This is a genomic window from Streptosporangium sp. NPDC002524, assembly GCF_040295985.1.
In the GTDB taxonomy this organism is placed as follows: Bacteria; Actinomycetota; Actinomycetes; order Streptosporangiales; family Streptosporangiaceae; genus Streptosporangium.
The window spans coordinates 264,518-322,188 of record NZ_JBEOWK010000010.1 but is presented as its reverse complement, the minus strand read 5'-3'; the positions used below and the strand labels follow the sequence as shown (position 1 = coordinate 322,188).

41 protein-coding genes (1 of these 41 cut by a window edge) are annotated in these 57,671 nt (G+C 72.2%); 24 read left to right on the top strand and 17 right to left on the bottom strand.

The genetic code is table 11. From position 1 onward, the window contains the following. The 7 genes from ABT053_RS19930 to ABT053_RS19900 form a co-directional block, all read left to right on the top strand. Window positions 1-5,762, top strand: the 3' portion of a protein-coding gene (locus ABT053_RS19930) for a type I polyketide synthase (RefSeq protein ID WP_350970569.1). It extends 3,628 nt beyond the left edge of the window; 5,762 of the gene's 9,390 nt are visible here — the last part of the coding sequence; its start codon lies off the left edge, out of view; its stop codon occupies window positions 5,760-5,762. A gap of 88 nt (window positions 5,763-5,850) precedes the next feature. Then, complete coding sequence (locus ABT053_RS19925; RefSeq protein ID WP_350970568.1) at window positions 5,851-6,702, top strand: 3-hydroxyacyl-CoA dehydrogenase family protein; 852 nt, start codon at window positions 5,851-5,853, stop codon at window positions 6,700-6,702. Window positions 6,703-6,713: 11 nt separating this feature from the next. Then, a complete protein-coding gene (locus ABT053_RS19920) occupies window positions 6,714-6,968 on the top strand; it encodes an acyl carrier protein (protein ID WP_350970567.1) in 255 nt (84 codons plus the stop codon). After that, entirely contained in the window at window positions 6,965-8,125 is a 1,161-nt protein-coding gene (locus tag ABT053_RS19915) for an acyl-CoA dehydrogenase family protein (RefSeq protein ID WP_350970566.1), read from the top strand. Before ABT053_RS19920 ends, ABT053_RS19915 begins: the two co-directional genes overlap by 4 nt. Beyond that, window positions 8,122-9,195: an HAD-IIIC family phosphatase gene (locus tag ABT053_RS19910; RefSeq protein ID WP_350970565.1), complete on the top strand. Its 1,074-nt coding sequence runs from the start codon at window positions 8,122-8,124 to the stop codon at window positions 9,193-9,195. Before ABT053_RS19915 ends, ABT053_RS19910 begins: the two co-directional genes overlap by 4 nt. A 10-nt stretch (window positions 9,196-9,205) precedes the next feature. After that, window positions 9,206-10,000: a thioesterase II family protein gene (locus ABT053_RS19905; RefSeq protein ID WP_350970564.1), complete on the top strand. Its 795-nt coding sequence runs from the start codon at window positions 9,206-9,208 to the stop codon at window positions 9,998-10,000. Continuing rightward, window positions 9,991-10,785, top strand: a complete 795-nt coding sequence (locus tag ABT053_RS19900; RefSeq protein WP_350970563.1) for a 4'-phosphopantetheinyl transferase family protein — start codon at window positions 9,991-9,993, stop codon at window positions 10,783-10,785. Before ABT053_RS19905 ends, ABT053_RS19900 begins: the two co-directional genes overlap by 10 nt. A 402-nt stretch (window positions 10,786-11,187) precedes the next feature. Here the strand turns inward: ABT053_RS19900 and ABT053_RS19895 are convergent, their stop codons facing one another. The 5 genes from ABT053_RS19895 to ABT053_RS19875 all read right to left on the bottom strand — a co-directional run bounded on the left by ABT053_RS19895 (window position 11,188) and on the right by ABT053_RS19875 (window position 22,619). Beyond that, window positions 11,188-12,348 carry an acyl-CoA dehydrogenase family protein gene (locus ABT053_RS19895; protein ID WP_350970562.1) on the bottom strand — a complete coding sequence of 387 codons (1,161 nt, stop codon included), beginning with the start codon at window positions 12,346-12,348 and terminating at the stop codon, window positions 11,188-11,190. A gap of 7 nt (window positions 12,349-12,355) precedes the next feature. Next, window positions 12,356-16,219, bottom strand: a complete 3,864-nt coding sequence (locus ABT053_RS19890) for a type I polyketide synthase (RefSeq protein WP_350970561.1) — start codon at window positions 16,217-16,219, stop codon at window positions 12,356-12,358. Further along, entirely contained in the window at window positions 16,216-20,925 is a 4,710-nt protein-coding gene (locus ABT053_RS19885) for a type I polyketide synthase (protein ID WP_350970560.1), read from the bottom strand. Before ABT053_RS19885 ends, ABT053_RS19890 begins: the two co-directional genes overlap by 4 nt. A gap of 88 nt (window positions 20,926-21,013) precedes the next feature. Continuing rightward, window positions 21,014-21,799 (bottom strand): ABC transporter permease, encoded by a 786-nt coding sequence (locus ABT053_RS19880; protein WP_350970559.1) that lies wholly within the window; start codon window positions 21,797-21,799, stop codon window positions 21,014-21,016. Then, window positions 21,789-22,619 carry an ABC transporter ATP-binding protein gene (locus tag ABT053_RS19875; RefSeq protein WP_350970558.1) on the bottom strand — a complete coding sequence of 277 codons (831 nt, stop codon included), beginning with the start codon at window positions 22,617-22,619 and terminating at the stop codon, window positions 21,789-21,791. Before ABT053_RS19875 ends, ABT053_RS19880 begins: the two co-directional genes overlap by 11 nt. 176 nt (window positions 22,620-22,795) lie before the next feature. Between ABT053_RS19875 and ABT053_RS19870 the strand changes: the two genes are divergently transcribed. The 5 genes from ABT053_RS19870 (at window position 22,796) to mug (ending at window position 27,480) form a co-directional block, all read left to right on the top strand. Further along, window positions 22,796-23,473, top strand: a complete 678-nt coding sequence (locus tag ABT053_RS19870; RefSeq protein WP_350970557.1) for a phosphotransferase — start codon at window positions 22,796-22,798, stop codon at window positions 23,471-23,473. A 29-nt stretch (window positions 23,474-23,502) separates the two neighbouring features. Then, complete coding sequence (locus ABT053_RS19865; RefSeq protein ID WP_350970556.1) at window positions 23,503-23,928, top strand: DUF1707 SHOCT-like domain-containing protein; 426 nt, start codon at window positions 23,503-23,505, stop codon at window positions 23,926-23,928. Next, window positions 23,925-25,277 carry an acyltransferase family protein gene (locus tag ABT053_RS19860; protein ID WP_350970555.1) on the top strand — a complete coding sequence of 451 codons (1,353 nt, stop codon included), beginning with the start codon at window positions 23,925-23,927 and terminating at the stop codon, window positions 25,275-25,277. The genes ABT053_RS19865 and ABT053_RS19860 overlap by 4 nt, the downstream gene beginning before the upstream one ends. Before the next feature lie 142 nt (window positions 25,278-25,419). Continuing rightward, window positions 25,420-26,829: a sugar porter family MFS transporter gene (locus ABT053_RS19855; protein WP_350970554.1), complete on the top strand. Its 1,410-nt coding sequence runs from the start codon at window positions 25,420-25,422 to the stop codon at window positions 26,827-26,829. Between the two features lie 132 nt (window positions 26,830-26,961). Beyond that, window positions 26,962-27,480 (top strand): G/U mismatch-specific DNA glycosylase, encoded by a 519-nt coding sequence (mug, locus tag ABT053_RS19850; RefSeq protein ID WP_350970580.1) that lies wholly within the window; start codon window positions 26,962-26,964, stop codon window positions 27,478-27,480. A 120-nt stretch (window positions 27,481-27,600) separates the two neighbouring features. Here the strand turns inward: mug and ABT053_RS19845 are convergent, their stop codons facing one another. Both ABT053_RS19845 and ABT053_RS19840 read right to left on the bottom strand, forming a co-directional pair. Next, complete coding sequence (locus tag ABT053_RS19845; RefSeq protein ID WP_350970553.1) at window positions 27,601-28,194, bottom strand: DUF1707 SHOCT-like domain-containing protein; 594 nt, start codon at window positions 28,192-28,194, stop codon at window positions 27,601-27,603. A 7-nt stretch (window positions 28,195-28,201) separates the two neighbouring features. Continuing rightward, window positions 28,202-28,990: a PadR family transcriptional regulator gene (locus tag ABT053_RS19840; RefSeq protein ID WP_350970552.1), complete on the bottom strand. Its 789-nt coding sequence runs from the start codon at window positions 28,988-28,990 to the stop codon at window positions 28,202-28,204. Window positions 28,991-29,980: 990 nt separating this feature from the next. On the opposite strand from ABT053_RS19840, the gene ABT053_RS19835 reads away from it, so the two are divergent. The 6 genes from ABT053_RS19835 to ABT053_RS19810 all read left to right on the top strand — a co-directional run bounded on the left by ABT053_RS19835 (window position 29,981) and on the right by ABT053_RS19810 (window position 38,682). Next, a complete protein-coding gene (locus tag ABT053_RS19835) occupies window positions 29,981-30,706 on the top strand; it encodes a metal-dependent hydrolase (protein WP_350970551.1) in 726 nt (241 codons plus the stop codon). A 190-nt stretch (window positions 30,707-30,896) separates the two neighbouring features. Beyond that, a complete protein-coding gene (gene acnA, locus ABT053_RS19830) occupies window positions 30,897-33,668 on the top strand; it encodes an aconitate hydratase AcnA (protein ID WP_350970550.1) in 2,772 nt (923 codons plus the stop codon). Window positions 33,669-34,119: 451 nt separating this feature from the next. Continuing rightward, complete coding sequence (locus ABT053_RS19825; RefSeq protein WP_350970549.1) at window positions 34,120-35,238, top strand: sugar ABC transporter substrate-binding protein; 1,119 nt, start codon at window positions 34,120-34,122, stop codon at window positions 35,236-35,238. Window positions 35,239-35,429: 191 nt separating this feature from the next. Further along, window positions 35,430-36,194: an ATP-binding cassette domain-containing protein gene (locus ABT053_RS19820; protein ID WP_350970548.1), complete on the top strand. Its 765-nt coding sequence runs from the start codon at window positions 35,430-35,432 to the stop codon at window positions 36,192-36,194. After that, window positions 36,191-37,438, top strand: coding sequence for a sugar ABC transporter permease (locus ABT053_RS19815; RefSeq protein WP_350970547.1), 1,248 nt, complete (start codon window positions 36,191-36,193; stop codon window positions 37,436-37,438). The genes ABT053_RS19820 and ABT053_RS19815 overlap by 4 nt, the downstream gene beginning before the upstream one ends. A 35-nt stretch (window positions 37,439-37,473) precedes the next feature. Then, window positions 37,474-38,682 (top strand): ROK family transcriptional regulator, encoded by a 1,209-nt coding sequence (locus ABT053_RS19810; RefSeq protein ID WP_350970546.1) that lies wholly within the window; start codon window positions 37,474-37,476, stop codon window positions 38,680-38,682. A gap of 174 nt (window positions 38,683-38,856) precedes the next feature. Here the strand turns inward: ABT053_RS19810 and ABT053_RS19805 are convergent, their stop codons facing one another. The 3 genes from ABT053_RS19805 to ABT053_RS19795 all read right to left on the bottom strand — a co-directional run bounded on the left by ABT053_RS19805 (window position 38,857) and on the right by ABT053_RS19795 (window position 41,457). Continuing rightward, entirely contained in the window at window positions 38,857-39,258 is a 402-nt protein-coding gene (locus ABT053_RS19805) for a hypothetical protein (protein WP_350970545.1), read from the bottom strand. 309 nt (window positions 39,259-39,567) lie between these two features. Further along, entirely contained in the window at window positions 39,568-40,350 is a 783-nt protein-coding gene (locus tag ABT053_RS19800) for a neutral zinc metallopeptidase (RefSeq protein WP_350970544.1), read from the bottom strand. 231 nt (window positions 40,351-40,581) lie between these two features. Further along, window positions 40,582-41,457, bottom strand: coding sequence for a neutral zinc metallopeptidase (locus tag ABT053_RS19795; RefSeq protein WP_350970543.1), 876 nt, complete (start codon window positions 41,455-41,457; stop codon window positions 40,582-40,584). Window positions 41,458-41,639: 182 nt separating this feature from the next. Between ABT053_RS19795 and dxs the strand changes: the two genes are divergently transcribed. Beyond that, window positions 41,640-43,559 (top strand): 1-deoxy-D-xylulose-5-phosphate synthase, encoded by a 1,920-nt coding sequence (dxs, locus tag ABT053_RS19790; RefSeq protein WP_350970542.1) that lies wholly within the window; start codon window positions 41,640-41,642, stop codon window positions 43,557-43,559. A gap of 80 nt (window positions 43,560-43,639) precedes the next feature. Here the strand turns inward: dxs and ABT053_RS19785 are convergent, their stop codons facing one another. Next, window positions 43,640-44,314 carry a DedA family protein gene (locus ABT053_RS19785; protein ID WP_350970541.1) on the bottom strand — a complete coding sequence of 225 codons (675 nt, stop codon included), beginning with the start codon at window positions 44,312-44,314 and terminating at the stop codon, window positions 43,640-43,642. Between the two features lie 160 nt (window positions 44,315-44,474). Here ABT053_RS19785 and ABT053_RS19780 point away from each other — a divergent pair, with 160 nt between their 5' ends. Beyond that, complete coding sequence (locus ABT053_RS19780; protein ID WP_350970540.1) at window positions 44,475-45,935, top strand: amino acid permease; 1,461 nt, start codon at window positions 44,475-44,477, stop codon at window positions 45,933-45,935. 133 nt (window positions 45,936-46,068) lie between these two features. Here the strand turns inward: ABT053_RS19780 and ABT053_RS19775 are convergent, their stop codons facing one another. Both ABT053_RS19775 and ABT053_RS19770 read right to left on the bottom strand, forming a co-directional pair. Further along, window positions 46,069-48,144, bottom strand: coding sequence for a 3-hydroxyacyl-CoA dehydrogenase NAD-binding domain-containing protein (locus ABT053_RS19775; RefSeq protein WP_350970579.1), 2,076 nt, complete (start codon window positions 48,142-48,144; stop codon window positions 46,069-46,071). A gap of 86 nt (window positions 48,145-48,230) precedes the next feature. Beyond that, on the bottom strand, window positions 48,231-49,430 hold the full coding sequence (locus ABT053_RS19770; protein ID WP_350970539.1) for a thiolase family protein: 1,200 nt from the start codon (window positions 49,428-49,430) through the stop codon (window positions 48,231-48,233). 203 nt (window positions 49,431-49,633) lie between these two features. Here ABT053_RS19770 and ABT053_RS19765 point away from each other — a divergent pair, with 203 nt between their 5' ends. Further along, complete coding sequence (locus ABT053_RS19765; protein ID WP_350970538.1) at window positions 49,634-50,626, top strand: LacI family DNA-binding transcriptional regulator; 993 nt, start codon at window positions 49,634-49,636, stop codon at window positions 50,624-50,626. Window positions 50,627-50,803: 177 nt separating this feature from the next. Here ABT053_RS19765 and ABT053_RS19760 read toward each other — a convergent pair whose 3' ends face one another. The 4 genes from ABT053_RS19760 to ABT053_RS19745 all read right to left on the bottom strand — a co-directional run bounded on the left by ABT053_RS19760 (window position 50,804) and on the right by ABT053_RS19745 (window position 54,801). Then, complete coding sequence (locus tag ABT053_RS19760) at window positions 50,804-51,550, bottom strand: hypothetical protein (protein WP_350970537.1); 747 nt, start codon at window positions 51,548-51,550, stop codon at window positions 50,804-50,806. Window positions 51,551-51,677: 127 nt separating this feature from the next. Then, window positions 51,678-52,523, bottom strand: a complete 846-nt coding sequence (locus ABT053_RS19755; protein WP_350970536.1) for a sugar phosphate isomerase/epimerase family protein — start codon at window positions 52,521-52,523, stop codon at window positions 51,678-51,680. Further along, window positions 52,520-53,659: a dihydrodipicolinate synthase family protein gene (locus ABT053_RS19750; RefSeq protein WP_350970535.1), complete on the bottom strand. Its 1,140-nt coding sequence runs from the start codon at window positions 53,657-53,659 to the stop codon at window positions 52,520-52,522. The genes ABT053_RS19755 and ABT053_RS19750 overlap by 4 nt, the downstream gene beginning before the upstream one ends. Next, window positions 53,656-54,801 (bottom strand): Gfo/Idh/MocA family protein, encoded by a 1,146-nt coding sequence (locus tag ABT053_RS19745; RefSeq protein WP_350970534.1) that lies wholly within the window; start codon window positions 54,799-54,801, stop codon window positions 53,656-53,658. The genes ABT053_RS19750 and ABT053_RS19745 overlap by 4 nt, the downstream gene beginning before the upstream one ends. Before the next feature lie 194 nt (window positions 54,802-54,995). Here ABT053_RS19745 and ABT053_RS19740 point away from each other — a divergent pair, with 194 nt between their 5' ends. The 3 genes from ABT053_RS19740 to ABT053_RS19730 all read left to right on the top strand — a co-directional run bounded on the left by ABT053_RS19740 (window position 54,996) and on the right by ABT053_RS19730 (window position 57,436). Next, window positions 54,996-55,550: a PadR family transcriptional regulator gene (locus ABT053_RS19740; protein ID WP_350970533.1), complete on the top strand. Its 555-nt coding sequence runs from the start codon at window positions 54,996-54,998 to the stop codon at window positions 55,548-55,550. 257 nt (window positions 55,551-55,807) lie between these two features. Continuing rightward, window positions 55,808-56,527, top strand: a complete 720-nt coding sequence (locus ABT053_RS19735; RefSeq protein ID WP_350970532.1) for a DUF8817 family protein — start codon at window positions 55,808-55,810, stop codon at window positions 56,525-56,527. Between the two features lie 276 nt (window positions 56,528-56,803). Next, window positions 56,804-57,436 (top strand): HNH endonuclease family protein, encoded by a 633-nt coding sequence (locus ABT053_RS19730; RefSeq protein ID WP_350970531.1) that lies wholly within the window; start codon window positions 56,804-56,806, stop codon window positions 57,434-57,436. Window positions 57,437-57,671: the final 235 nt, after the last annotated feature.

Below are 57,671 nucleotides of genomic sequence, written 5' to 3'. Positions count from 1 at the left end.
GAAGGCTGATCCTGCTGAGCCGGGGCGGCGTGCCCGACGACGCGGGGCATCCGCGCCGCACGGCCGTGGACGCGCTGCGCGAGCTGGGCGCCGAGGTGAGCACCCCCAGGGTCGACGTCACCGACGCCGCCGCCGTACGCGCGCTGCTCGCCGGGGAGGACCGCCTGGACGGCGTCGTGCACGCCGCCGCCGTGACCACCCCCGACACCTTCGGCTCGCTGCGGGACCTCGACGAGGACGGCGTCGCCCGGCACTTCGACGCCAAGGTCGCCGGCGCCCTGACGCTGGAGCGGGTCCTGCGCGAGACGGACCTCGCACCCGACTTCTGCGTGCTGTTCTCCTCCACCTCCGCGCTGCTGGGCGGCATCACGTTCGGCAGCTACGCCGCCGCCAACGCGGCGCTGACCGCGATCGCCCACCGCCACGAGGGGCCCGCCCGCTGGACGGCCGCGAGCTGGGACACCTGGTCGGTGACGCTCGACCGCATCGAGGGCGGGCTGGGGGCGGCCATGGCCGCCCACTCCATGACCGCCGACGAGGCGCTGGCCGCCTTCGACCGGCTGCGCGCCGGGAACCACCCGCACGTCGTCGTGGCCGCGGGCGGCCTGGACGACCGGCTCCCCACGGCGGTGCTCGCGCAGCCGGGCACAGAGGCCGGAGCGGGGTCAGGCCCGGGATCCGCCGGGGGCGCCGACAGGTTCCCGCGCCCCGAGCTGCCCCAGCCCTACGTGGCGCCGGTCTCGCGGTCCGAGCGGGACCTCGCCGGGCTCTGGTCGGAGGTGCTCGGCGTCGAGCCGGTCGGCACCCGGGACAACTTCTTCGACTTGGGCGGCAACTCCCTGGTGGCGCTGCAGATGCTGGCGCTGGTGAAGAAGCGGCACGGCGTCGCGGTGCCGACCGTGACCCTGTTCGAGGCGCCCACGGTGGGGACGCTGGCCGTCATCCTCGACGAGCGGCGCGGCGACACCGCCCCGGCGCCCGCCCCCCTGCCCGTCCGGGCGGCGCCGGCGCGCGTCACCGAGCGCGAGGACGAGGACCGGCGGATCGCGATCGTCGGCATGGCCGGCCGGTTCCCCGGCGCCCCCGACGTGTCCGCGTTCTGGCGGAACCTCAAGGACGGCGTCGAGTCGATCACCTTCTTCTCCGAGGAGGAGCTGATCGCCGCCGGAGCCGACCCCGAGCAGGTGCGCGACCCCGCGTACGTGCCCGCCAGGCCGGTGCTCGACGACGTCGGCGGCTTCGACGCGACGTTCTTCGGCATGAGCCCGCGGATGGCCGCGATCACCGACCCGCAGCAGCGGGCCTTCCTGGAGGTCTGCTGGGAGGCCCTGGAGCAGGCCGGCTACGCGGCGCCGGAACACCGGGGCCGGGTCGGCGTGTTCGGCGGCGCCAACATCAGCACCTACCTGCTCAGGATGACCGACCACCTGCTCGGCGGCGACCAGAAGGGCTTCACCGACTTCGAAGTCATCATGGGCAACGACAAGGACGCCCTGCCCACCACCGTCTCCTACCTGCTCGACCTGCGCGGGCCCAGCGTCGCGGTGCAGACGTTCTGCTCGACCTCGCTGGTCGCCGCCCACATGGCGGTGCAGAGCCTGCGCAACGGGGAGTGCGAGCTCGCCCTGGCCGGCGGCGTCTCCATCCGCGTCCCGGACCGGGTAGGCCACCTGTTCGGCCCCGGCGGGCAGGAGTCGCCCGACGGGCACGTGCGCACCTTCGACGCCCGGGCCAGGGGCAGCATGTTCGGCGACGGCGCCGCCGCCGTCCTGCTCAAGCGGCTGCCGGACGCGCTGCGCGACGGCGACCACATCTGGGCGGTGATCCGCGGCTCGGCCATGAACAACGACGGCGCCCTGAAGGTCGGCTACACCGCGCCGAGCGTCGTCGGCCAGTCCCGCGTGATCGCCGACGCGATGGCCGACGCCGGCGTCACCGGCGAGGACATCAGCTACGTCGAGGCGCACGGCACGGCCACCGAGCTGGGCGACCCGATCGAGGTGGCGGCGCTCGCCCGCGCCTTCGGGCCCACCCGCGACAACCGGTACTGCGCGATCGGCTCGGTCAAGACCAACATCGGCCACCTCGACCGCGCCGCCGGGGCGAGCGGCCTGATCAAGACCGCGTTCTCGCTGCGCGACGGCGTGATCCCGGCCAGCCTGCACTACACCAGCCCCAACCCGGAGATCGACTTCGAGACCGGTCCCTTCTACGTCAACACCGAGCTGTCGCCGTGGCGGACCCGCGACGGCCGGCCGCGCATCGCGGGACTCAACTCGCTCGGCATGGGCGGCACCAACGTGCACATGGTGGTCGAGGAGCCGCCCGTCCGTCCCGCCGCGCCGCCTCCCGCCCGCCGCCACCAGGTGCTGCCGGTCTCGGCCCGCGGCGCCGCCGCGGCGGACGAGGCGTGCCGCCGCCTCGGCGGCCACCTGGCCGCCGAGCCGGGCACGCGGCTCGCCGACGTGGCCTACACCCTGCAGGCCGGGCGCAAGACGTTCGAGCACCGGCGCGCGCTGGTCGCCGCCGACACCGGCGCCGCCGCCGCCGCGCTGGAGAGCGGCACGGGCCTGCTCGGCCGCGTGGACACCGCCCAGGGCCGCAAGGTCGCCTTCCTGCTCGCCGGGGTCGGCGAGCAGTACCCCGGTCTCGCCGCCGACCTGCACCGGCACGAACCGGCCTTCCGCCAGGCCCTCGACGAGTGCCTGCGCCTGCTGGACGAGGTCATGGAGAACGAGGACGGCGGGGGCGGCGAGGGCATCGCCGGCCTGCTGACCGGGGAGCGCGCGGCCGGCCCCGGCCTCGCCGCCCTGCTGGGCCGCGGCGACGGCGACGGCACCCGCGACGAGCGGGCCGCGGCGCTGGCGCGGACCGAGATCGCGCAGCCCGCGCTGTTCGCCGTGGAGTACGCGCTGGCGCGCACCCTCATGGCGTGGGGCATACAGCCGGAGATCATGCTCGGGTACAGCCTCGGCGAGTACGTCGCGGCCTGCCTGGCCGGAGTGCTCTCGCTCAGGGACGCCGTCGCCCTGGTCGCGTACCGGGCGCGGCTCATCGCCGGGCTGCCCGCCGGGTCGATGCTCGCCGTCTCCGCGCCCGCCGCCGAGCTGGGCCGCCGCTGGCGGCTGGAGGAGCGCGGGCTCGACGTCGCCGCGGTCAACGGCCCCCAGATCACCGTCGTCGCCGGTCCCGCCGAGCCCGTCGAGGCCCTCGCCGCCGAGCTGCGCGCGGCCGGGATCCCCTGCAGGCCCCTGGAGACCACCCACGCCTTCCACTCCCGCGCGCTGGAGCCCGCGGCCCACGACCTCACCCAGTGGATCAAGGGCAACGTCACGCTCAACCCGCCCGCCCTGCCGTACATCTCGAACGTGACCGGCGACGTCGCGGACGCCGAGCTGGTGTGCGACCCCGGCTACTGGGCCCGGCACATGTGCGCGACCGTGCGGTTCGCCGACGGCGCCGACCGGCTGCTCGCCGACCCCGGGCTGGCCGTCGTGGAGATCGGGCCGGGCCAGTCGCTCGGCGCGCTGGTACGCGGCGCCGGCTGCCCGCCCGAGCGGTGGCCGCTGATCACGCACACCATCCCCGCGGCGAGCGACAACACGCCCGGCGACGAGGCGCTGGCCGGCTGCCTCGCGCGGCTCTGGCTGTCGGGCGTCACCCTCGACTGGGACGCCTACCACGGCAGGGACGCGAACCCCGGCACCGGTGAGCCGCCCGGCCGCGTCCCGCTGCCCACCTACCCCTTCCAGCGGCAGCGCCACTGGATCGACCCGCCCGCCCGCCGCGCGCAGTCCGTCGCCGCCGCCGAGCCGGAGGACCTGTTCGAGGCCGTCGCCGGCCTGCCCAAGCTGCCCGAGGACGAGTGGCTCTACCTGCCCGTGTGGCGGCAGACCGCGGCCCCCGCGCCCGCCGCCCGGCAGCCGGGCTCCTGGCTGGTCCTCACCCGCGACGGCCTCGCCGACGAGGCCGCGCGGCGGCTGATCGCCACCGGCGCCGACGTCACCCTGGTACGGCCGGGCGACGCCTACACCGCCACCCCCGAAGGCCACACGATCCGGCCGGGCAGCGTCGCCGACGCGCTCACCCTGCTGCGCGACCTGCGCGCCGCCGGCCGCCCCCTGGACCGGGTCGTCCACCTGTGGACGCTGGAGCCCGGGCCGCACGACCTCACCGTCGCCCGCGGCCTGCACACGCTCGTCGCGCTCGCCCGCGCCGCCGGAGAGTCGGGCATCGGCGACTGGTCGCTCGACGTGGCCGTCTCCGGCACCCAGCAGGTGCTGGGCGAGGAGGTGACCGACCCCTCGGGCGCCACCCTGACCGGCCCCTGCCTGGTGATCCCGCTGGAGTACCCGGGCGTGACCACCCGCCTCGTCGACCTGCCCGGCGCCCCGGCCGCCACGGACCTGGACGCGCTCACCGCCGAGCTGGCCCGCCCGCACGGCGACCGCACCGTGGCGCTGCGCCGCGGACGGCGCTGGCTGCCCGGCTACGACCCGATGCCCCTGCCCGCCACCCCGGAGCCGCTGCGCGACGGCGGCGTCTACCTGATCACCGGCGGCCTCGGCGGCATCGTCCTCGGCCTGGCCGAGCACATGGCGCGCGAGCACCGCGCCCGGCTCGTGCTGCTGGCCAGGAACGGCCTGCCGCCCCGCGACGAGTGGCCCGCCGTCCTGAATGGCGGGCGGGAGGTCACGGAGACCGTCCGGCGCAGGGTGGCCCAGGTCGCCGGCCTGATCGAGCTCGGCGCCGAGGTCGAGATCGTCACCGGCGACACGGCGCGGGCCGAGGACGTGCGCCGCGCCGTGGAGACGGCCCTGGACCGCTTCGGCGCGCTGCACGGCGTCCTGCACGCCGCCGGGGTGCCCGCCATGGGGCTCATGCAGTTCAAGCGCCCGGAGGAGCTCGACGAGGTGCTCGCCCCCAAGATCGACGGCACGCTCGCGATCGCCGAGGCGCTGCGCCTCGACCGGCCCGACGAGATCGAGCTCGACTTCCTCGCCCTGTTCTCCTCGATCACCTCCGCCACCGGCGGCGGACCCGGCCAGGTCGACTACTGCGCCGCCAACGCCTACCTGGACGCCTACGCCTGCCGCCTCGCGGCCACCGGCCGCCGCGTGGTCGCCGTCGGCTGGGGCGAGTGGACCTGGAACGCCTGGGAGGCCGGGCTGGAGGGGTACGAGGAGGCGCTGCGCGACTTCTTCCGCGACAACCGGGCCCGCATCGGCATCGGGTTCGCCGACGGCTGGCGCTCGCTGACACGCGCCCTGGCCACCGGCGAGCCGCGCGTCGTCGTCTCGACCCAGGACTTCCCCACCCTGGTGGCCGGCAGCGCCCGGTTCACCCTGGAGGCGGTGACCTCACCGGGACTGGGCGGGGACGGCGGCGAGCGGCACCCCCGCCCCGAGCTCCTCATCCCCTACCAGGAACCGGCCGGCCCCACCGAGGAGGCCATCGCCGCGATCTGGGGGGAGTCGCTGCGGCTGGAGCGCGTCGGCGTGCTCGACAACTTCTTCGAACTCGGCGGCAACTCCCTGCTGGGCGTCACGATCGTGGCCGCGGTACGCCACGCGTTCCAGCTCGCCGAGCTGCCGCCGCACATCCTCTACGAGTCCCCGACCGTGGCCGCGCTCGCCCGTACCGCCGAGGCCCTCGCCTCCGGCACGGCGCCCGCGGCCGCGGACCCCGGCGAGAGCCAGGTACGCGCCCAGCTGCGCAGATCCGGGCTCGAGGCCTCGGCCGCCCGCAGGCGCGGCCGATGAGACCACCCCCACAGCCCGGCCGCCCGCAGGGGCGGCCGGCGACACCACCCCCACACAAGGAACCCACGATGAGCGGAACGGAGCGCACATGACTGTGATCGGCGTAATCGGCGCCGGCGTGATGGGCGTCGGCGTTGCCCAGAACCTCGCCCAGACCGGCCACGACGTGGTCCTGGTCGACAAGGACGAGCGTGTTCTGCAGGAGGCGCTGGCCACGATCGGCCGCAACACCCGGATGAGCCGCCTCATGGGCGGCCCCGCCCTGGACCCCGACGAGGTGCTGTCCAGGATCACCACCGCGGTCGGCGTCGCCAACGCCGCCAAGGCCGACCTCGTCATCGAGAACGTGACGGAGAACTGGGACATCAAGCGGGAGGTGTACGAGACGCTCGACGCCGAGTGCGGTCCCGACACCGTCTTCGTCGTCAACACCTCCGCCATCCCCATCACCAAGGTCGCGGCCGTCACCGGGCGGCCCGACAAGGTGATCGGCGTGCACTTCATGAACCCGGTGCCCGCCAAGCCCGCCGTGGAGCTCATCCCCGGCTTCCACACCTCGCCCGACACCGTCCAGCGCACCAGGGACCTGCTGACCGCGATGGGCAAGAAGGCCATCGACGTCAAGGACTCGTGCGGCTTCGTCTCCAACCGGGTGCTGATGCTGACCGTCAACGAGGCCGCCTACCTGGTGCACGAGGGCGTGGCCACCGCGGAGTCGGTCGACGAGGTCTTCCGCAGCTGCTTCGGCCACCCGATGGGCCCGCTGGAGACCGCCGACCTGATCGGCGTCGACACCATCCTCTACAGCGTGGAGGTGCTCCACGAGCACTACGCCGACAGCAAGTACCGTCCCTGCCCGCTGCTGAAGCAGATGACCGACGCCGGTCTGCACGGACGCAAGTCCGGCCGTGGCTTCTACACCTACGACACGCAGAACTAAGGAGTCCTCATATGTCCACCACCGTCAAGAGCCAGATCCTCGACTTCATCCGCGGCAGGTACCCGCAGGCCGAGATCAACGAGTCGCAGGACATCTTCGCGCTCGGCTTCGTCAACTCGCTGTTCGCGATGGAGCTGGTGATGTTCGTCGAGAAGACGTTCGACGTCACCATCCCCAACGAGGAGCTGCGCATCGACAACTTCCGCACCGCCGACGCCATGTCCAGGCTGGTCTCCCGGCTCGCGACCGATCTGGCCATCGCGTGACCCTCACCAGCACGGCGCCCGTCGTATCCGCGGGCGCCGGCCCGGTCACCGACCGGAGCTCGGCGCGCGCGTTCGTCGACACCCACGTCGTGCCGTACGCCGACGCCTACGACAGGAGCGGCCACGTCCCCGAGGAGCTGCTGCGCCGGGTCGCCGAGGCCGGGCTGTGGGCGCCGTTCCTGCCGCCCGGGTCGGGCGGCATCGGGATGGACATGGTCACCCTCGGCGAGGTCCACGAGGAGGTGGGCCGGGGCTGCTCGTCGCTGCGCAGCCTGCTCACCGTGCACACCATGCTGTCGTGGACCGTGCAGCGCTGGGGCACCCCCGAGCAGCGTGAGCGGTGGTCGGAGGCGCTCGGGCGGGGGGACGCGCTCGGCGCCTTCTGCCTCTCGGAGCCCGGCGCGGGCAGTGACGCCGCCGGCATCGCCACCACCGCCACCCAGGCGGGCGGCGGCTGGGTGATCAACGGGGTGAAGAAGTGGACGACCGGCGGCCAGCGGGCCGACGTGTTCCTCGTCTTCGCCCGCACCGCCACCAGCATCGGCGCGTTCCTCGTGCCGAGGGAGACCCCCGGGGTGGAGGTCCGGCCGATCGACGACATGCTCGGCACCCGCGCCTCCATGCTGGCGGAGATCTCCTTCACGGACGTGGTCCTCGGCCCCGACGCGCTGCTCGGGCCGAGCGGCTTCACCGCGGGCATGGTCCTGACCAGCACCCTCGACCTCGGCCGCTACAGCGTGGCGGCCGGGTCGCTGGGCATCGTCCAGGCGTGCCTGGAGGCGTCGGTGAGCTACGCCGCCGCCCGGGAGGTGGGCGGCCGGCCGCTCGCGGAGCTGCCGCTGATCCAGGCCAAGCTCTCCGACATGGTGACCGACGCGCGGGCGGCCAGGCTGCTGATCGCGGAGGCGGGCCGGCTCAAGGACGCCGGGGAGTCCGCCACGATCATGGCCACCTGGGTCGCGAAGTACTTCGCCTCCACCGCGGCGGCCAGGCACGCCTCCGAGGCCGTCCAGATCCACGGCGCGAACGGCTGCGCGCCCGGCTCCCCCGTGGCGCGCTTCTACCGCGACGCCAAGGTGATGGAGATCATCGAAGGCAGCAACGAGGTCCAGCGGATCACCATCGCGGGCCAGGCGGAAAGGGAGACGACCAGATGACCGTGGCCACCGAGCGACCGGGCGCGCTCCCCGCCAAACCCGCGCGCGGCCGCATCAAGTGCATCGTGTGGGACCTCGACAACACGCTGTGGGACGGGGTGCTGCTGGAGGACGGCGAGGTCGCCGTGCGGCCCGCCGTCGTGGAGCGGATCCACGAGCTCGACCGCAAGGGCGTGCTGCACTCCGTCGCCAGCAAGAACGACCGCGACGCGGCGATGGAGAGGCTGCGCGCGCTCGGGCTGGAGGAGATGTTCCTGCACCCGCAGATCAACTGGAACGCCAAGTCCGACTCGATCAAGGTCATCGCCAAGGCGCTCAACCTCGGCCTGGACGCCTTCGCCTTCGTCGACGACCAGGAGTTCGAGCGGGCCGAGGTGGCCCACCAGGTCCCCGAGGTGACCTGCGTCGACATCCTGGAGCTGGAGGAGGCGCTGGCCAGGCCGGAGTTCCGGCCCCGGTTCGTCACCGACGAGTCGGCGCAGCGGCGCGCCATGTACCAGGGCCAGATCGCCAGGGAGGAGCTGGAGCAGGAGTTCGTCGGCACCAACGAGGAGTTCCTGGCCGGCCTCGGCATGACCTTCACCATCGCGCACGCCCGCAGGGAGGACCTGCAGCGGGCCGAGGAGCTCACGGTCCGCACCAACCAGCTCAACTCCACCGGCCGCACGTACTCCTACGACGAGCTCGACGCGCTGCGCGAGTCCCCCGACCACCTGCTCCTCGTCGCCTCCCTCACCGACGTGTTCGGCAGCTACGGCAAGATCGGGCTGGCACTGGTGGAGAAGGGCGAGGACGCCTGGCGGCTGCGCATGATGCTGATGTCGTGCCGGGTGATGTCGCGCGGTGTGGGGATGGTGCTGCTCAACCACATCATGCGGCTGGCCGCGGCGGCGGGCGCCGCCGTGCGGGCCGACTTCGTCGAGACGGGCCGCAACCGGATGATGCAGATCACCTACGCGTTCGCCGGGTTCAGGGAGGTGAGCAGGGACGGCGACCACGTGGTGCTCGAGGCCGACCTGAGCGCCGTGCAGCCGCCACCCTCGTACGTGAAGCTCGACATCGCCGAATGAGGGACCGACCATGACCGTCCATGACCTGACCGGCGACGACGTCCTCGTCCGCTGGCTGCCGTTCCGGACCCTGACCGGCGCCGAGCCGGGGGCGCTGCCGCTGTACTGCCTGCCGCACGCGGGCGGCGCCGCCTCGGCGTTCCGCATGTGGCAGCGCAAGCTGCCGGGCGTCGCCGTCCAGCCGGTGCAGCCGCCCGGCCGGGAGGGCCGGCACACCGAACCGCCCTACCTGCGCATGTCCGACCTGGTCTCGGACCTGGCCGACGTGGTGCTCGCCGACGTGGAGCTGTCGTCGGCCGGTCGCCGCTACGCCCTGTACGGGCACAGCCTGGGCGCGCTGGTGGCGTTCGAGCTGGTCCGGGAGATCCGGCGGCGCGGCGGGCCGGAGCCGGTGCACCTGTTCGTCTCCGGCGCCGACGCCCCGCACGTCACCGACGAGCCGGGACCGCCGGTGTCGGGGATGACCCGGGCGGAGGTGGCCGCCCTGCTGCGGCGGCTCGGCGGCACCCCCGAGTGGCTGCTGGCCGACCCGGAGGCGCTGCAGATGATCCTGCCCGCCGTGCAGTCCGACTTCACCGTCAAGGAGACGTACCTCTACCTGGAGGAGCCGCCGCTCGACGTGCCGATCTCCGCGCTCCCGAGCGCCTCGGACCCGCGCGTCGCGCCCGCGAAGGTGGCGCGCTGGCGTGACCAGACCGCGTCCGCGTTCGCGCTGCACCCGTTCGACGGGGGACACTTCGCGGTGTTCGAGCAGGCGGAGCGGACCCACCGCCTGATCGCCCAGACGCTGCTCCCGTGGGTGTGAGAGACCGGCGGGCGACCTCCGGCGCGCGGGTGCCGCGCCTCCGGCCGGACCCGCCGTACGCCGGTGGCGTGCGGGTGTGGCGGGTGGAGCTGGACCGGCCGGCGGGCGCCACCCTCGGGTGGCGCCTGCTGTCCGGCGCCGAGCGCGAGCGGGCGCTCGCCCTCGCCGACCCGGTGGAACGGCGCCGGTACGTGGTGGCGCACGTCGCCCTGCGCACGGTGCTGGGCGGGCTGTGCGGCGTGCCCGCCGACCGGCTCGCCTTCGGCCGCGACGGCTCGGGCCGCCCGTGCCTGCTGTCCCCGGGCGGGCGGCCGGTGCCCGACTTCAACCTCTCGCACTCCGACGCCTGGGCCCTGGTGGCGGTCGCGCCGCCGGGCGCCCGCGTGGGCGTGGACGTCGAGCGGGTCCGCGCCGGGTTCGACCACCTGGAGATGGCGAGGCGCTTCTACCAGCCGGAGGAGGTCGCCCGGCTGCCGGCCGAGGGGCCGGACGGGTTCTTCCGGCTGTGGACCGCGAAGGAGGCCTACATCAAGGCGTCCGGCGCGGGCCTGGCCGGGATGAGCGACGTCCTCGTACGCGAGGAGAGCGCGACGCACGCCACCGTGCTGTCGCGCTCCGCGCGTTTCCCCGAGTGCCGGGTCCGCTGGCTGGACGTCGCGCCCGGCTACGCCGCCGCCCTGGTCGCGGCCCCTCCGGCCGCGGTCCCCTCGTCCGAGGTCGCCTCGGTTGAGGCCGCCTCGGTCCCGGTCCCCTCGTCCGTGGCCGCCTCGATCCTGGTCCCCTAGGTCACGGTCTCCTCGGCCGTGGCCTCTTCGGCCGTGACCTCCTAGGTCACGGCCTCTTCCGTCACGACTTCTTCCGCCGCGACCTCTCCGGCCGTGGCGGTTTTGGTCACGGTCCCTTGGATCACGGCACCTTCTACCGCGATCCCTCCGGCCGTGGCCGCTTCGTTCTCGGGCCCCTGGGGCACGGCCTCTCCGGGCCACCTCCGCCGCGATCCTCAAGGGGCCGCGACCGTCCCGGCCGCGGCCCCTTGAGTCATGTCAGGCCGTAACAGGGGGCCTCTTGAGTCATGTCACGCCGCGACAGAGACGGTCCCACGCCAAAGGCCGCGGCCAGCTCGGCCGCGGCCCTCGGGGCATGTCGGTCACGCCAGGTCACGCCAGGTCACGCCAGGTCACGCCAGGTCACGACCGCTTGGACACCGGCACCACGTACCGGCTGAACACCAGCTCGCGCAGCACGTCGTCACCGCCCTCCACGATCGAGACGTAGCGCATGTCGCGCAGCAGCTTGCCGATGACGGACTCGTGCGTGTAGCCGAGCCCGCCGAACATCTCCGAGGCCGTCGAGGCGATCCGCCACCCCGTCTGGCCGCAGAACATCTTGGCCGTCAGCGCCTGCTTCAGCGTGCCCACGCGCAGGAACTCCTCACCCGCGTCCGGCCGGGCGGCGATAGCGTCGTAGGCGCGCGCCGCGGCCAGGCACTGGTTGGCCATGACCTCGATCTCCATCTCGAACTGGCCGAGCCGGCCGGCGAACACCGCGTTGCCGGTCAGCGGAGCCCCCTTCAGCGTCTTGGCGGCGCCGTACTCCATGCACACGTCGCGCACGCGGCGGGCGATGCCGAGCGCCGTGGCGGCGATCAGGATGCGGCTGGCGTTCAGCCCCACCTCCAGCAGGCGCAGCCCGTTGCCGCGCAGCACGTTGCCCGCCGGGACGCGCACGCCGGACAGCGACACCTGGTACGTCGCCGACGAGCGCAGCCCGATCACGTCCCACCGCTTGTCCACGGTGACGCCCGGCGTGTCGCGCGGCACCAGCACGGCCAGGTACCCGGACGGGTCGTCCTGGGCGCGCGCCACCACCACGAGGAACCTGGCGAAGTCGGTGTTGGTGGAGAACGACTTGCGCCCGTCGAGGACGATCGTGTCGCCCTCGGCGCGCGCGGTGGTCGTGATCCTGGCCAGCTCGCTGCCCGCCGCGTGCTCGCTGCCCAGCGTGGCGCAGAAGCCGTTGCCGGTCACGAGATCGCCCAGGTGGCGCTCCTTGAGCTCCTCGCTGCCGTACCACGTCACCATGCTCGTGGTCAGCACCGGGATGAACAGGGTGAACGCCACCCCCGCGTCGGCGTAGGCCAGCTCGGCGGCGATGCGCACGCTCTCCTCCAGCCCGAGCCCGAGGCCGCCGATCTCCTTGGGCAGCCACCAGTTGGCGAGGCCGGTGGTGGCGAAGCGCTCGTAGAGGGGGAGCGGCGCGTCGGCGAGAGAGTCCAGGTAGGCGTCCTTGCCCGCCAGCTCACGACGGGCGAACCCCTGCACGGACCTCAGGTAGGCGGGCTGCTTCATCGGCGGCTCACTCCTCCTCGTCGCGGATGTCGAGCAACTCGGCGAGCTGGCGGACCGTCGGGCACTCCAGGAGACCGGTCACCGGCACCGACGCGTTCAGCGTCTTGCGGATCCTGGTCGTGAGCTCGATCGCGAGCAGCGAGTGGCCGCCGAGCTCGAAGAAGTTGTCCAGGGCTCCGATCGGCTCGATGCCGAGCACCCGCGACCAGATCGCGGCCAGCGTGGCCTCGGTGCCCTCGCGCGGCTCCACGTAGGCGTTGTTCAGCTCGGGACGCGGGTGCCGCTCACGATCGTCGTCGTCGTCGCCGGTCTCGTGGATGTCGCCGGTGACCCACTGCGCGATCCGGGCGTCGAGCGAGCCCGTCGAGATGACGAAATGACCGGCGTGGCCCGCGGCCGACAACGCCCGCTCGAAGACGTCCACGCCCTCGGCCGGGGTCATCGCGAAGTCGACGACGGCGCCGCTGTGACCGGCGACCCGGTCCGGGTCGATGTTCCAGGTGTCCCAGTCCACCGTGACCCACCGCCCGGCGCCCCGCGTGCGGGCGACGCGGACGTAGGCGTCCAGGGCTGCGTTGGCGGACGCGTACGGCCCCAGCGTCATGCCGCCGAGCACGGCCGCGATCGACGACAGCGTGATGCGGCGGTCCGGGCAGCGGTCGCCGAGCACCTTCTGCAGGACGTGGAAGCCGTTCACCTTGGCGGCCAGGTGGGCGTCGCACTGCTGCCGGTCCATCAGGTGGGCGAAGTTGAAGTACGCGCCGTCCTGCACGCCCGCGCCGTGCACCACCACGTCGATGTCGCCGAAGAGGGCGACGGCCTCCGTGACGACGGCGCGCATCTGCTCCTCGTCGGCCACGTCGGCCGACAGCGCGAGCACGGTGGCGCCGCGGCTCTCCAGGTCGCGGATGTTGCGGATGTGCCGGGCGGTCCGCTCGCCGCCGGGCGGCACGGCCGCCAGGTAGGCGTCCCACTCCTGCCGGGGCGGCACCGGGGAGCGTCCGGTCAGCACCAGGCGGCAGCCGTACGTGTCGGCCAGGTGGCGTGCCAGGACGAGGCCGACGTCGCCGAGCCCGCCGGTGATGAGGACCGTGTCGCCGTCGCGGAACGGCCGCCGCTCCGGGTCGATCCCGGGCACCGGGTGCGGCTCGTAGTGGCGCAGCCACGTCTCGCCCGCGCGGACGGCCATCGGGCCCTCGTGCGCGCAGACCGACGCGGCCAGCACCGCCTCCGCCAGCGCCGCCAGGCCGGGGCCCGAAACACCGGCTGTGGCGTCGGCGGTGTCGACGGCGTCGAGGTCGACGTGGCGGCAGCGCAGCCGAGGGTTCTCCTGCTGGAGGCTGGGCGCGAGCGCCGCCAGGGTGGCGTGCTCGGGGTGGCGCAGCTCGGCCCCGGCGACGTTCACCGCGAGGGAGGTGAGCAGGACCAGCTCGGCCCTGGGCGCCGAGCCGGTGTTGTCGACCAGCTCGCGGGCGAGTTCGAGCGCCGAGTAGAAGCCGCGGTTCTGCTCCGCGGCGAAGTGCGCCACCGGGTCGCCGCCGGGGTCCGCCTCGGCGGACGCGAGGCTGAGACCGTGCACGATCGCGCGCGGGCTGACCGTCAGGGAGTAGAGCAGCTCGGCCACGTCGCCGGGCTTGCCCGAGCGGATCGTGAAGTCGCCGTCGTCGTGCTGCTCGAACCGGTCGCCGTCGCGTACCGCGGTCACCTCGGCGCCGGCCAGGTTCAGCCGCTCGACCAGTGCCTCACCGCGCTCGTCGGCGGTGAACACCAGCCAGGGGCCGGCCTCGCGCAGCCGCTCGTCCAGGTCGGCGACGGGCAGCGGGCGCTGCTTCCAGGAGGGCACGTGGGTCCACTGCGACCGGTCGAAGTTCTTGCCCTCGACGGCCTGCGGGCGCGCGGTGTCGGCGGGCGGGTCGATCCAGAACCTGCGCCGCTGGAACGGGTAGGTCGGCAGCTCGACGCGGAGCCCGGCGCCGCCGTGCAGCTTCGCCCAGTCCAGGACGCTGCCCGCCAGCCAGAGCCGGGCCAGGGTGGACAACAGCCACGTGGCGGCGTCCGCGGCGTCGGCGCCCTCCCCGGGCGTGACCGGCACCTCCTCGGCCTGCGCGTCGCCGCCGTCGCCCGGCAGGTGGACGCCGAGCCCGGCCAGGCCGTCGGACAGCGCGTTCAGCGCCTCCGGACGGCCCGCCGTCCCGGTCACCGCCGCGCCGGGACGCAGCACCGTCTGTGCCGCCGCGTGCAGCTCCGCCCACCAGGAGTCCGGCACCCCGTCGGCGTCCGCGGGGACGGCCAGCCGTACCTTGGGGTTGCGCCGCTGGGTCTTGCCGTCGATCCAGCGCGAGGAGTCGGCGAGCGCGGCCACCGCGTCGTCGAGGTCCCGGCAGACGACCGCGCGGCGCAGCGCGAAGGCGCCCCGCGACATCTGCAGGGTGAACGCCACGTCAGCGAGATCGGCGGACGGCTTCTCCTCCAGGTACCGGCGGAGCCGCTCGGTGAGGTCGGACAGGGCCTGCTCGTCGGCGGCCGAGAACACCAGCAGGTGCGGGCCGGGCCGGGCGGGCCGGGGCGGCCGGGCCGGGGCCTGCTCCATCACCACGTGCGCGTTGGTGCCGCCGAGCCCGAAGGAGCTCACCCCGGCCCGCCGCGGGTGCGGGCCCGCCGTCCACGGCCGGTTCTCGGTGAGCACGGTGAACCGGTCGCGCGCCGTCGCCAGCGCCGGGTTGGGCGTCTCGTAGCCGGGGGTGCCCGGCAGGAGCTCGTTCTTGAGGACGAGCGCGGCGCGCATCAGCCCCGTGACGCCGGAGGCGCGGTCGAGGTGGCCGAGACTCGGCTTGACCGACCCCAGCACGCACGGCGTCTGCGTGGCCTGGGTGAACACCCGGCTCATCGCGGCCAGCTCGATCGAGTCGCCCAGCATGGTGCCGGTCGCGTGGCACTCGACGTAGCCGACGGTCTCGGGCTTGACCCCGGCCACGCCCAGCGCCGACTCGATCACCTCGGCCTGGCCGTCGACGCCGGGCGCCGTGTAGCCGGCGCGCAGGCGGCCGTCGTTGTTGGACGCCGACCCCAGGATGACCGCGTGGATGACGTCACCGTCGGCGATCGCGTCGGACATGCGCTTGAGCGCCACCACGCCGGCCCCGCTGCCCATCACCGTGCCGCCCGCCTCGGCGTCGAAGCTGCGCACCCGGCCGTCGGGCGACATGATGCCGCCCTGCTCGTACAGGTAGCCCGACCCCTGGGGGAGCGGGGTGAAGGCGCCGCCGGCCAGGGCCACGTCGCACTCGTAGGTGAGCAGGCTCTGGCAGGCCAGGTGCACCGAGACCAGCGAGGTCGAGCAGAACGTCTGCACCGACACCGATGGGCCGCGCAGCCCGAGCTTGTAGGAGACCAGTGAGGCCAGGGAGTCGCGCTCGTTGCCGATGGCCATCAGCATGGCGCCGCCCGGCTGGGAGGTGAGGTGCTGGATGTTCTGCACGACGTAGTCGGGGAAGCCGCAGCCGCCGAACACGGCGACCTGGCCCGGCACGTCCGTCGGGCAGTAGCCGGCTTTCTCCAGCGCCTCCCACGAGCACTCCAGGAACAGCCGGTGCTGCGGGTCCATCATCTCGGCCTCGCGCGGGTTGATGCCGAACACCCCCGCGTCGAACCGGTCGACGTCCTCCAGCGGGCCGCTGACGCGGACGTAGCGCGGGTCGGCCAGCGTGCCGGGGTTCACCCCGGCCTCGCGCAGCTCGTCCTCGGTCATCGTACGCAGGCCCTTGACGCCCGCCAGCAGGTTGTCCCACAGCTCGGCGACGCCGGTGGCGCCCGGGAAGCGCCCGGACATGCCGATCAGCGCGACCGCGGACTCGTAGTCGGTTCCGGTCATGACGTCCTTCCGCTCCTGAGCATGTTGCGCCGCTGCGCGATCCTGGACCGCTGTTGCTCGCGGGCCTCGGTGGGCTGTTCGCCCGTCTCCTGGTCGGCCCTGGCCGCCTCGGCCAGCGAGGCGATCGTCGGGGCCTGGTAGAGGATGTGCGGCGGCAGGTAGGACAGGTCCAGCGCCTTCCTGACCTCGGCGATGATCTCCATGCCGAGCAGCGAGTTGCCGCCGAGTTCGAAGAAGTTGTCGTGCACGCCGACCTGCTCCAGGCCGAGGGCCTCGGTCCACACCCCGGCGATGGTCTCCTCGGTGGGCGACTGCGGCTCGACGTAGGCGGTCGACAGGTCGGGCCTGGGGTGCCGGCCGAAGGCGTCGCGGATCTTCTTCACGACCGCCTGGTGGCTCTCGATGGACGAGCGGCGGCTCATCGCCACCATCGGCGCGAAGTCCTGGGTGGAGGCCACCACGTGCGGCTCGCCGCTGGCCAGCACCCGCAGCAGCGTCTGCCAGCCCTGGTCGAAGGTGAGGCCGAAGTTCTCCCGGTACCACTCGAAGTACTGCCGGGAGCCCTCGTCGTAGTTGTCGAGCCCGTCGGTCCAGCCGTTCCACGTCCACTCGCACCAGTCGATCGAGGTGACGGTCACGCCGGGCAGCGGGTCGCTGAGCGCGAAGGAGTCGAGGAAGGCGTTGGCCGAGCAGTAGTCCACCTGGCCCGCGCCGCCGCCCGTCGCCGACGTCGTGGACGAGAACAGGGCCAGGAAGTCGACCGGGACCTCGCGCAGCACCTCGGCCAGCGCCAGCGTGCCGGCCACCTTCGGCGCCAGCACGCGGTCCATGTCGGCGACGGTCTTGAACTGCATGAGGCCCACCGCGGGCACGCCCGCGCAGTGGAGCACGCCGTTGAGCTCGCCGAAGTGCTCGATCGCGGCGTCCACGGCGCGCCGCACGTCCTCGGTGCTGGAGACGTCCCCGGCGACGGTGATCACGCCGGAACCGGCCGCCTCCAGGCGGCGCAGCCCCTCCAGGCGCCGCAGGACCTCGCCCGCGGCGTTCCCGCCGGCCAGGATCGACGCCCACTCCTCGCGGGGCGGCACCGGGGTGCGGCCGAGCAGCACGAGCCGCGCCCGGTACTGCTCGGCGAGCCTCTCGGCCATCGCCAGCCCGATGCCGCCGAGCCCGCCGGTCACCAGGTAGACGCCGCCCTCGCGGACCTGGGCCGCAGGCGGGGTCTGCTCGATGACGTCGGCGTCGAGCGTCTCGTAGTCGGGGATCCAGCGCCGGCCGCCGCGCAGGGCGACGACCTGGTCGGCGGGCTCCGCGCGCAGCTCGGCGAGCAGCCCCCCGGCGTCGGGCCCGGCGCCGAGGTCGATCAGCCGGGTACGGGTCCTGGGGTACTCGACGGGGATGAGCCGGGTGGGGCCGAGCAGGGTTCCGGCGGCGGCGTGCACCCGGTCGCCCGGGTGGACGCGGTGGGCGCCGTCGGTGACGATGTCCAGGGTCCAGCCGTGCAGCCCCAGGTCGCCGCAGGCGCGGGCGAACGCGACCAGCGTGTGCAGGCCGTGCCGCAGCCCCTCGTCCACGGGCCGGTCGCCGTCGGCGTTCCACAGGTGCACGATCCGCTCGGGCACCCAGTCGCGGCCGGTCAGCTCGCGCAGCGCCTCACCGGCGTCCTCGGGCGAGCCGGGCCGCACCCGGATGCCGTCGGGGCCGCTGGAGAACGCCTCGCCCGGCCGTACCACCACCGCCTCCTTACCGGTGGCCGCCAGGTGCGCCAGCAGCGGCGCGGCCAGCTCGTCGGCGAGGCCGGTGTCGGTGTAGACCAGCCAGCGGTCCGCCTCCTGGGCCAGCGGCGGCCGGGGAGTGGTCTCGCGCCAGAGCGGCGCGTGGATCCAGCGGGTGTCGGGCAGCCGGGGGTAGGCCTTGGCGATGCTCTTGGGATCGCTCTCGTCGAACGCGGGCGTGCCGCCGCCGCCCAGCGCGGACTCGTCGATCTCCAGCCAGTACTCCTGGTGCTCGAACGGGTAGGAGGGCAGCGGGACGCGGCCGGGCCTCCACCCGTCGCCCTCGTCGTGCAGCGCGTCCCAGTCCACCGGCACGCCGGTCAGCCAGAGCTTGGCCACGGCCGTCGCCAGCGCGGCGCCCGCGTCCTGCGGGTCGCCCGCGGCGGGCAGCGTGGTCACGATGAGCGGCCAGCGGCCGCGCTCGCAGGCCGGGTGCCCGCGGGTCAGCGCGCCCAGCGACTGCCCGGGGCCGATCTCGGCGAGGGCCAGCTCGGGGATGCCGAGCACGTGGTCGAGCCCGGCGCCGAACTCGACGGTCTCGCACATGTGCCGCGCCCAGTACCCGGGGTCGGTGACGAGCTCCTCGGTGGCGGGCGTGCCGGTCACGTTGCTCATGTACGGCAGGGACGGGGCCGACAGGGTGATGTTGTCGGTGATCCACGCGGTCAGCTCGTCGGCGACCGGCGTGAGCATCCGCGAGTGGAAGGCGTGGGTGGTCTCCAGCCGCCGGTGGCCGATCTTGACGTCCAGCAGCCGGGCCGCCGCCGCCTCGACCGCGGGCACCGGTCCCGCGAGCACCACCTGGGAGCCGGTCCTGACGGCCACGTCCAGGTCGCGGATGCCCTCCTCGCCGAGCACCGCGGTCAGCCGCCGCTCGTTGGCGGAGACGGCCAGCATCGCGCCCTCGGGCTGGGAGGTGATGAGCTTGGCCCGGTAGGAGACCAGCCGCAGCGCGTCGGGCAGCGACAGCACGCCCGCCAGGCAGGCCGCGACGTACTCGCCCAGGCTGTAACCGATCATGATCTCGGGGCGCAGGCCCCACCGCAGGAGCCGGCGCGCCAGCGCGTACTCGGCGACGAAGACCGCGGGCTGCACCAGGTGGGCCTCGGTCGTGGTGGCGCGCGGCGCGTCCCCGCCCGCCCGGCCCAGCAGCCTGGCCAGGTCGCCCACTCCGTCCGTGGCCCGCTCGGCGGGCGTGAACACGTCGGACAGCTGCCCGGGCTCGGTGAGCCCGAGGACGGCCAGGCACTCGTCGACGTCCGCCCGGAAGCCCGGGTCCTCGGCGTAGAGCCCGGCCACCATGCCCGGGTACTGCTCGCCGACCCCGGCGATCAGGAACCCGACCTGGCGTCCCACGGTGGAGTCCGTACGGCCCAGCGGTCCCGCCGGGTCGGCGAGCAGGGCGGCGGCCTGGCCGGTGGAGTCGGCGACGACGACCTTGCGGTGGTTGAACACCTTGCGCCCGGCCTGCAGCGTGTAAGCCACGTCGCCCAGGTGGTCGGCGGAGCCCTCCAGGTGCTCGGCGAGCCGGGAGCAGGAGTGCTCGGCCGCCGCCGCGGAGCGCGCCGACACGGGCAGGATCTGCCAGCGGCGCGGGCGGGCCGGGCGCTCGGCGGGCAGCGGCGCCTCGGTGATGATCGCGTGCGCGTTCGTGCCGCCCATGCCGAGGGAGCTGATGCCCGCGATGCGCGGCCGGTCGTCGCTGCGCGGCCACGGCGTCGGCTCGGCGGTGACGCGGAAGGGGCTCGCCTCGAAGTCGATCTCCGGGTTGGGGGAGCGGTAGTGCAGCGTGCCGGGGATCAGCTCGTTGTGCAGCGACTGGACCACCTTGATCAGCCCGGTCACGCCGGAGGCCCTGTCGAGGTGGCCGACGTTCGGCTTGATCGAGCCCAGCAGGCAGTACTGCCTGCGCTCGGTCGCCCCGAAGGCGCGGGCCAGCGCGGCCACCTCCATCGGGTCGCCGACCTCGGTGGCGGTGCCGTGCGCCTCGACGTAGGAGACGTCGGCCGGGTCGACGCCCGCGCGGGCGAGGGCCGCCGACACGCAGCGGCGCTGGCCGTCGATGCTGGGCGCCAGGTAGCTGAACTTCATCGCGCCGTCGTTGTTGATCGCCGAGCCTCGGATGACGGCGAACACGGTGTCGCGGTCGGCGACCGCGTCCGACAGGCGCTTGAGCGTCACCACGGCCGCACCGTCGCCGAACATGCTGCCCCGGCCCTCGGCGTCGAAGGTGCGCACGTGCCCGTCGGGCGACTCCTGGCCGCCCTCCTCCCACAGGTAGCCGATCCGGTCCGGGATGCGCACCGACACGCCGCCGGCCAGCGCCATGTCGCACTCGCCCCGGCGCAGGCTCTCGCTCGCCAGGTGCACCGCGACCAGGGACGTGGAGCAGAACGTCTGCACCGACAGGCTGGGCCCGTCCAGGTCGAGCCGGAAGGAGACGTTCGTGGCCAGCGAGTCCTTGTCGTTGCCGATCATCAGGGCGGAGGTGTCGACGCCCATCTGGAACGCCATGAGCCGGGTCAGCAGGTAACCGCTGATGTTCATCCCGGCGAACACGCCCACGCTGCCCCGGCCCTGGGGCGCCGCGTAACCGGCCGACTCCAGCGCCTCCCACACGCACTCCAGGAAGATGCGCTGCTGCGGGTCGGCGAGGGTGGCCTCGCGCGGGTTGTAGCCGAAGAATCCGGCGTCGAAACCCCGGATGTCGTCGAGAATCGGCCGGGACCTGACGTAGTTCGGCTGCTGGAATGTGGCCGGGTCGACTCCCGCGCCGATCAGATCCTCGTCGGAGAATCGGGTGAACGACTCGACGCCGGTGCTGATATTGCGCCAGAACGTCCCGATGTCGGTCGCACCGGGAAATCGACCGGCCATGCCGATGATCGCGATGTCGGTGTCGCCCGGTGAATGTCCGTGATCCATCAACATGCCTCTATTCACTGGAGTTGGCTCGCGGTGCTCACCGCGGCGCGCGCGAAGCGCTCTCGACGTTCACGTGAGTGATCACGTCAGGTGCTCACATCAGCCCGCCGCGGCCCCAGCCGCGCGCGAGCCTGCGGGCGGCGAACGCGCCGGCCAGGACGCCGATCGCCAGCAGGACGGCCGCCGGGCGCATGGTGCCCGCCAGGTCCCCGGCGACCGCGGCCTGCATCATGGTCAGGGCCCAGTAACCGGGCGACGCGGGCGCGACCGTCTGTGCCCATTCGGGCATCAGGCTCAGCGGCACCAGCGCCCCGCCCAGCGAGCTGAGCGTGAGCGCGCCCACGTCGGAGATGACGCTGAGCTCGCCGTGGCTGCGCACGATCGTGGCGAGCGCCGCCCCGATCGCCAGCAGCGCGAACGCCCAGATCACGATGGACATGAGCACGACGAGGGGGTTGGGGGGAACCGGCAGCCCGATCGCCAGGCAGCCGTACACGAGCAGGATCGACTGCTGGGTGACCATCACCACGAACAGCGGCAGGGTCTTGCCGATGAGCAGCTCGGCCGCCGGCGCGCGGCTCACCCGCAGCCGGTCCCAGGTGCGCCAGGTGCGTTCGGACAGGATCGCGTTCCCCGCCAGGGAGATCGCGAACACGGAGAACATCACCATCAGGCCGGTGGCCACCTGGGTGGCACCGGCGTCCAGCGCTTTGACGTACAGGGGCCTCAGCACCAGCATGAGCACCATCGGCATGGCCACGTAGCTGATCATCTGCCCGGGGTCGCGCAGCCGGAGGATGAGGTTGTGCCGGCCCAGGGCGGCGATCCGGTGCACCGAGCCGCGCAGGTCGATGCCGGATCGCGGGACGTCAAGGAGCATCGTGGACCGCCAGTGATCGGTAGAGGTCGTCCAGGGACGGGTTGCGCACGTCCACCGAGCTGATCGGGCGCTTGGTCTGGTGCAGCAGGTCGATGAGCGTGGCGGCCGGATCCGTGGTGGGGATCCTGATCTCCTCCTCACCTTCCAGCGTCACCCGCACCTCGCCGGGCAGGTCCCTGGCCAGCTCCTCGTAGCTGCCCCGGGCGATGACCCGGCCGTCGCGCGCCACCGCGATCGTCGCCTGGAGCTCGGTGAGCTCGGGCAGGTAGTGGGTGGTGTAGACGACGGCGGCGCCCTCGCCGGCCCGCTGCTTGACGACGTCGAGGATCGCCTGCCGGGTCTCCAGGTCGGCGCCCGCGGTGGGCTCGTCGAGGAGCAGCAGTCCCGGCCGGTGCACGAGCGCGGTCGCGGCCTGCGCGCGGCGCTGCTGGCCGCCCGAGAGCTTGCCGGCCCGCCGGTCCATGAGCCCGGTGAGCCGCAGCACGGCCGCCAGGTCCTCGATCGCCGAGCGCAGCGCGGCCCCCCGGAGCCCCGAGAGCCTGCCGTACAGCTCCAGGTGCTCCCGGACGGTCGCCGACGGGTAGAGGGCGATGTGCTGGGGAGCCACGCCGACGTGACCGCGCACCGCGGAGGGCGGCTTGCCGTCGATGGTCACCCTGCCGCCGTCCGGGCGGGTCAGGTTCGACACGATCTCGACGAAGGTCGTCTTGCCCGCGCCGTTGTGCCCCAGGAGCCCGACGATTTCTCCGGCCGCCACGCTCAGAGTGAATCCGTTGAGTGCCTGGATTTCGCCATAACGTTTGACGAGGTCGGTTGCCACCAGCAACGTGTCACCTCCCCATTTTCAATGGAATAAGCAGGTGAGTAAGGATGGAATCTATGTTCGCCTCACGTTAGCGATAAGTACCCGCTCGTTCGATGGCAGCTAGTTGCCGTAAAAAACGGTCATCACCCCGACGTATTGATGGACCGGCTTTACCGCCTAATCTGACGGATATGAAGGTTGGACCGTTGATCGTCGCGGGGTACGACTGCGAGATATTCGAGGCGGGGCCCGGCCGGGTCGTCCGCCGCTCGCGAGACGGCCGCAGCCTCGAACGCGAGGCCGCGGTGATGCGGCACGCCCGGCGGCACGGCTTCCCCGCCCCCGAGATCTTCGACGCGGACGGGCCCGACATCCTCATGGAGCGCGTGGCCGGGCCGACCCTCCTGGAGGAGGCGGCCCGCGTCCCCGGCCGGGCCGCCGAGCACGGCGGGCTGCTGGCCGGCCTGCTGCGCGAGCTGTCCGCCGTACGCTCGCCCGGCTGGCTGCAGGCCGCCGCCGGCCGTCCCGGCAACCGGCTGCTCCACCTGGACCTGCACCCCGGCAACGTGCTCGTCACCGGCGACGGCCCCCGGGTCGTCGACTGGGCGAACGCCGCCAGGGGCGCGCCCGGCGCGGACGCCGCGTGCACCTGGCTCATCCTGGCCACCGCCACCGTCACGGACCCGTCCCTGCGGGAGGAGCGCCGCGACCTGGTCGCCGCCTTCCTCGACGGCATCGACCCGGTGGCGGCCCGCCCCCACCTGAGGGCGGCGGCGGAGCGGCGGTGCGCCGAACGCGACCTGCCGGCCGGGGAGAAGGACGAGATCGACCGCTTCCTGTCCCGTGAGACCGGCGAAGCGTCCATGTAGTCCCCCGTAGCCCCCCACAGGAGGTGGAGATGGCCGAGCATCGTGACGTGCGGGCATCGGACGACGATCGCGAGGCCGCCACCCGGCGGCTGCGGCTGGCCGTCGAGGAGGGTCGCCTCGACCTCCAGGAGTTCGAGGACCGGGTGGGCCGGGCGCTGAGCGCCACCACCCACGGCGAGCTGACCGTCCTGCTCGCCGACCTGCCCGCCGAACGGCGGCGGAGCCTGCCGAAGACCGGCCGGGGCACCCCCCGGTGGCTGAAGACGCTGTGGGCCCTGTGGGCCGCGATCCTCGGGCTCAACGTCGTGGCGTGGGGCGTGGCCAGCGTGGTGGAGGCCTGCCCGCTGGAGTTCTGGCCCAAGGACCTGCTCGGCCCCGCCGTCGTGCTGGGCGTGATCACGGCGGTCCACGTGGCCCGCGAGCGCGGCGCACTCCCCTCGGGCGGCCGTCCGTGACCTCCGCGCGGAGCGAGGCCGGGCCCGCGCGGCGCGCGGAGACGGACCTCCTGCGCGTCGCGGTGGTGGTCGGGCTGGTGCTCTTCCACTCGGCGCTGGTGTTCGACGCCCGCGACGACTTCTACGTCAAGAACGCCGAGACCACCGGCCTCACCATGGTCGTCAGCGTGCTGGGCGTGCTGTGGGCGATGCCGTTGCTCTTCTACCTCGCCGGCATGGCCGCCCGCCACTCGCTGCGCCGCCGCGGCCCGGCCGGCTACGCCGCGGAGCGCATGCGCAGGATCGCGGTGCCCCTGGTGTTCGCCACGGTGGCCATCGTCCCGGTGCCGCAGTGGCTGCGCCTGCGCGCCGACCCCGCCCACCGGGAGTCGTACCTGGAGTTCCTGCCCCGGTTCTTCCGGGTCGAGCTGGACCCCGGGCAGTTCCCGTTCGTCCTGCAGGGCGAGTACTTCGAGACCGGGCACCTGTGGTTCCTCGTCCTGCTGCTCACGTTCTCGCTGCTGCTGTCGCTCGCGGCCCGGTGGCTGCCGCCCCCGCGCCTCGGCGACCGGCTGGCCGGGCTCGTCGAGAGGCGCGGCGCGGTGCTCCTGCCCGCCCTGCCGCTCGCCCTGATCAGCATGCTCCTCGGGCTGGAGGAGGAGTACGCGGGCTGGAGCCGGTGGGCGTATCTCGTCTTCTTCTGCTACGGGTTCGCGTTCGCCGCCGACGAGCGCTTCCGCCGGGCGGCGCGGCGCGACCTGCGCGCGGTCGCCGCGTGCGGGCTGGCGCTGTTCGCGGCCGGGGTGCCCGTGCTCCTCGCCGCGGGCGACGACGCCTTCACGGCCTCCGCGCCGCTCGCCGTCCTCGGGAGGGCGCTGTACGGCGCCGCCGGGTGGTGCTGGCTGCTGACGATCCTCAACCTCCTCGACCGGGCCCCCGCCGCTCCCGGCGCCCCCGCCGTCCCCTTCGCTCCCGCCGCTCCCGGCGTGCCCCCCCCCCCCCCGATCCCCGCGGGTCCCGTCGTCCCCGATGTCCCCGCCGCCCCCGATGTCCATCCGCCCGCCCGCCCCCCGCGCGAAGGCGCCCTGCGCGGCTACCTGGCCGAGGCCGTGCTGCCCCTGTACGTGCTGCACCAGCCCATCGTGGTCGCCGTCGCCTACCAGGTGGTGCGCTGGCAGGTGCCGATCGCGGTCAAGTACCCCGTCATCGTGGTCGTCTCGCTCGTCCTGATGCTCCTCGCCTACGACCTGCTGGTACGGCGGACCCGCCCGACCCGTTTCCTGTTCGGGATGCGGCCCGCGAGGCCCGGGGCGAGGGAGCGGCAGGAGCGGCAGGAGCGGCGGGAGCACGGGGTGCCGAAGCCGGGATGACGGCCACCGGCCCGGAGGTGGCGCGAGCGGTGCCGCCGGGGGGCGCTGGAGGGCCGACGAGGTGCCGACGAGGACGGCATAGGGCAGTCCCCGAAAATCCGGGAACCGCGTCTCAAATCCCCTCTCCGGGGAAAGAACCCTCATGGCCAGAACCACTCCCAGGAACACCTCCGGCGAGAACATCGGGCACGTCGTCTTCATCACCGCCGCGGCGGCGATCGGCGGCTTCCTCTTCGGCTACGACAGCGCCGTCATCAACGGCGCCGTCACCGGGATCGAGAAGAACTTCGACGTCGGCCCGGTCCAGACCGGCTTCGTGGTGGCGATCGCGCTGCTGGGCTCGGCGCTGGGCGCCTGGATCGCCGGAGGGCTCGCCGACCGCTGGGGGCGCACCAGGGCGATGCAGGTGGCCGCGATCCTGTTCGCGGTCAGCTCCGTCGGCCAGGCCCTGCCCTTCGCGCTCTGGGACCTGGCCCTGTGGCGGGTGCTCGCCGGGGTGGGCATCGGCATGGCCTCGGTGATCGGCCCCGCGTACATCGCGGAGGTCGCGCCGCCCGCCTACCGGGGGCGCCTGGGATCCTTCCAGCAGCTCGCGATCGTGATGGGCATCGCGGTCTCCCAGCTGGCCAACTACGCGATCGCGGAACGGGCCGGGGGCGACGTCAACAACGAGCTGCTCGGGCTGCAGGCCTGGCAGTGGATGCTCGGCGCCTGCCTGGTCCCCGCCCTGCTCTATCTGGTCTTCGCGACGGTCATCCCCGAGTCGCCGCGCTTCCTCATCGCGGCCGGGCGATCGGACGCGGCGCGCAAGGTGCTGGCGGAGGTCGAGGGCGAGGGGGCCGACCTGGACGCCCGGGTGGCGGAGATCGAGACCTCGCTGCGCAGCGAGCACCGGCCCCGCCTGCGCGACCTGCGGGGTTCCCGGTTCGGGCTGCTGCCGATCGTCTGGATCGGCATCCTGCTCTCGGTCTTCCAGCAGTTCGTCGGCATCAACGTCATCTTCTACTACTCGTCGTCGCTGTGGCAGTCGGTCGGCATCAACCAGTCGGACTCGCTGCTCATCAGCTTCTCCACTTCGATCATCAACATCGTCGGCACGTTCGTCGCCATCGCGCTGGTCGACAGGATCGGCCGCAGGCCGCTGCTGCTGATCGGCTCCGCGGGCATGACGGTCGCGCTCGCCGTGGCCGCGTGGGCCTTCAGTGCGGGTGTCCCGAGCGGCGAGACCGTCAAGCTGCCCGAGGCCCAGGGCACGGTCGCCCTGGTCTCCGCGCACGTCTTCGTGCTGTTCTTCGCACTGTCGTGGGGGGTGATCGTCTGGGTGCTGCTGGGCGAGATGTTCCCCAACCGCATCAGGGCCGCCGCGCTCTCGGTGGCCGCCGCCGCCCAGTGGGTGGCCAACTGGCTGATCACCGTCTCGTTCCCGTCGCTGAGCGAGTGGAACCTGGCCGGGGCCTACGTGGGATACGCCGCCTTCGCCGCGCTCTCCTTCGTCTTCGTGATGTTCAAGGTACGGGAGACCAAGGGGAGAAAGCTCGAGGAGATGGGCTAGGTTCGCCTCGTGCCGTCCAGAAGACCCGTCCCGTCCGGAAGACCCGTGCCGCCCGGGGAACGGGAGAACGCCCCGCCCGAGAGGCGGACGGCGCCCGGGGCGCGGGTCCTCGCGCGGCCGAGCCGCGCCGAGCTGGAGGCGGCCGGGCGGGGGACGATCGACGACGTGCTCGGGCCCTCGCTGGACGTGCTGTTCTGCGGGATCAACCCCGGCCTGTACTCCGCGGCCACCGGCCACCACTTCGCCCGGCCCGGCAACCGCTTCTGGCCCGCGCTGCACCGCTCGGGCTTCACCCCCCGGCTGCTCTCGCCCGCCGAGCAGGACCTGCTTCCCTCGTACGGGCTGGGGATCACCAACGTGGTGCCGCGGCCCACCGCGCAGGCGGCGGAACTGTCGGCGGAGGAGTTCCGCGCGGGCGGGGAGCGCCTGGCGCGGCTGGTCGCCGAGGTGGGGCCGAGGGTGCTGGCGGTGGCGGGGGTGACCGCCTACCGGCAGGCGTTCGGCGTGCCCAAGGCCGTGATCGGGCCGCAGGAGCGCGAGATCGGCGGCGCGGCGGTGTGGGTGCTGCCCAACCCGAGCGGCCTGAACGCGCACTGGACGCTGGACGGGATCGCGGGGGAGATGCGGAGGCTCCGGGAGTCTCTCGCCTGACCCGCCGGAGCGGGTGTCCCGGCCCGCGGCCGACGGGCGAGCACGCCGCGCGTACTCGCCCGGGACTCGCCGGCGGCCGGGCCGGAGGCGCGGCGGGGGACGGGTCAGGACGTCAGGACGTCAGGACGCGGCCGGGGGGCCGACCCGGCGGGAGCGCGTCCTGGAGCGCCCGCGCCCGCGGCGGAGCGTGCTCAGCACCGCCATCACCAGCCAGGCGAGGAAGACGAACTTGAGCACCCCGAACCCGCCGATCAGCACCGCGGCCACCATCACCGGGATGATCATGGGGAAGAACGGCGGCCCGCCGCGGTGCCCCGTGCGGTGGTGATTCCAGCCGTGGTGGCCCTTGGGGCGGTGATGGCCCCAGGGGTGGGCGTGCGCGCGATGCCGCTTACCCGGCCCGCCCGGCCCCCACGGCCCGTCCGGACCCCACGGCCCGCCGGGCCCCCACGGACCTCTCCCCGGGCCCCGGGGAGCCCCCGCGCCCCAGGGGCCCCAGGTCTCCTCGGACTCCTCCGGCCGGGCGGCGTCCGAGCCGGGCAGGTCCGCGCTCACCCGGGCCAGCTCGCCGCCGGTCCGCGCGGACAGGGTCAGTTCGAGGCGCTCGTCGAGCTCCTCACGGGTCAGGCGGCCCTGCACGTAGTGCTCGCGCAGGGACTCCATCGCCACGTCACGCTCGGCGTCTCCGATACGGAGGTCGTCTCGGGGCGTCATGGTCGGGTCACTCCTCGCCTGTGTCGCCGTCGGCCAAGATCTGGTAGAGCTTGCGGCGCGTCTCGACCAGGGTCTGCTTGGCCTGCCGGATCTGCGCGTCGCTGCCGGTCTGCAGGATCTGGAGCATGGCGAACCCCGACTGGCGGGTGATGTCCATCAGCTCCCAGGTGCTGTCGTCGACGTCGGGCGTCATCTCCTCCCACGGGGCGCGCACCTCGTCGGGGTGCTCGGCCACGTAGGCGCGCCCGGCGTCGGTGAGGCCGAAGGTCTTGCGGCCCTCGTTCTCCTCGGCCAGGACCAGGCCCTCGTCGGTGAGCTGCTGCAGGGCCGGGTAGACCGCTCCCGGGCTGGGCTTCCAGCCGCCCTCGCTGCGCCGCTCGATCTCCTGGATGATCTGGTAGCCGTTGTGCGAGGACTCGGTGAGCAGGGCGAGGATCGCCGCGCGGACGTCGCCGCGCTTCGCCTTGCGCCCCCTCCCGAACGGCGGGCCGCCGAAGGGACCTCCGCCGAACGGGCCTCTGCCCCCCCTGCCGCCCCGGCCCGTGTCCCAGGGGAACCCGCCGAAGGGGAAGGGGCCGCGGTGGCCGCGGTGCCGGTGCTCGCGGGGCCCGTGCTCGTGGTGCTCGTGCTCGTGGTGTGCGTGGTGCGGCCCGCGGGGACCGTGCTCAGGCCCGCCCTCGTGCCATCCGGCGGCCATCTGCCGCCACGCCTCCCTGGCCGCGCGCTTCATCTCGCGCCTCACCTCGGGGGATCCGAATCCGGACCAGGGGGCGCCCATCGCGTTGGACGATGTCATGTCGTACCTCCATGCCGCGATCGTCTTTTGATCGCTCTCGATGCTTCAAAGATATATCGAGAACATTCTGGCAGCAACCTCATGTCACGAAATAAGGGTTAAGTGTGATCTGGGGCATATGACCGCCGGTGGTGCCGGGGCGCTCCCCGGCCCGCCCGCCTGGCCGTCGCCACTCCGGCCCGGCTCGCCGAGTCGTCGGCCCGCCGAGCTGGGGATTCGCCGGAGCCGCCCGTCCGGAACGGCCTGGTACGGGCCTCGACAGCTTTGTTCCGCCGCCCCTCGCGTCCTTTTCGTCCACTCTCACCGAGGGTAATAGGCGGTTACTCTTCGTAGAAGTGAGGCAGATCACGTAATTCTTGCCGGATTCTGGAACAAGTACTGAGACCTGCACGTTACAAAGGACGTAGACGGGATTCGTTCCGTGCCGGAAGGGCTGGGGGGTGCTTTCGGCGCGGAACGGTCCCGTCTGTCGTTTCCGCACGTAGTTTCTTGATCGCGGTCCGTTGCCTCCGCGTGGTCCTTCTTGATCGCGCCCCTCCCGGGCCCGCGGTCCGAGCCTCCGGTGAAGACCCCCGGAGGACTCCTCGCCCCGCCCCCCGGCCCGTCTCGTCCCGCGAGGACGATCACCGCGGGGGTGGCCGTCTCCGGCGCCGGATTCCGGTCCCGCCCCATGAGGGCGATCACCGCCTCAGGGCGCCTTGAGACGCCTCGGGGCCGCCGTCCCCGGCACCATTCACCCGTTCCATCCGTTCCCCGTTCGTAGGAAGATTCGAATGGCAGTCACCTCTCGTGAAGGGACGGGGAGATCGAAGCGGACCGTCGTCGCCCTCGGGCGACCCTGGATTCGGCCGGAGACGATCAGCACGCACGCGCGGGAGTCGGCTCGCCCGCGCGACACGCCGACGGCGTGAAATGGCACGGTCCTCCATCTGGAGGAGGCTTTGACGTACAGTCTCCCGGGGTGATCTTGATGGGGGTTTTTGACCGATGATGGGGCATACGCATGCGCTGACGGGTGCGATCGCGTGGCTGGGGGTGGCGCCCGCGCTGGCCGCGCTGCCCCTGCTGACCGAGACGTCCAGGTTCATCGAGACCGGCGTCATGGTCAACGCGCTCAACCCGGCCGAGTTCGTCGCCGGGGCCATCATCTGCGCCGGTGCCGCGATGCTGCCGGACCTCGACCATCCGAGCGCGACGATCGCGCAGACGTTCGGGCCGGTCACCTGGGGGCTGAGCAAGGCGGTCTCGTGGCTCGCCGGAGGCCACCGCAACGCCACCCACTCGCTGGTGTTCGCGATCGCGACGGGCTTCGGGGCCCACCACCTGGCCAACACCTACCCGATCGGCCGGGACATCCTGGTGATCCTGCTCATCGGCCTGGCGCTGCGGGCGATCGGCATCGGCATCCCGGGCAAGAAGTTCGCCTCGGCGATGCTCAACATCGGCATGACCGCCGGGCTGTTCGTGGTGTTCCGCAGCGACAACGTGGAATACGCCTGGCTGGGGCTCGCGGTCGCGATCGGGTGCCTCACCCACGTCGTGGGCGACTGCTGCACCGAGAAGGGCTGCCCGGTGCTCTGGCCGATGCGGCAGAAGTGGCTGCTCCCGTGGAAGATCGGCATCAAGACGGGCCGCGCCTTCGAGCAGAAGTTTCTCGCCCCGGTACTTTCCGTCGTCGTTCTCGGGCTGCTGTACCTCCGCCTCGCCCCGCAGTGATCATACTGGGGAGTAACTTGATGTCGAGATACCCGGAGGGATATCTTGATATCGAGACATCCGCTGCAACCTGTGAGTGACCTGCAAGTTAGGCATACCTAACGGTCGGGGGCGCTCGGGCGGTGCGGCAGGATTCAATCGCGCCCTATGTGCCGGCGCGCCAGACATCAGGTGATGAGGGAGGCGAACCGTGTCCGCCAACAGCTTCGGCAGTCGTGACACGCTCCGCGTCGGTGACGCGGGGTACGAGATCTACCGGCTGGACGCCGTCGAGGGGTCGGGACGTCTCCCGTACAGCCTGAAGATCCTTCTTGAGAACCTGCTCCGCACGGAGGACGGCGCGAACATCACCGCCGACCACATCCGCGCGATCGGCCAGTGGGACCCGAAGGCCGCCCCGAACGTGGAGATCCAGTTCACCCCGGCCCGCGTGATCATGCAGGACTTCACCGGAGTCCCGTGCGTCGTCGACCTCGCGACCATGCGCGAGGCCGTCCGCGACCTCGGCGGCGACCCCGCCAGGATCAACCCGCTCGCCCCGGCCGAGATGGTCATCGACCACTCGGTCATCGTCGACTTCTTCGGCGGCGCCGACTCCTTCCAGCGCAACGTCGACCGGGAGTACGAGCGCAACCGCGAGCGCTACCAGTTCCTGCGCTGGGGCCAGACCGCCTTCGACGAGTTCAAGGTCGTCCCGCCGGGCACCGGCATCGTGCACCAGGTCAACATCGAGCACCTGGCCCGCGTGGTGATGGTCCGTGACGGGAAGGCGTATCCGGACACCTGCGTCGGCACCGACTCCCACACCACGATGGAGAACGGCATCGGCGTCCTGGGCTGGGGCGTCGGCGGCATCGAGGCCGAGGCCGCGATGCTCGGCCAGCCGATCTCCATGCTCATCCCGCGCGTGGTCGGCTTCAAGCTGACCGGCAGGCTCCCCGCCGGGGCCACCGCCACCGACCTGGTGCTCACGATCACCGAGATGCTCCGCAAGCACGGCGTCGTCGGCAAGTTCGTGGAGTTCTACGGCGACGGCGTCTCCAGCGTGCCGCTGGCCAACCGGGCCACGATCGGCAACATGAGCCCCGAGTTCGGCTCCACCTGCGCGATCTTCCCGATCGACGGCCAGACGATCGACTACCTCACGCTCACCGGCCGCTCCGCCGAGCAGGTGGCCCTGGTCGAGGCCTACGCCAAGGCCCAGGGCATGTGGCTCGACCCCGAGGCCGAGGAGCCGGTCTTCTCCGAGTACATCGAGCTGGACCTGTCGACGGTCGTCCCGTCGATCGCCGGTCCCAAGCGGCCCCAGGACCGCATCGCGCTGTCGGACGCCAAGAGCGCCTGGCGCGCCGCCGTCAAGGACTACGTGTCCAGCGAGCAGGGCCCGCTCGACGAGGCGTCCGGCGAGTCGTTCCCGGCCTCCGACTCCCCGGCGGTCTCCCACGACGACAACGGCGACAAGCCGCACCCGGCCGACCTCGACGGGGAGCGCCCGCACAAGGTCGTCCAGGTCACCCTGGCCGACGGCACCGGCTTCGAGATCGACCACGGCGTGGTCACCATCGCCGCGATCACCAGCTGCACCAACACCTCCAACCCGTACGTCATGATGGGCGCCGCGCTGCTCGCCAGGAACGCGGTCGAGAAGGGCCTGACCCGCAAGCCGTGGGTGAAGACCTCGCTCGCCCCCGGCTCGCAGGTCGTCACCGGCTACTTCGAGCGCTCCGGCCTGCAGCCGTACCTCGACAAGATCGGTTTCAACCTGGTCGGCTACGGCTGCACCACCTGCATCGGCAACTCGGGCCCGCTGCAGGAGGAGATCTCCGCCGCGATCCAGGAGAACGACCTCGCGGTCACCGCCGTGCTGTCGGGCAACCGCAACTTCGAGGGCCGGATCAACCCCGACGTCAAGATGAACTACCTGGCCTCGCCGCCGCTGGTCGTCGCCTACGCCCTCGCGGGCACCATGGACCTCGACCTGAACAACGAGCCGCTGGGGACGGGCTCGGACGGTAAGCCGGTGTTCCTCGCCGACATCTGGCCGGCGCCCGAGGAGATCGCGGCGGTCGTCGCCTCCTCGATCGACCAGGAGATGTTCCTGCACGACTACGCCGACGTGTTCAAGGGCGACGAGACCTGGCGCTCGCTGCCGATCCCGACCGGCAACACCTTCGAGTGGGACCCCGACTCGACCTACGTCCGCAAGGCCCCCTACTTCGAGGGCATGCCGCCCGAGCCGGAGCCGGTGACCGACATCTCCGGGGCACGCGTGCTCGCGAAGCTGGGCGACTCGGTCACCACCGACCACATCTCCCCGGCGGGCGCCATCAAGGTCGGCACCCCCGCCGCCGACTACCTGAAGGAGAACGGCGTCGGGGTCAAGGACTTCAACTCCTACGGCTCGCGCCGCGGCAACCACGAGGTCATGATCCGCGGCACCTTCGCCAACATCCGGCTGAAGAACCTGCTGCTCGACGGCGTGGAGGGCGGCTACACCCGCGACTTCACCCTCGACGGCGGGCCGCAGTCCTTCATCTACGACGCCTCGGCCAACTACCAGGCCGCGGGCGTGCCGCTCGTGGTCCTGGCCGGCAAGGAGTACGGTTCGGGCTCCTCGCGCGACTGGGCGGCCAAGGGCACCGCGCTGCTCGGCGTCCGCGCCGTCATCGCCGAGTCCTACGAGCGCATCCACCGCTCCAACCTCATCGGCATGGGCGTGCTGCCGCTGCAGTTCCCCGAGGGCGAGACGGCGCGGTCGCTCGGCCTGACCGGCGAGGAGACCTTCGACGTCACCGGCGTCGTGGCCCTCAACGAGGGCGGCGTCCCGCAGACCGTGACGGTCAGGGCCGACGGCAAGGAGTTCCAGGCGGTCGTGCGCATCGACACCCCCGGAGAGGCCGACTACTACCGGCACGGGGGCATCATGCAGTACGTCCTGCGCTCCCTGCTCGCCAAGAGCTGAGCAGGGGGGCGAGGCCGCACGTAAGCCTCGCCCGCTTGGGGGCACACCCCAGACGAGAACCGCCCGGCGGGACACCATCCCGCCGGGCGGTTCCGTGCTTTCCGGGGACTTCCGCGCGCCCCGAGGAACCGGGATTTCCGGGGGAGCCCTCCGGGGGGCCGTACCGTTTCCGGAAAAGGGCAGCTCAGAGCCGCGATCCCGGTAACGGCAGGGGGATCGGGACGGGAAAGGGCCATCGGGACCCGAGGCGGTTAAGGGCGCGTTTCTGGATTGTTACCGGCCACAACAAACTTTACCTCTGGAGGGTCTGGCGCTCCAGGCCAACGGCGGAATACGTTGCCGCAAACAACATTCAACGGAACGGTGAGCCGAGACCCGGCACAGCCGTACCCGCGAATTCGGCATGCCGCACGTCCGTACCCCCCAATTTCGAAGAAAGGACCCGTGCACCATGCGCAAGGGGATCCTCAGCCTTACCGCCGCCGCCGCGGCGATGACCCTCGGCCTCACCGCTTGCGGGAGCGACACCCCCGAGACCAGCGCTTCGAGCAGTGCCGCCCCTGCGGAGAGCACGGCCGCCGCCGCGGGCAAGGTCGGCGTCATCCTTCCCGACAGCAAGTCCTCCGCCCGCTGGGAGACCGCGGACCGCAAGTACCTGGAGGAGGCGTTCAAGGCCGCGGGTGTCGCCTACGACATCCAGAACGCCCAGGGCGACAAGACCCAGTTCCAGACCATCGCCGACCAGATGATCACCAACGGCGCCACGGTCCTGATGATCGTCAACCTTGACAGCGGCACCGGCAAGGCCGTGCTCGACAAGGCCAAGGGGCAGGGCGTCGCCACCATCGACTACGACCGCCTCACCCTCAACGGCGGCGCCCAGTACTACGTCAGCTTCGACAACACCAAGGTCGGCACCCTGCAGGGTGAGGGCCTGGTGAAGTGCCTGACCGACAAGAAGGCCGAGAAGCCGATCGTCGCCGAGCTCAACGGCTCGCCGACCGACAACAACGCCACGCTGTTCAAGAACGGCTACGACGGCGTGCTCAAGGCCAAGTACGACTCCGGCGACTACGTCAAGGGCCCGGACCAGTCCGTCCCCGACTGGGACAACGCCCAGGCCGGCACGATCTTCGAGCAGATGCTCACCGAGCAGCCGAAGATCGCCGGCGTCCTGGCCGCCAACGACGGTCTCGGCAACGCCGCCATCTCGGTCCTGAAGAAGAACAACCTGAACGGCAAGGTCCCGGTCACCGGCCAGGACGCCACCGTGCAGGGCCTGCAGAACATCCTCGCAGGCGACCAGTGCATGACGGTCTACAAGGCGATCAAGAAGGAGGCCGACGCGGCCGCCGAGCTCGCCATCGGCCTGGCCAAGGGCGAGAAGCCCGCGGCGACCGGGAGCGTCAAGGACACCGAGAGCGGCGCCGACGTGCCCGCCGTCCTCCTCGACCCGCAGCCGATCTTCTTCGACAGCGTCAAGGACGTCGTCGCCGACGGCTTCGTGACCAAGGACGAGCTGTGCACCGGCGAGTTCGCCGACAAGTGCACCGAGGCCGGAATCCAGTAGGGCGTGGAGGGTGCGGCCGGTCGTTCCCCCTGACCGGCCGCGCCCTCGCGCTCGATCGCGGCACACCTCATCCTGTGCGCCGGGAGACGCGGCAGGCGGACGTCTCCCGGCCCACGGGACGGGACGCCGCCCGCAGGCGCCCGACCCGCGCGAGCTTCGCCGCGCGAAATGAACACAGGGAGCACAACCCCATGACCCCCGCACTGGAACTCCGCGGGATCGACAAGAGTTTCGGTCCCGTACAGGTCCTGCACGACGTCTCCCTCTCCGCGTACGCCGGAGAGGTGACCGCGCTGGTCGGCGACAACGGCGCAGGCAAGTCCACCCTCGTCAAGTGCGTCGGAGGCATCCACCCGATCGACTCCGGCGAGTACTTCTTCGACGGCAAGCCCGTCCAGATCGGCAGCCCGCGCGACGCGGCCGACCTGGGCATCGAGATCGTCTATCAGGACCTCGCGCTCTGCGACAACCTCGACATCGTCCAGAACATGTTCCTCGGCCGCGAGCACAAGCGCGGCATCGTCCTCGACGAGGACACGATGGAGGAGATGGCGGCCAGGACCCTGGAGAGCCTGTCGGTCAGGACCGTCAAGTCCATCCGCCAGCTCGTCGCCAGCCTCTCCGGCGGCCAGCGCCAGACGGTGGCCATCGCCAAGGCCGTGCTGTGGAACAGCAAGGTCGTCATCCTCGACGAGCCGACCGCCGCCCTCGGCGTCGCCCAGACGGCGCAGGTGCTGGAACTGGTGCGGCGCCTCGCCGACCAGGGCCTGGCCGTCGTCCTGATCTCGCACAACATGAACGACGTCTTCGCCGTGTCCGACCGGATCGCCACCCTCTACCTCGGCCGGATGGCGGCCCAGGTCAAGACCTCGGACGTCACCCACGCGCAGGTCGTCGAACTGATCACCTCCGGCCGCAGCGGGGACCTCGGCCTCACCAACGGAGTCACCGTATGACCGCCACGATTTCGCCGAAGACCGTACACGAGGCACCCTCGATCAGGACCAACGTCCGCGGCTACGCCGAGAGGGTACGCGGGGGCGACATGGGCGCGCTGCCCGCGGTGTTCGGCCTCGTGGTGCTCTGCACGATCTTCGCCATCCTGCGGCCCTCCTTCCTCACCTCGGGCAACTTCGCCAACCTGTTCACCCAGGGCGCCGCGGTCACCGTGATCGCGATGGGCCTGGTCTTCGTGCTGCTCCTCGGCGAGATCGACCTGTCGGCGGGTTACGCCAGCGGTGTCTGCGCCGCGGTGCTCGCGATCATGCTCAGCAGCCAGGGGCTGCCCTGGTACGTGGCGGTGGGCGCGGCGATCCTCACCGGCGTGGTGATCGGCACCTCGATCGGCGCCGTCGTCGCGAAACTCGGGATCCCGTCGTTCGTGGTGACGCTCGCGGCCTTCCTCGCCTTCCAGGGGCTGGTCCTGCTGCTCGTCAAGGGCGGCACCATCGTCGCCATCCGCGACGAGACCATCCTGTCGATCGCGAACAAGAACCTCCCGCCCACGCTGGGCTGGATCCTGCTGGCCGTGGGCGTCGCCGCCTACGCCGGGCTCCAGCTGCTGCGCGCCCGCAAGCGCGCCTCCCGCGGCCTCACCTCCGACCCGATCTCGCTGATCGCGGTCAGGGTCGGCAGCCTCGCGCTGCTCGGCGGCCTCGCCGTCTACTTCCTCAACATCGAGCGCAGCCGCAACGTCGCCGTCGTCTCCCTGGCGGGCGTGCCGCTCGTGGTGCCCATCATCGTGGTGCTGCTGCTGATCCTGACGTTCGTGCTCCGCCGCACGGCGTACGGCCGCCACCTGTACGCGGTCGGCGGCAACGCCGAGGCCGCGCGCCGCGCGGGCATCAACGTCGACCGGATGAAGATCAGCGCCTTCGTGATCTGTTCCTCCATGGCCGCCGTCGGCGGCATCATCGCCGCCTCGCGGGCCAGCTCGGTCGACCCCAACACCGGCGGCAGCAACGTGCTGCTCTACGCGGTCGGCGCCGCCGTCATCGGCGGCACCAGCCTGTTCGGCGGCAAGGGCCGGGTGCTGGACGCCATTCTCGGCGGTGCCGTGGTCGCGGTCATCGAGAACGGCATGGGCCTGATGGGCTACAGCTCCGGGGTGAAGTTCATGGTGACCGGATCGGTCCTGTTGCTGGCCGCCATGGTGGACGCGCTGTCCCGCAAGCGGGCGGCCGCCACTGGTCTAAGGTGATCAGCGACTCCGATTCACCGAAGGAACATCACGTCATGCGGGCAGGCCCCTCCCAGGAGGAGATCAGGCGCCACAACCTCGGGGCCCTGCTTCGGCACGTCCATCTGAGCGGCCCCACCTCGCGTGCGGAACTCACCAACCGGATGGGCCTCAACCGCAGCACCATCATGGCCCTCACCGCCGACCTGACCGCCGCGGGGCTGGTCAGGGAGGAACTCCCCAGGGAGACGGGCAGGGCGGGGCGCCCGTCCCTGGTGGTCCGCCCGGAGTCGGCGCGGGTCTACGTGTTCGCCCTCGACGTGGGCGTCGACCGGCTGGTCGCCGCCCGCGTCGGCCTGGGCGGCACCATCCTCGACCGCCGCGAGACGGCGCGGCGGCGAGGGGACTTCTCCCTGGAGGAGATCGTCGGCCCGCTCGCCGCCTTCGTCCGGCAGATGCACCGCAGGACCCGCCCCGACACGGTGTGCGTCGGGGTGGCGGCGGCCTTCTCCGGGGGAGTGGGGCGCGGCGACGGGGTCGTCAGGTTCGGGCCCAACATGGTCACCGTGGACGACGTGCCGTTCGCCGACGAGATGGCCCGGCGGCTCGCCTTCGGCCTGCCGGTCACCGTCGGCAACGACGCCAACCTCGCCGCCCTCGCCGAGCAGACCCGGGGCGTCGGCGTCGGCTGCCGCGACCTCGTCTACCTCCACGGCGACGTCGGCATCGGCGGGGGAGTGATCGTCAACGGCCAGCTGCTCGGCGGTCACCTGGGCTTCGGCGGCGAGGTCGGGCACATGATCGTCAACCCCGACAAGGGGCGGCTCTGCGGGTGCGGCTCGCACGGCTGCCTGGAGGCCGAGGTCGGGGAGCGCGCCTTCCTGGAGGCCGCGGGCCGCTTCGGCTCCCGGGTCGGCAGGGACGCCGTCCGCGCCGCGGTCGACGCCGCCGACCGGGGGGACGTCGTCGCGCAGGCGGCCCTGAGCCGCGTCGGCGACTGGCTCGGCCTGGGCGTATCCAACCTCGTCAACCTGTTCAACCCCGAGATGGTCGTCTTCGGGGGCACGCTCAGGGAGATCTACCTCGGCTCCGCCGCGCAGGTCCGCAGCCGCCTCGCCCTCGACGCCCTGCCCCCGTGCCGCGAGCACCTGCGCCTGCGCACCTCGGCCCTCGGCGATGACGCCACCCTCGTCGGCGCCGCCGAACTGGCCTTCTCCCAGGTCCTCGCGGACCCTCTGGAAGTCCTCGCCCGCGCGGGCTCCTGAATCCCGCTGCGGGGGCTTTTTGGCCGTCGCGGTCCGTGGTCCGGGGCGACGCGCGTTTCGTGGCGGTCCGTGACTCGTGTTCTGCGGCTGTCCGTGATTCTTGTGCTGCGGCGATCGCCGGGGCGACGCGCCGTCGGCACCCAGGGCCCGTGGGTGCCGACGGCGGTGCGAGGGTTACTTCACGAGACCGGCGACCAGGTGGCGCAGCTCGATGTGACCGGCCTTGAGCTCGGCGACGTCACCCTCGACGCGCTTCATGGAGAGCTCCAGGTTGCCGACGGAGCGCTTGACCACGGAGATCTCCTCGCGGAGCTCGGCGTGGCCGGTCCGCATCTCGGCGCGCAGTTCGTCCTGTCCCGCGCGCATCTCGGCGCGAAGCTCGTCCTGCCCGGCGCGGAGTTTGTCCATGTCCGTCCGGAATCCAGACATCTCCGTGCGGAGCTCGGACATCTCCGTTCGCAGGTCGGTCAGGACCTCGACGATCCCGATGTTGATCACCTTGTTCTCCTCGTTCGCCAGACGGAGCGTGGCGACGTCCGTTTCCAGGACGCGCATGCGGGTGTCCGTGGTGTTCATGTCTGTCTTTCTCCTTGCCGTCGACCAGCGGGGGGACCGAACCTGGTTTCCGTGGCGTGGAGGACGCTTACGGGGAGGGTTGCTCAGGCGGCGTCGCCAGGTTACCGAACGTCACGGTCCCGTCGCCACTCGTGGTCGCCTTTTCCGGGGAGATCGTCCGGGCCGGGCGGGCGGGGGGACGGGAGCCGCATCCCCCGGAGGAGAAGACTTACACCGGGTGGAAAAGAACGACCACCCGTCGCGCGTCCGACGGGACGGCGGCGGGTGGTCGCGAAGATCAAGAGGGCTGAAGGTCAGGGGGTCGGGAGGTCAGGCGACCCTGGACTTGGGGGCGGAGAAGGTGTTGCAGGAGCCGGGGGTCTCCTGCTGGAAGCCGCGGGTCACCCAGTAGGTGATGCTCTTGGTCGTGCCGTGGCTGGCCGTGCTGTAGGCGGCGCTCAGGACGTACCTGAAGTCCGACTCGCGGCGGCCGAGGGAGCGCCAGATGCTGCCGATGAAGGCGCCGCTCAGGCACTCGGCCTGGAGCTCGACCTTGCGCAGCTCGGGCAGGTACTCCCTGTCGTTCTTGTACTTCCGCTTGAACACCGTGGGCAGGATCCCGGAGAGCTGCTGGACGTGGTGGCCGTACTCGTGGGCCAGGGTCTGCAGCAGGAACAGCTCGGTCGCCTGGGAGAGGATCCCCTTGTCGAGATAGAAGGTGATCTTCTTGTTCAGCGAGCAGTAGACCGCCTGGGCGCCCTTGGGGAACTTGCCGCAGCCGGTCGGGACGCCGAGGCGCGTGGTGACCACGAACCTGGGCTTGGAGAACGGCAGCTTCGCCTTGGCGAACTGGTACTCCCAGCCCTCGTTGAGGCAGTCCAGAGCGAAGCTGAGATAGGTCTCGGCGGTCGCCAGGTCGTCGTTGTAGACCGGCTGCTCGGGACAGGCATCCGGCTCGAGCTTGCCCGTCTTGTAGATCGGGTTGGCGGTCAGGGCGGCTTTGCCCGTGGGCACCGGCGCGAGGTGGCCGGTGGTGACCGCGGCGCCCGCCGTACCGGCGAGCAGCGTGCTGATGAGCACGCCGGAGAGCAGTGCGATAAGGGGGATGCGCATGATTCTCAACCCTAGGGGAGGTTAAAGGGGGGGTAAAGCGGATATGCGGCCACCCTATGAAGTGTGGCCGCATATCGCGGTTTCGTGCCGGAGCCGGGCTTCGTGCCGGGCGGCAGGTCTCGTATCGGGAGTCGGCCGGGTCTCGTGCCGTTGAGTCGGCCGGCCTCGTGCCGGTGAGTCAGGCGGCGCGCGGCGTTCCGGGGATCGGGCGACCCGGGCGGGTCACGCGGCTCAGGCGACGCGGCCGGAGGGGGCCGACCAGGTGTTGCAGCCGGACGGGGAGCCCGCGTCGAAGCCGCGCTCCATCCAGTACGCCTGGCTGCGGCCCTTGCCGTGGTCGTTCTTGGGCCAGTTCTTGTGCCCGTTGGCGCTGACCCAGCTGACCATCGCGTCCCACTGCGCCTGCTCGACCGGCAGGTCGTCGGCGGCCTGGCGCAGGAAGGCGGAGGCCAGGCAGTCGGCCTGCAGTTCGAGGCGGCGGGAGAAGGCCAGCTTGGCGGAGGAGGAGGCCCGCCAGATGCTGCGGCCGTAGTAGTCCATGATGCCCGCGAGGCGCTGCACGTGGTGGCCGTACTCGTGGGCGATGAACTGGGCGTGGTTGGCCGGCTGGGCGTTCTTCAGGACCTCACGCGTGACACCGATGTAGATGGTGCGGTTGCTGGAGCAGTACAGCCCCCCGGCGCTGCTGGGCCACCGGCCGCAGGGGGTGGTCACCTTGGTGGTGGAGAAACGCAGCTTGGGGTGGGAGAACGCCAGGTTGGTCTTCCTGAACTGGGTCTTCCAGGCCAGGTTCAGGCAGCGGATGAGCTTGGTGACGAAGGCGCGGTAGGAGGCCGCGCTCCCCGCGCGGATCTGTCCGGCCTGGCAGCGCATGGTGGGCAGGGTGCCGGTGCGGTAGAGGGGACTGGCCGTCGCGGCGGCCCGGCCGCGCGGGGGCGCCTGCACTCCGGTGGTGGAGGCGGTGGGGGCGCTGGAGGCATCCCCGGTGGTGGAGGCGGTGGAGGTGTTCGTACCCGACGTCGTCCCTGTGACCGGCGCGACCTGCTGCGAGGCGGAGGGCGCGACGGTCTGCGAGGCGGACGCGCTGGCGGGGCCCAGGCCCGTCACCAGGGCAAACGTCAACGAGGCGGCAACAAGCGATGAAAGTTGCCCAAAGGGGAGAGTTTTCATGGTGGGGCAAAGGTTATTGCAAGTGTGGATAAAACGTGCAGAATCCCCGCTCCCGGAGGTTGCGTCCCCCATCGCAACTAGACTCGTCGTGACGTTGACTGGACAGAGAGGATGATTCCGTGAGCGAGCGGACCGGGCAGCCTGGAAATCTTCTGGAGTCGGTCAAGGGACCAGGGGACCTCAAGCGCCTGGCGGCGGACGAGCTACCGGTCCTCGCCGCCGAGATCAGGGATCTTCTGATCTCCTCCACCGCTCGCAGCGGCGGTCACCTCGGTCCCAACCTCGGCGTCGTCGAGCTGACGATCGCGCTGCACCGGGTCTTCGACTCTCCGTACGACCGCATCCTGTGGGACACCGGCCACCAGGCCTACGTCCACAAGATGCTCACCGGCCGGGCCGGGCAGTTCGGCACGCTCCGCCAGGAGGGCGGCCTGTCGGGCTACCCGAGCCAGGCCGAGTCCGAGCACGACGTCATCGAGAACTCCCACGCCTCGACCGCCCTGTCGTACGCCGACGGCCTGGCCAAGGCGTACCGGCTCAAGGGCGAGGCCGACCGCACGGTCGTCGCGGTGATCGGGGACGGGGCGCTCACCGGGGGCATGGCCTGGGAGGCGCTCAACAACATCGCGGGGCGCAAGGACCTGCCGCTGATCATCGTGGTCAACGACAACGGCCGCTCCTACTCGCCGACCATCGGCGGGCTCGCCTCCCACCTGGCCTCCCTGCGCACGAACCAGCGCTACGAGGACGTGCTCGACTTCGTCAAGGGCAACCTGACCAAGGTCCCGGTCGTCGGCTCCCCCGTCTACGACGCCCTGCACGGCGTCAAGAAGGGCCTCAAGGACGTCCTCGCCCCGCAGGTCATGTTCGAGGACCTCGGCCTGAAGTACATCGGGCTGGTCGACGGACACGACGAGCAGGCCGTGGAGGCCGCGCTGCGCAGGGCCCGCGACTTCCGCCGCCCGGTCATCGTGCACGTGCTCACCAAGAAGGGCTTCGGCTACTCCCCGGCGGAGAACCACGACGAGGACTGCTTCCACTCGCCGGGCGTCTTCGACCCGCTGACCGGTGAGGAGAAGCCGAAGCCGCACGGCTGGACCAACGTCTTCGGCCAGGAGATGGTGCGCCTGGGCGCCGAGCGGCGCGACATCGTGGCGATCACCGCCGCGATGCTCGGCCCCACCGGCCTGATCCCGTTCTCCGAGGCCTACCCCGACCGCCTCTACGACGTCGGCATCGCCGAGCAGCACGCCCTCACCAGCGCCGCCGGCCTGGCGCTCGGCGGCCTGCACCCGGTGGTGGCCGTCTACGCCACCTTCCTCAACCGGGCCTTCGACCAGCTCCTGATGGACGTCGCCCTGCACCGGCTCCCCGTCACGGTCGTGCTCGACCGGGCGGGCGTCACCGGCGACGACGGCGCCAGCCACAACGGCATGTGGGACCTGTCGATCCTGCAGGTCGTCCCCGGCCTGTCGGTCGCCGTCCCCCGCGACGAGCCCCGCCTGCGCGAGCTGCTGGCCGAGGCCGTGGAGATCGACGACGGCCCGACCGTCGTGCGCTACCCCAAGGGAGCGGTGGCCGCCGAGTTCGAGGCGGTCGGCCGCCTCGGCGAGATGGACGTGCTGCGCGCGGGCGACCCCGACGTGCTGCTCGTGGCCGTCGGCCCGATGGCCGAGCTGTGCCTGGAGGCCGCCGACCTGCTCGACGCCCAAGGCATCTCCGCCACGGTGGTGGACCCGCGCTGGGTCAAGCCCCTGGACGAGGCCCTCGTCCCGGCCGCCCGCGCCCACAAGCTGGTCGCGGTGGTCGAGGACAACGGCCGGGTGGGCGCGGTCGGCGACGCGGTGGCCCGCATGCTGCGCGACGCCGACGTGGACGTCCCGGTCCGCACCTACGGCATCCCGCAGCGCTTCCTCGACCACGCCAAGCGCCCGAAGATCCTCGGCGAGATCGGCCTGACCTCGCAGGACATCGCCCGCCAGATCACCGAGGCGATCGCGAAGCGCTCCCCGGTCCTGGAGAACCACCCGACCCGCTGACAGCGCCCCACAGTGCCCCCGGCGCCCTCACAGCGCCCCCGGCGCGCCGTGCCCGGCCGCCCGGGGGCGTTCCGGCCCGGTCACCCGAGGATCCTCCCGGTCGCGTCGCCGGAGCCGGTGGCGCCGTTCGTGTCGTTCACGTCGCTCGTGTCACCCGCGTCGCCCGTCCCCTCCCGGGACGGGCGGGCGCGGTGGTTGATCACGAGGAGGGCCGCGACCACGACGGCCACGCACACGAGGATCGGCACCAGCAGGTGCCGGTTCTGGCGCAGGAAGTCGCCCGCGAGGGCCCCCAGCGACAGGTAGACGGTCACCCAGGCCGCGCCGCCCGCCAGGGCCCAGCGGACGAGACGCGTGTACGGCACGCTCCGGGCCCCGGCCGCGATCGGGGTGAGCCAGCCGACCACGGGCAGGAAGAAGGCCGCCGCGAGCGCCGGGCCGCTGCCCGCGCCCGTCGCCGTGGCCAGCCGCTCGGCCCGCGACCAGCGCCGCTCGCCGATCCGGCGCCCGGCCCCGCCGCCGCGCAGCCGCGATCCGTACCGGCGGCCGACGAGCCAGCCGCCGGTCGCGTACAGGACGCATCCCGCGCACCCGGCGAGTGCCACCACCGCGACGCCCCAGGGGTCCGCCAGCGCCGCCCCCGCCACGAGGATCGCCGCGACCCCGGGGACCAGCGATCCGGCGAACGCCAGCACCGCGAGGAGTATCGAGCCGACCAGGTACGGAGACGACGACTGCAGCATGTCCAGGAGCATGCCCCCAGGATCGCGGCCGGAGGCGGCGGGCGGCATCGGGGACCGTCCCCTAGACAACCCCGAGTTCGCCGCTTCCCAAACATCCCGGGAGTTCGCCGTTCGGCGGCCCGTCCGCTGGGCATGTGATCTGCAACACAGTGCCGGCGGTCGAGGAGGGACCATGAGTGTCTTGCGCGTCAAGTCGGTGGAGCAGTCGATCTCGGATACCGAGGCACCGGAACACCGGCTGCGCAAGGATCTCAGCGCGCTGGACCTCACCGTCTTCGGCATCGGCGTCGTCATCGGCACCGGCATCTTCGTGCTCACAGGCCGGGTCGCCAGGGAGATGGCCGGGCCCGCGGTCGCCCTGTCGTTCGTGGTCGCGGGCATCGTCTGCGCGCTGGCGGCGCTCTGCTACGCCGAGTTCGCCTCCACCGTCCCGGCGGCGGGGTCCGCGTACACCTTCGCCTTCGCCACCCTCGGCGAGTTCCCCGCCTGGATCATCGGCTGGGACCTGATGCTGGAGATGATGCTCGGCGCCGCGGTCGTCGCGGTCGGCTGGTCGGGATACCTGACCTCGCTGCTGGCGTCCCTGGGGATAACACTGCCGGGCGCGATCGCCGGGGAGGGGGCGGCGTTCAACCTGCCCGCCGCGCTGATCGTGCTCGTCCTCACCGCGGTCCTGGTCGTCGGGATCAAGCTGTCGTCCCGGTTCAACCTGGTCATCGTCACGATCAAGCTCGCGGTCATCCTGCTGGTCGTCGTGGCCGGGCTGTTCTTCGTCAGGGCCGCCAACTACACCCCGTTCGTCCCGCCGTCGAAGGTGACCCCCGCGGTGGAGGGGCTGTCCGCGCCGCTGATCCAGGTGCTGTTCGGGATCACCCCGGTCGCGTTCGGGGTGCTGGGTATCTTCAGCGCCGCGGCCATCGTGTTCTTCGCCTACATCGGCTTCGACGTGGTCGCCACCGCGGCCGAGGAGACGCGCAACCCGCAGCGGGACCTGCCCATCGGCATCCTGGCCTCGCTCGGCATCTGCACGGTGCTCTACGTCGCGGTCTCCCTCGTCGTCGTGGGCATGCAGCCCTACGGGCAGCTGAGCGAGGCGGCGCCGCTGGCCGACGCGTTCAAGGCGGTCGGCCAGACCTGGGCCGCGTCGCTGATCAGCGTCGGCGCCCTGGCGGGCCTGACGACGGTCGTGATGATCCTCATGATGGGCATGTCGCGGGTGATGTTCGCCATGTGCCGCGACAACCTGCTGCCGCGCGGGCTGGCCAAGGTGCACCCCAAGTACCGGACCCCGTACCTCATCACCATCATGATGGGCGTCGTCGTCGCGGCCCTGGCCGGGCTGGTGCCGCTCGCCACCATCGCCGAGCTGGTCAACATCGGCACGCTCTTCGCGTTCGTGGTGGTCTCGATCGCGGTGGTCATCCTCCGACGCACCCGCCCCGACCTGCCGCGTTCCTTCCACACCCCGCTGGTGCCGCTGGTGCCGGTCCTGTCGGTGCTCGCCTGCCTCTACCTGATGCTCAACCTCCCGGTGGAGACCTGGCTCAGGTTCGTGGCGTGGATGCTGCTGGGGGTCGTCATCTACTTCGGGTACGGCTACCGGCACAGCAGGCTGTCGGAGCACTCCCGGTAGGCCGGCGCGCTCCCGGCGAGCGTCCGCGCTGCCGATGAGCCGGAGCGTCCTCGGTTGAGCCGGGGCGCTCCCCGCGAGCCGTACGGCTCCCCTGTCCGCGGGAGGGCGGGGGAGCCGTACGGGGGACGGATCGTCAGGCGGGGACCGAGGCCACGCCCGGCGGCAGGAAGCGCGGCTCGGAGATGCCCGCCCGGTCGAGGTACGGCGTGACGCCGCCCAGGTGGAACGGCCAGCCCGCGCCGAGGATCATGCACAGGTCGATGTCCTGGGGAGCCGAGACCACGCCCTCCTGGAGCATGAGGCGGATCTCCTCGGCCAGCGCCCGCAGCGCCCGCAGCCGCACCTCCTCCGCCGTCGACGGGGAGGTGCCGCCGGTGAAGAGGGCCACCGCCTCGGGGTCCAGCGAGAAGTCCGGCGCGTAGACGCCCGGCTTACCGGCCGCGACGAGCCGGGCGAGGTTCTCCGACACCCCGTAGCGGGCCGGGAAGGCCTCGTGCATCGTCTCGGCGACGTGCAGCGCCACGGCGGGGCCAACGAGCTGCATCAGCGCGAACGGGGTCATCGGCAGGCCGAGCCCGTCCAGCGCGTGGTCGGCGACCTCCAGCGGGGTGCCCTCGTCGACGGCGCCGATCACCTCGCCCATGAAGCGCGTCAGCAGGCGGTTGACCACGAACGCGGGCGCGTCCTTGACCAGCACCGACGACTTCTTCAGCGACCGCCCGACGGAGAAGGCCGTGGCGAGCGTCGCGTCGTCGGTCTCCGCCCCCCGCACGATCTCCAGCAGCGGCATCACCGCGACCGGGTTGAAGAAGTGGAAGCCCACCACGCGCTCCGGGTGGCGCAGCCCCGAGGCCATCTCGGTCAGCGACAGCGAGGAGGTGTTGGTGGCCAGCACGCACTCGGCGGAGACGACCTCCTCCACCTCGGCGAACACCTTCCGCTTCACCTTCATGTCCTCGAACACGGCCTCGATGACGAAGTCGGCGTCGGCGAAAGCGTCCTTGGTCAGCGAGCCGGTCACCAGGGACTTGAGCCGGTTGGCCTGGTCGGCGGAGACGCGGCCCTTGCCGAGCAGCTTGTCCACCTCGGCGTGGACGTAGCCGACGCCCCTGTCCAGCCGCTCCCGGTCCAGGTCGGTCAGCACGACCGGGACCTCCAGGCGGCGGGCGAACAGCAGCGCCATCTGCGAGGCCATCAGGCCCGCGCCGACGACGCCGACCTTGGTGACCTTGCGGGCCAGCGCCTTGTCGGGGGCGCCCGCGGGCCTCTTGGCCCGCCGCTGGACCAGGTCGAAGGAGTACAGGCCCGCGCGGAGCTCGTCGCCCATGAGGAGGTCGGCCAGCGCCCGGTCCTCGGCGTCGAAGCCCTCGTCGCGCGAGGCGGTGCGGGCCAGCTCGACCAGCTCCAGCGCCCGGTACGGGGCCGGGGAGGCGCCGTGCAGCCTCATGTCGAGCAGGAAGCGCGCGTCGGCGACCGTCTTGGCCCAGTCCTGCCCGGTGTCGTCCCCGGTGTGGTCGGTGCGGGAGACCGTCACGTCACCGCGCAGCACCTGGGCGGCCCAGCGCAGCGACTCCTCCAGGAAGTCGGCGGGCTCGAACATCGCGTCGGCGACCCCGAGCGCGAACGCCTCCGGGCCCCTGGTCACGCGGTTCTGCGCGAGCGGGTTCTCGACGATCAGCTTGACGGCCGCGGCCGGGCCGACCAGCCGGGGCAGCAGCTGGGTGCCGCCCCAGCCGGGGACGAGGCCGAGGAAGCACTCGGGCAGCGCCACGGCGGGCACGCCGGAGGAGATGGTCCGGTACGTGCAGTGCAGCGCGACCTCCAGGCCGCCGCCCATCGCCGCGCCGTTGACGAACGCGAACGACGGCACGTCCAGCTCGCCGAGGCGGCGGAACACGTCGTGCCCCAGCCTGCCGATCCGCAGCGCCTGCTCCCGCTCGGAGACCAGCGCGGCGCCCTTGAGGTCGGCGCCGACGGCGAAGACGAACGGCTTGCCGACGACCCCCACCGCCGCCAGGTCGCCGCGCCCGGCGACCGCGTCCAGGGCCTCGCCCAGCGAGGTCAGCCCGCCGGGGCCGAACGTCGACGGCTTGGTGTGGTCGAAGCCGTTGTCCAGCGTGATCAGGGCCATGGTGCCCGCCCCGAAGGGCAGCTCCACGTCGCGGACGACCGCCCGGGTGACGACCTCGTCGGCGAAGAGGTTGGTGATGTCCGTGGCGCCCGCGGTGCCCGTGCCGCCCGTGCCGCCTGCAGTGCCCGTCGTGGTGCCCGTCGTGGTGCCCGGCTTGATGTCCGTCACTTCTCGCCCTCCCAGCCGAGGTTCTCCCAGATGACCGTTCCGCCCATGCCCAGGCCCACGCACATCGTGGTCACGCCGTAGCGGACGTCGGGGCGCTCGCCGAACTCGCGGGCGAGCTGCGTCATCAGGCGCACCCCGGAGGAGGCGAGCGGGTGGCCGAAGGCGATGGCGCCGCCGTAGGGGTTCACCCGGGGGTCGTCGTCGGCGATGCCGAAGTGCTCCAGGAACGCCAGCACCTGCACGGCGAACGCCTCGTTGATCTCGAACAGCCCCAGGTCGGAGACGGAGAGCCCGGCCAGGCGCAGCGCCCGCTCGGTGGACGGGATCGGCCCGACGCCCATCACCTCGGGGTCCACGCCCGCGAAGGCGTACGAGACCAGGCGCATCTTCGGCGTGAGGCCGAGCTCGTCCGCGACGTCGGCGGCGGCCAGGACGCAGCCGGTGGCGCCGTCGTTGATGCCGGAGGCGTTGCCCGCGGTGACCCGGCCGTGCGGGCGGAACGGGGTCTTCAGCCCGGCGAGGCCCTCCAGCGTGGTGCCGGGGCGGGGCGCCTCGTCTGCGGTGGCGAGCCCCCAGCCCTTCTCCGCCGACCGGATCGCCGTCGGGACCAGGTCCGGCTGGATCCTGCCGTCGGCGTACGCCTTGGCGACCTTCTCCTGGGAGGCGAGGGCGAAGGCGTCCGCGCGGTCCTTCGTGATGGAGGGGTAGCGGTCGTGGAGGTTCTCGGCGGTCATGCCCATGACGAGGGCGGAGCCGTCCACGAGCTGCTCGGCCAGGAAGCGGGGGTTGGGGTCGACGCCCTCGCCCATGGGGTGGCGGCCCATGTGCTCGACGCCGCCGGCGATGGCGACGTCGTAGGCGCCGAAGGCGATGCCGCCGGCGACCGAGGTCACCGCGGTCATCGCGCCCGCGCACATGCGGTCGATGGAGTAGCCGGGCACGGTCTTGGGCAGCCCGGCCAGGATCGCGGCGGAACGGCCCAGGGTGAGGCCCTGGTCGCCGATCTGCGTGGTGGCCGCGATGGCCACCTCGTCGACGCGCTCGGGAGGCAGATTCGGGTTACGCCGGATCAGCTCGCGGATGACGCGGATCACCAGGTCGTCGGCGCGCGTCTCGGCGTACAGGCCCTTGGGGCCCGACCTGCCGAATGGTGTGCGCACACCGTCGACGAATACGACGTCACGAGACGAAGGCACGGGGTTCGCTCCTCGTTGCTGGATGGCTTCCCCACCATGCTACTCGTCAGTAACAACGCTTGGCGCGGCCGGGCGGGCGAGAGGTGGGTAAGTTGTCCCCAAGGGTGTGCGGGTTTACGGCCCCACCTCGCAGGCCGTGTCGTGGACGCGGGGGCGCGGGTAACCCTGGCAGACGTTGGAAAACGCTTTCCGGGAGGTTGTCGGTGGTCACGCTTGAGGATGTCGCCCGGCAGGCGGGCGTCTCGCTCGCCACGGCGTCGCGGGTGCTCAACGGCAGCACCCGGCAGGTGGGCGCCTCCCTGCGTGCCAAGGTGGAGCTGGCCGCCGCCGAGCTGGGATACCGCACCAACGTGGCCGCGCAGACCCTCGCCAGGGGGGCCAGCAACGTGATCGGCCTGGTCGTCCACGACCTCACCGACCCCTACTTCGCCGCGATCGCCGACGGGGCCATGCGGGTGGCCGAGAGCCAGGGGCTCATGGTCATGATCGGCACCACCCACCGCGACCCCCAGCGGGAGATCGCCTACGTCTCGACGCTCAACGCCCAGCGGGTCCGCGCCGTGCTGCTCGTCGGCTCCCGGGTCACCGACCCGGAGATGACCCGGCGGCTGCGGACGGAGCTCGACCACTACCGGGAGTCCGGGGGCCGGGTCGCCTGCGTGGGCCAGAACCTGCTCGGCGTCGACACGGTGGTCCCGGACAACCGCCTGGGCGCCGCCGAGCTCGCCCGCGCCCTCGCCGGGCTGGGGCACCGCAACTTCGCGATCCTCGCCGGGCCCGACTGGCTGATCGCGCCCAGGGACCGGGTGGAGGGGTTCGGCGCCGCCCTGGAGGAGCTCGGCCTGCCCGCGCCGCGCGTCCTGCACGGCTCCTTCGACCGGGAGGGCGGCTACGCGGCGGCCACCCAGGTGTCCGGGATCACCTGCGTCTTCGCCGTGAACGACGTGATGGCGGTGGGCGCCCTGGCCGCCTTCAGGGACCGGGGCATCCGGGTCCCCGAGGACGTCTCCGTGGCCGGCTTCGACGACATCTTCACCCTGCGGGACCTGGTTCCCTCGCTGTCCACCGTACGGCTGCCGCTCGCCGACATGGGCGTCCGCGCGCTGGAGCTGGCCCTCGACCCGGCCGGGGGGTCCAGGACCGAGACCGTGACCGGAGAGGTGATCCTCCGGGAGAGCACCCGCGGCCTGGGGTGACACGCCTCCGTGACGGGAGGCCGGTCCGTCGTTCGCCGGGGTGGGCCGGACGCGGTGACGCCCAGGGTGGCACGGGGTGGCCCGGGGTGACGCGGGTCGTCACGGCGAGCGGCCCGGACACCTTCCGGGTGTCCGGGCCGCTCGTGTCGTAGGGGGAGAGGGGGAGGTGCCGGAGGGTCAGCGCATGCCGGGAACGGGGTTTCCCTGCTCGTTGACCGGCGGGACGATGATCTGCCCGCGCAGCCAGCGAATCGTCCTGATGACCCCGTCGCCGTAGCCGGGGGAGTGCTGGCGGCCCCGGCCGAGCTGCCGGGAGACGTCCTCGGCCGCGCTCTCCTCCATGCCGAGGTTGAGGCCGGTCGGCCCGTGGATGGGGCGGGGCGTGTTACGGACCGGGGACTTGCGGCGAGTGCCGAGGACCCACTCGCACACGGCGATGGTGCCCGAGCACCACTCCTTCTCCCACTCGCCCGACGCGTTGGGCCGGCCCTCGCCGGCCAGCTCGGCGATCCTGGCGATCTCGGCCTCGGTGCGCAGGATCACGCCGCGCCCGCCGACCAGGTGTCCCCAGCCCTCCGAGGACCGGCGGCCGGGGATGGGCAGGCCGTCCTTGGCGCCGATCAGCCAGTTCAGGGTGCTGATGACCCCGTCGGCCGGTACGACCCGGCCCTCGCGCGGAACCCGCTCGGCGGCGTCGATCTCGGCGCGGGCGTCGGCGAGTGAGGGCGGGGATCCGTTGGTGGGGCGGCCGCTGATCGGCGCCTGCTCCCGCTTGCCCAGGGCCCAGAGGATCGCCTCTCCCTGGCCGGAGGGGGCCGAGTCGGGGTTGGCCGCCTCCCACTCCCTGATCGCTTCCAGTACGGCCATCACATGTTCCGGCGGCCGCTGTACGGCGGGGCTGGCTTCGCTTTCTGCGGTCGTCATACCCCTACCGTACGAGTACCTGCCATGTCACTCCAACGTGAAGCGGTAATCCGGGCCGGGCAAACGCCTTTTCCCGCGTGTTGGAACGGTCCCCCGCCCCCGGGACGCCGTGGCGGGGGACCATGGGTCAATCGCCGACGAACTCGGCGAAGGCGGCCTTCACCCTGGCCAGGATCGCGTCGGGGTCGGCGGCCCACACGTCCGCGTTGAAGATCTCCACCTCGATGTCCCCCGTGTAGCCCGCCTCGGCCACCGCGCGGGTCAGCGGAGCGAAGTCGATCACCCCGTCGCCCATCACCCCCCGGCCGAGCAGCACGTCGGCGGGGAGCGGCGACAGGAAGTCGCACACCTGGTAGCTCGCGATCCGGCCCGAGGCCCTGGCGATCTCCTCCAGCACCCGGGGGTCCCACCACACGTGGAAGGTGTCGACGACGACGCCCACCTGCCCGGCGGGGTGCGCCTCGGCCAGGTCGAGGGCCTGGCCGAGGGTGGACAGCACGGCCCGGTCGGCGCAGTACATCGGGTGCAGCGGTTCGAGGGCGAGCCGCACCCCGCGCTCGCCCGCGTACGGGGCCAGCACGGCCAGCGCCTCGGCGACCCGCTCCCGCGCGGCGGGCAGGTCGCGGGAGATCGTGCCCAGCGGCTCGCCGGGCACCACGCCGGGCAGGCCGCCGACCACCATGACCAGGCAGGCGGCGCCCAGCGTCGCGGCCTCGTCGATCGCCCTGCGGTTGTCGTCCAGGGCCTCGGGGCCGCCGGAGGTGAGGAACCCGCCCCGGCACAGCGACGACACCCGCAGCCCGGCGTCCGCGACGAGCTTCACGGTCCGCTCCAGGCCCTGCGCGGCGACGTCCTGCCGCCACAGGCCGATCGCCTCGACGCCGTGCCGCGCGCACCCGTCGACGGCCTCGGCCACCGACCACCGCTTCGTGGTCCACTGGTTCAGCGAGAACCGGCTCGCGTACGCGCTCACAGGCCGTTCACCGCCAGCAGGGAGCGCATCCGGGAGACCGCCAGCCCGGGGTCGGCCAGCAGCCCGGCCCGGTCGGCCAGGCGGAACACCTCGGCCAGGTGGGGCAGGGAACGGGCCGCCTGGGCGCCGTTGACCATGCTGAAGGCGTCCTGGTGGCCGTTGAGCCACGCCAGGAAGACGATGCCCGTCTTGTAGTTGTACGTCGGCGCCTCGAAGATCTTCCGCGAGAGCGGGACCGTGGGTTCCATGATCTCGTCGTACCGCCCGAGGTCGCCCGCGTCGAGCGCCTCCAGGGCCGCGGCGGCGGCGGGGGCGATCGCGTCGAAGATCCCCAGGAGGGCGTGGCTGCCCGACCTGATCAGCGAGGGGTAGTTGAAGTCGTCGCCGGTGTAGAGCCGCACGCCCTCGGGCAGCGCCGCGCGCAGCCCGATCTCGTGCCCGGCGTCCAGCAGCGAGACCTTCACCCCGTCCACCTTCGCCGCGTGGTCGCGGATCAGCGACAGGAACGAGGCGGTGGCCTCGGGCACGTCCCGCGAGCCCCAGTAGCCCGCCAGGTTCGGGTCGAACATCTCGCCCAGCCAGTGCAGGATCACCGGCCGGTCGATCCGGGAGAACAGCTCGCCGTAGACCCGGTGGTAGTCCTCCGGGCCCCGCGCGATCGCGGCCAGCTGGCGGCTCGCCATCACGATGACCCCGGCGCCCGCGTCCCGCACGGTCTCGATCTGCTCGGCGTAGGCCGCCACGACCTCGTCCAGGGTCCGGGCGTGCGGGGCCTGGTCGGTGCCCGCGCCGCAGGCCACCAGCTCCGCCGGGTCGCCGAAGGCCTTCGCCTCGGTGGCGCTGCGCCGGATCAGCTCGCGGGTGGCCGCCCAGTCGAGGCCCATGTTGCGCTGGGCGGTGTCCATGGCGTCGGCGACCCGCAGCCCGTACGACCACAGGTGGTTCCTGAAGCGCAGGGTGGCGTCCCAGTCGACGGCGGCGGGGGAGCCGGGGGTGTTGTCGCCGAGCGGGTCGGCGACCACGTGGGCGGCGGCGTAGACGACGCGGCTCGCGGCCGGGCCCGCGGGCCTGGTCCAGGTGACCGGCTCGCGCAGGGTGTGCTCCCCGCCGGGCAGCGCGATCCTCAGGGCGGTCATCGGGGTTCCACCGGCAGGCGGCGGCCCTCCGCGGAGGAGCGCAGGCCCAGCTCGGCGAGGCGGACGCCGCGCGCGCCCGAGGCGAAGTCGTAGGGGAAGGGCGCATCCTCGGCCACGTGGCGGACGAACAGCTCCCACTGGATCTTGAAGCCGTTGTCGAACTCGGCGTTGTCGGGGACCTCCTGCCAGCCGTCCCTGAAGCGGGCGGTGGCGGGCAGGTCGGGGTTCCAGACCGGCTTGGGGGTGGCGGCGCGGTGCTGGAACCGGCAGTTGCGCAGGCCCGCGACGGCGCTGCCGTGCGTGCCGTCCACCTGGAACTCCACCAGCTCGTCGCGGTTCACCCTGACGCTCCAGGAGGAGTTGATCTGCGCGATGGTCCCGCCCTCCAGCTCGAACACCCCGTAGGCGGCGTCGTCGGCGGTGGCCCGGTAGCTCTCCCCGCGCTCGTCCACCCGCTCGGGGATGTGGGTGACGGCCTGGGCGTAGACCGAGGTGACCCGGCCGAACAGGTTCTCCAGCACGTACGCCCAGTGCGGGAACATGTCGAGGACGATGCCGCCGCCGTCCTCGGTGCGGTAGTTCCACGACGGGCGCTGCGCGTCCTGCCAGTCGCCCTCGAAGACCCAGTAGCCGAACTCGCCGCGCACCGACAGGATCCGGCCGAAGAAGCCGCCGTCGATCAGGCGCTTGAGCTTGAGCAGGCCCGGGAGGAAGAGCTTGTCCTGCACGACGCCGTTCTTCACGCCCCGCGCGGTCGCGGCCTCGGCCAGCGCGAGCGCGTCCCCGTGCGTCTCGGCGGTCGGCTTCTCCGCGTAGATGTGCTTGCCCGCCTCGATCGCCGCGAGCACGGCCTTCACCCGGGCCTGGGTGACCTGGGCGTCGAAGTAGATCAGGTTGGCGTCGTCCGCGAGGGCGGTGTCGAGGTCGGTGGTCCAGTCCGCGATGCCGTGCGCGCCCGCCAGCCTCTCCAGCTTCTCCGCGCTCCGGCCCACCAGCACCGGCCTGAGCAGAACCCTCCCGCCGTCCGACAGCGTCACGCCGCCCTGCTCGTTGATCGCCAGGACCGATCGGACCAGGTGCTGGCGGTAGCCCATGCGGCCCGTGACACCGTTCATCACGACGCCGATGCTTTGGGGGGACATCTTTCTCCGACCTCCAGTTGGAAAGCGCTTTCCTTTCCACGGTACGGCAGCCGTCCCGCCTGCTGCAAGCACCAGGGGAAAGGAGGAATGAGCTGGAGGGCGCCGCGCGGGGGGCGCGGGAGCCTCGCGGCTGCCGGTCCGGCGGAGCGGGACCGGTAAACTCCGATCGCTGATCGTTGGGAGATGGGGGCAGGGTGTCGGCCATCCGGCTGCTGGTGCTCGGGGCCGTCCGCGAGCGCGGCCGGGCGCACGGTTACCAGGTACGCGGAGACCTGGAGAGCTGGGGCGCGCACGAGTGGTCCACGGCCAAGCCCGGCTCGATCTACCACGCGCTCAGGCAGATGGCCAAGCAGGGGCTGCTGCGCGCCCACGAGCTGGCGCCGAGCGCCGCGGGCGGGCCGCCGCGCGTGGAGTACGAGCTCACCGACGAAGGCGACGCGGAGTTCCTGGGCATGTTGCGCACGGCCCTGGCCAGGCACGACCAGAAGATCGACGAGCTGACGGCCGGGGTGGGCTTCCTCACCTGCCTGCCCAGGGAAGAGGTGGTCGCGCTGCTGAAGGAGCGGCTGGCGGCGCTCGAGGGCTGGCGGGCGGAGGTCGCGCGCCACTGGTCGTCCGATGAGGCCGACTCCCGGGACTGGGAGCCGATCGCCGAGATCATGCGACTCTGGACGCACTTCTCCGGCGGCGGCGCCGAGTGGACCCGCGGGCTGATCGAACGCCTGGAGAGGGACGCGCGCACGTCCTGAGGGAGGCCGCGCGGGTGCCTCCGGTTCCCGGTGGGCGTGGACGAACGCGGGCGGTCGCGGTTTCGCAGTTTGGTGTTCAGCATGGGGGCGTTTCCACGTGAAGGCGCCTGGGGCGTCCGAGGGTGTTCATGCGTGGGGCATTTGCGCGCGGCGTTTCCGGGCGGAGCGTGATAATCCGGGAGGCGCCCTCCTCTGGTCGCCGCTACACTCGGGCCCGGAGTAGTAAAATTTGACTACTGCATATCCGGAGGAGCGCGATGGCCAACGAGACGACCGTTCCGGCACTGCCCTGCCGATCGATCGACGAGATCGAGGAGTTCTACACCGCACTGGGTTTCACCAGGACCTACCACCAGGTTCGCCCGAACCCGTACCTCGCCCTGCGGCGGGAGGACATCCACCTGCACTTCTTCACCATCCCGGGCTTCAAGCCGGAAGACTCCTACGGCACCTGCATCGTCACCGTCCCCGACACCGGGGCTCTCTTCGGTGCTTTCGCCGAGGGCATGCGATCCGCGTACGGAAAGCTCCTGGTCTCCGGGATCCCCCGGATGACCAGGCCCAGGAAGCGGAAGAACGTCGACAACCTCGCCGGGTTCACGATCGTCGACCCGGGAGGCAACTGGATCCGGATCTTCCCCTCGTCCAAGGACGCGACCCAGGAGGAACCCCCGACCGGCAAGCTCGCCACGGCACTGCAGAACGCCGTCGTCATGGGCGACTCCCACGGTGATCCCCGGCAGGCCGCCAAGATCCTCGACGGCGCGCTGGCGCGGGCGCAGGACACGCCGGGCGCGGACCTCGTCGAAGCGCTCGTCTACCGCGCCGAGATAGCGCTGACGCTCTCCGACCGCGAGCGGGCGGGCGAGCTGCTGGCCCGCGTCCGCGCGATCCCCCTGGACGACGCGGAGCGGGAACGGCTGGCCGAGTCGCTGGCCGGTGCCGACGACCTCGAAACGGTCCTTTCGACGGGCTGAACCTCGCGAGGATCGCGGCGTTTACGCAATCTTCATGGCGCGTTCGCGGGGGAAGGAGGGACCCGCGCGTTTCCGCGCGCCCGTCGTCGCGAAGTCGTCGCAGATCAAAACGGATCCGGTCGTGGACCAAGGCAGTATCCGACCAAGCGTGTCCTGACTCGTCGTCAAACCATGACATTTCCGCATTTGTCATGAGTTGAGACGTTCCGTCTGTCCTCCTCTCGCCGTGCCCAGACCCCCCGACTGGCCGAGGTGGAGCGACAGAAGGGGCCACTCGTGAAGCGAGTCGTCACCGGGATTTCCGCCACCCTCACGGCAATCCTCCTCACCGTCTCCCTGACGACAGGGACGGCGTCGGCCACCCCGCCGAACATTCCCTCGGCGGCCACCGCCGCCAGCAGGCTGGCGACGCTCACCGTCGCCGCGGAGACCAACCAGTCCTCCTACAACCGGTCGCTGTTCAACCACTGGATCACCATCAGCGGTGCCTGCAACACCCGCGAGACGGTGCTCAAGAGGGACGGTACGGGAGTCGTCGTCGACTCCAGCTGCGCGGCCACCTCCGGCCGCTGGTACTCCCCGTTCGACGGCGCCACCTGGACCGCGGCGAGCGACGTCGACATCGACCACATGGTGCCGCTCGCCGAGGCGTGGCGCTCGGGCGCCTACGCTTGGACCAGCGCCCAGCGCCAGTCCTACGCCAACGACCTGGGCGGCCCCGAGCTGTGGGCGGTCACCGACAACGTCAACCAGGCCAAGGGCGACCAGGACCCCTCGACGTGGCAGCCGCCGCTGGGAAGCTTCGACTGCACCTACGCCAGGGCGTGGATCCAGGTGAAGTTCTACTGGAAGCTGACGCTGCAGAGCTCGGAGAAGAGCGCCCTGCAGAGCATGCTCGCGACCTGCTGAGCGTCCCCTCCCTTCCGTGAGGAACGTCCCTTCTTGAGGAACGGCCCTGCTTCGGGAACGGCCCTTCCCGGAGGGCGTCTCTTCCGGGAAGCGTCCCGTTCCCCGTGAGAACGGCGGGCGTCTCGCCCCTCCGATCGGAGGGGGGGGGGCGCCCCCCGGCCCGGGTGGGGGGGGTACACGGGCCGGTCCCCCGCCCCCCGGCGCGGGGGGGGGGGGGGGGCCGGGCCCTAACCCC

Bases quoted from the DNA above. Each gene is read 5' to 3' on its own strand.
- ABT053_RS19925 (WP_350970568.1), top strand. From the start codon at position 5,851: ATGACTGTGATCGGCGTAATCGGCGCCGGCGTGATGGGCGTCGGCGTT.
- ABT053_RS19920 (WP_350970567.1), top strand. From the start codon at position 6,714: ATGTCCACCACCGTCAAGAGCCAGATCCTCGACTTCATCCGCGGCAGG.
- ABT053_RS19910 (WP_350970565.1), top strand. From the start codon at position 8,122: ATGACCGTGGCCACCGAGCGACCGGGCGCGCTCCCCGCCAAACCCGCG.
- ABT053_RS19905 (WP_350970564.1), top strand. From the start codon at position 9,206: ATGACCGTCCATGACCTGACCGGCGACGACGTCCTCGTCCGCTGGCTG.
- ABT053_RS19895 (WP_350970562.1), bottom strand. From the start codon at position 12,348: ATGAAGCAGCCCGCCTACCTGAGGTCCGTGCAGGGGTTCGCCCGTCGT.
- ABT053_RS19890 (WP_350970561.1), bottom strand. From the start codon at position 16,219: ATGACCGGAACCGACTACGAGTCCGCGGTCGCGCTGATCGGCATGTCC.
- ABT053_RS19885 (WP_350970560.1), bottom strand. From the start codon at position 20,925: ATGTTGATGGATCACGGACATTCACCGGGCGACACCGACATCGCGATC.
- ABT053_RS19880 (WP_350970559.1), bottom strand. From the start codon at position 21,799: ATGCTCCTTGACGTCCCGCGATCCGGCATCGACCTGCGCGGCTCGGTG.
- ABT053_RS19870 (WP_350970557.1), top strand. From the start codon at position 22,796: ATGAAGGTTGGACCGTTGATCGTCGCGGGGTACGACTGCGAGATATTC.
- ABT053_RS19865 (WP_350970556.1), top strand. From the start codon at position 23,503: ATGGCCGAGCATCGTGACGTGCGGGCATCGGACGACGATCGCGAGGCC.
- ABT053_RS19855 (WP_350970554.1), top strand. From the start codon at position 25,420: ATGGCCAGAACCACTCCCAGGAACACCTCCGGCGAGAACATCGGGCAC.
- ABT053_RS19845 (WP_350970553.1), bottom strand. From the start codon at position 28,194: ATGACGCCCCGAGACGACCTCCGTATCGGAGACGCCGAGCGTGACGTG.
- ABT053_RS19840 (WP_350970552.1), bottom strand. From the start codon at position 28,990: ATGACATCGTCCAACGCGATGGGCGCCCCCTGGTCCGGATTCGGATCC.
- ABT053_RS19835 (WP_350970551.1), top strand. From the start codon at position 29,981: ATGGGGCATACGCATGCGCTGACGGGTGCGATCGCGTGGCTGGGGGTG.
- ABT053_RS19825 (WP_350970549.1), top strand. From the start codon at position 34,120: ATGCGCAAGGGGATCCTCAGCCTTACCGCCGCCGCCGCGGCGATGACC.
- ABT053_RS19820 (WP_350970548.1), top strand. From the start codon at position 35,430: ATGACCCCCGCACTGGAACTCCGCGGGATCGACAAGAGTTTCGGTCCC.
- ABT053_RS19815 (WP_350970547.1), top strand. From the start codon at position 36,191: ATGACCGCCACGATTTCGCCGAAGACCGTACACGAGGCACCCTCGATC.
- ABT053_RS19810 (WP_350970546.1), top strand. From the start codon at position 37,474: ATGCGGGCAGGCCCCTCCCAGGAGGAGATCAGGCGCCACAACCTCGGG.
- ABT053_RS19805 (WP_350970545.1), bottom strand. From the start codon at position 39,258: ATGAACACCACGGACACCCGCATGCGCGTCCTGGAAACGGACGTCGCC.
- ABT053_RS19800 (WP_350970544.1), bottom strand. From the start codon at position 40,350: ATGCGCATCCCCCTTATCGCACTGCTCTCCGGCGTGCTCATCAGCACG.
- ABT053_RS19785 (WP_350970541.1), bottom strand. From the start codon at position 44,314: ATGCTCCTGGACATGCTGCAGTCGTCGTCTCCGTACCTGGTCGGCTCG.
- ABT053_RS19780 (WP_350970540.1), top strand. From the start codon at position 44,475: ATGAGTGTCTTGCGCGTCAAGTCGGTGGAGCAGTCGATCTCGGATACC.
- ABT053_RS19760 (WP_350970537.1), bottom strand. From the start codon at position 51,550: ATGACGACCGCAGAAAGCGAAGCCAGCCCCGCCGTACAGCGGCCGCCG.
- ABT053_RS19750 (WP_350970535.1), bottom strand. From the start codon at position 53,659: ATGACCGCCCTGAGGATCGCGCTGCCCGGCGGGGAGCACACCCTGCGC.
- ABT053_RS19745 (WP_350970534.1), bottom strand. From the start codon at position 54,801: ATGTCCCCCCAAAGCATCGGCGTCGTGATGAACGGTGTCACGGGCCGC.
- ABT053_RS19735 (WP_350970532.1), top strand. From the start codon at position 55,808: ATGGCCAACGAGACGACCGTTCCGGCACTGCCCTGCCGATCGATCGAC.